The sequence below is a fragment of the Bifidobacterium pullorum subsp. saeculare genome, assembly GCF_016899725.1.
Classification (GTDB): Bacteria; Actinomycetota; Actinomycetes; order Actinomycetales; family Bifidobacteriaceae; genus Bifidobacterium; species Bifidobacterium pullorum_C.
The window spans coordinates 1-54,586 of the sequence record NZ_JACLYU010000008.1 but is presented as its reverse complement, the minus strand read 5'-3'; the positions used below and the strand labels follow the sequence as shown (position 1 = coordinate 54,586).

Here is a 54,586-nt window from a genome sequence, read left to right as displayed (position 1 = left end):
GACCCCGTTCGTCCAGTCGCACAGCGCCGCCGTGTACCCCGCGGCCAGCGGCAGGCCGGGCGTGAACAAGCCGGCGCCGGCGCGCATCTGATGGTTGGCCTTGAAATAGCGCACGGTGACGTTGCGGTTGCCGGCGGCCGCGGCCTCGTCCATCAGCGTGCGCGCGCCCTGTTCGACCGGCATGGCCGGGTCGAGCGTGCCGTAGTTGACCAGCAGCGGCATCGTGAGCGCCGTGCGGTGGCGGCCGGCGTCGAAATCCGCGTATCCCAGGCCGTAGGGCGCGAAATCCAGCGACGCGAGCTTGGCCGTGTCGTCGATCACGGGCCGGGGCGCGCCGGCGGCGGCCGCGTAGGCGCTCATCGCCATCGCCATCAGCTCGCGCCCTTTGACCACCGGCGCGGAGGAGAGGATGGCGAACGCGACGGCAGGGCGCAGGTCGTCGAGGACCGTCGCGATCCAGGTGCCTTCGGATTCGGCGTAGAGGCCGACCCGGCCGGGATCCACGCCCTTCTGGGCGCGCAGCAGGTCGAAGGCGGCGGCATAGTCGTGGGCGAAGCGCGCGTAGTCGCGGTGGAGCGGACCGTAGCCGTCGAGCCGTTTGGCCGGCACCAGCGTCACGATGCCGGCGGAGGCCATCGCGTTGGCGATGTCGCCGAAGTCCTGCTCACCGCTGGTGCCGGAGCCGTGGATGAACAGGCAGGCGGGGCGCCGAGAGCCGAAACGGTCGGGGAAGGCGCCCGGCGCCGCGCCGCCCGCGCCCGGGGCGCCCGGGGCGGCGGGGGCGCGCAGGATGGCGGGCAGCACCGTGCCGTCCTCCGTGGTGACGGTGAGCCGCCGTTGCGTGGTGCGGTAGGCGCCCTGATGCGGGATGGCGACGCCGCGCGCCTCGACGGACGGATCGGCGGAGGCGACGGCGATGTGGTCCGTGAACGGGACGACCTGCCAGCGGGGCATCATCGCCATGCCGAGCAGCGCCAGCACCACCAGCAGAACGGCGGCCACGGCCGCCACCGGCGCCATGCGGCGGCATTGTGCGCGCATTCCCCTCATCACGGCCTCCCACTGTAGTCTGCGAATGTGGCCGGTGATCGCCGACGGCCGTGGCGTGACCGCCGGCGGCCCGATGCCAAGCCGGCCCGCCGGCTGGGGTGGTTCAGCGCCGGCTGGGTCGGCTCAGCGGCTGCCGTTCCGGCCGGGATCCCGTCCGTCCATACGGCCTGTGCCGTCCGCAAGGTCAATGGCATCGGCTGCGGAGCCGCCGCCGTTGGCACCGGCCGTGACGCCGTCACCGGAATCCGCGGCATCGTCCCGCCCCTTGTGGTGGCGCACCACGCGCGCCACGCCCCAGACGGCGGCGATGACCAGCAGCAGCACGCCCAGCGCGCCGACGCCGAGGGCCATGAACGTGGCTGGATTCTCGAAGACGATGATCCTGTCGGCCAGGCTGTAGGACAGTCCGGGGAAGCCGAGGCCGAAGGCCAGCGTGACCGCTCCCAGCAGAATGCCGAGCACACCGAGCACGATGGTGGGCACGCTCGGCCCGGTTTTGCGCAGCGGCTCCGGCTTGGGGCGCACCGGCACCTGCACGAAGGGCTGGGGCGGCTGCGGGCCGAAGGGCATGGCGCCGGCCGGCGGCTGGGCACCGGCGGGCGGCTGCGGGCCAGTGGGCGCCTGCCAACTGGCGGCCGCCTGCGGACCGGCCGCCGGCCGCGGATCCGAGGCCGGCATGGCCGCGCCATACGCGGGACCGTCCGCGCCGGCCATGGCGCCCGCTCCAGTCGGCGGGCGGGTGGCGTACAGCGGCACCGACGCCATCGCGGCGGTCCGCTCCTCCTCGCTGACCGCCTCGCCCACCGGCAGGGCGGCGGTCGCCTCCGCCGGGGCGGGTTGCGCGGGCAGCGCCTGCGTGCCTTCGCCGTCGGCCAGCGTCATGCCGGCCGCGGGCATGGTGACGGTCGCCTCCATATTGGCGGCGGCCGCCGGCATCGCCATGGTCGCCTCCGCATCGGTGCTGACTGTCGGCATCGCCACCGTGTCGTCCGTCGCGGCGCCGTCCGTCGGCTTGTGGTTCGCGGTCATATCGGTCGTCCTATCGGGGTTTGCGGTGTTCGTCGTGGTCGTGGCCATCGTCCGGTCACTGGTCGTGTCGGTCATCGGAATGCCTTTCCGTCGTGATGCCGGCGACGCGCGCCGGACGTTCCTTGCCCACCGAGTCGTATCCGGGCCACGTGCTGTCGGAGGCGTAGCGCACCTGCACGGAACCGTGGTCGGCACCGACCAGATTGATGAAGAGGTAATGCTTCGTATCCATCGGCACGTCGTCGGCATCGTCGGAGTAGCCGTGGTCGCGCCACCGGTAGTTCGGGTCGTCGTAGTCGTGGTCGTAGCCGTAGGGGTCGCCGAAGAACAGCAGACCGTCGGTCCCGTTGTCCAGCAGCACCGAGCGGCCGTCGCCCAGGCGGTCCGGGCCTATGGAGCCGTTGTAGAACGGGCCGAAGGCGAAACGGCAGCCGTCGGGCAGCGTGACCTGCGCACGGGTGTCGCGCACGGCCAGGTTGATCTGGCCGACGGGGCAGGAACCGGCGGCTCCGCCCTGCCAGGCGCTCCAGTCGCTCAGGTCGAGGTTGGCGCGCGTGGAGCCGTAGCCGTCGCCGATCAGGAACACGCCTTTGGACAGCGACGCCATGGTCTGGGGGCTGGCGGCGGCGACCCAGTAGTCGTCGCCGTGTTCCGACAGCTCGGAGTCGATATGCGTCCGGGCCGCCGTCATGCCCTGGTCGTCCGCCGCGGTGGCGTCGCCGCTGATACGTACCTGCGCATAATTGGCGGCGTCGCGGTCGATGGTGGTCACCATCGCCCCGTACAGCACGGTGACTGCCAGCATGACGCAGGCGACGAACGCCGCCGTCCACACCAGCGGATGCAGGCCGCCGGTGCGCCGTCCCCTCAGGCCGAGCGCCACGAGCACCACGCCGAGCACCAGGCACAGCGCCGCCGACCACACCGCGGCCAGGCTGATCGCGCCGGTGTCCGTGGTGACGAAGCCGCCGGCGATGGCGGCGGCGACGATGGCACCGGACAGCAGCGCCGCCCCCATGGCGAACAGCACGATCAGCGGTCCGGCCGGCTTGCGGCGGGCGTACCGCCGCCGTTCGGGAGCCGGATCCGCGTACTGCGCCGGCGCGGGGGCCGGCATGGCGGCCGCCGGCATGGCGGCTGATGCCGCATACGGTGCCTGCGTGGGCACGGGGGCCGCGTACGGCGGCTGTGTGGGGGCCGGCCCCGAGGCGGGAGCGGTGGCGGCCCCGGCAGCCGGCCCGAAGGCGGAACCGGCGGTCGGCGCCACGTACGGCGTCTGGGATGCCGACTGGGGTGCCGATGCGGGCGATGCGTCCACCGTTCCGGCCGCGGTTCCATCCGCAACTGCGGTCCTATCCGCAGCCGCAGGCCCGCCCGCGGTCTGGCCGGCGCCCGCCCACTGTCCGTCCGGGGGGATCGGCCCGTTCGCAGCGGTTCCGGCCGGTCCGGCCCAGGGCGCGCCCTGCCCGTTCGGCCCCTGCCAGGCCGTGCCCGGTCCGTTCATGCCCGGTCCGTTCATGCCTGGCCCATTCGTGCCCGGCCCATGCGGCCCGCTCGTCCCCGGGCCGCCGCGGTAGGCATAGCCATAGCCTTCCTGCTGGCGGTGGCTGCTTTGTATCAGGAACCACAGCACGAAGGCGGCGAGCGCCAGCGCCAGCAGCCCGGCGCCGGGAATCGCCACGGCGACGGCCAGGCACAGGAACCCGCCGAGGCAGTCCCATTCCCAATGGCCGGCGAACAGGTCCTCGATGAGGATGCGTCCGGTGCGCACATCGGGCAACAGCAGCCAGCCGATGGCGTACAGCGCGGCGCCGAAGCCGAACAGCAGCACGGAGGCGACCATCAGCGCGCGCACCAGCGTGGGACTCCAGCCGAGGCGCTGGGCCAGTCCGCTGCAGACGCCGCCGATCCAGCGGTCGTCGCCACGCACGATCTGCGCGGTGCGGATCCAGGTGAAGAAACGATTGCTCTTGCTCATGTCTCCATTACAGCAACCCAATCGCGGCGCAGGTGTCCGGGGACACCCTGAATCCGCCCCTGAACCTGTGCCCCTGACCCCGGAACCACGGCATGGGGTCCAGTCCCGCGTGGCACGATACCACGCATGAGCTTCTTCGCACGCCGCCGGCCGTCGGCCCCGCCCCGCGGTCCGCAACCGTCCGCCGATCCCCGCCCGGAGGACGGCACGGCGCCCGCCCCGCTGGCGCCGGCGCGACTGCCGCTGATACGCCCACGCCAGGGCCGCTGGCTGACCGGCGTGTGCAAGGGCGTGGCCCTGCACCTGGGCGTGAAGGTGGGGTGGGTGCGGCTCGCGTTCCTGCTCGCCGCCTGCCTGTGGGGCACGGGCATCGTCGCCTACGTGTTCCTGTGGCTGTTCATGCCGGTGGGCGATCCGCTGGCCGCGGCCGGAGCGCGCAGGCGCGCCGCCGACGCCAGCCGGGCGCCCCTGTCGCATGGCAATGCGCCCGATGCGGCGGAACGCGAGATGGACCAGGCCGCCGGATCGAGCGAAGGCTTGGTCGGGGCGTTGCGGCATGCGCCGAAGCCGGCGCTGGTGGCGCTGGCCGGCCTGCTGCTCGTCGCGGTGGCGCTGCTGCTGATGCGTTCGAGTCACGGGGAGCTGGTGCTGCCGCTGGCGCTGGCGTGCGCCGGCCTGGTGGTGGCGTGGGCGCGGTTCGATGCGGACGAGGGGCAGCTGCCCACGATGGTCGGGGGCATCGCGCTGCTGTTCCTGGCATACGCGATCTACGTGGTCGGCGCGCTGCACCAGGACATATACCCTCGTGGCAGCCGCTTCGTGGTGGCCGGACTGCTGTTGCTGACCGGCACGGGGCTGGCCATCGTGCCGTGGACGAACGCCACGATGCGCACGCTGGGCCGCGAGCGCGCGCTGAAGGAACGCGAGGAGGAACGCGCCGACATGACCGCGCATCTGCACGACGGCGTGCTGCAGACGCTGGCGCTGATCCAGGTGCACAACGCGGAGCCGGAGACCGTGTTCACGCTGGCGCGCAGCCAGGAGCGCGAGCTGCGCGCATGGCTGTACCAGACGCGCGTCGGCTCGGACCGGTCGGTGGGCGCGGGGCTCAAGGCCATCGCCGCCGAGGTGGAGGACGCCCACGGCAAGCCCATCGAAGTGGTGACGGTGGGCGACGCGCGCCCCTGCGCCGCCACCGACGCGCTGCTCGACGCGACCCGGCAGGCGCTGGTCAACGCGGTCACGCACGGCGGCGAGCCGGTGTCCGTGTATTGCGAGGCCGGGGCGGACCAGGTGGAGGTGTTCGTGCGCGACCACGGCGCCGGGTTCGACGTCGACGCGGTGCCCCCCGACCGGCTGGGCATCCGGGAGTCGATCATCGGCCGCATCCGGCGGCGCGGCGGTACAGTGGAAATCGTGTCACGCCCGGGCTGGGGCACGGAGGTGCGGATGCACATGCCGGTCCAGGCGGAGGCCGGGGCGCGGTCGGCGCCGCGCGCGGGGTCGGACGACGGACGGCATGCGACGGCATGATGGAGGCGAGCGATGGAAGGCTTGGACGGCATGGACAGGATGAGCGGCAATGACAGGATGACCGGCGCTGAGCCGCAGCCGGCAGGCGCCACGACGGCCCCGGGGGCATCTTCGGGGGCATCGCCGGGGGCCGCTCGTCCCGTGCGCGTGGCGGTGGTGGACGACCATGAGATGTTCCGCGCTGGCGTGATCGCCACGCTGCAGCCGCATTTCCGCATCGTCGGGCAGGCGGCGGATGTGGAGGGAGCCGTGGCGATGATCGCCCGGCTCAAGCCGGACGTGGTGCTGCTCGACGTGCATGTGCCCGGCGGCAAGGGCGGCGGCGGGGCGGAGATCCTGACCGATTCGCGCGCCTACTCGCCGGGCACGAAGTTCCTGGCGCTGTCCGTCTCCGATTCGGCGGCGGATGTGGGCGCGGTCATCCGCGCCGGCGCACAGGGCTATGTGACCAAAACGATCACCGGCACCGACCTGGTCGCCTCGATCACGCAGGTGAACGAGGGCTACGCGGTGTTCTCGCCGAAGCTGGCCGGATTCGTGCTCTCCGCCTTCCAGGGCGCGCCGCTGGCCGGCGAGGGGCCGGTGCGCGACGAGGAGCTCGACCGGCTCTCGGCGCGCGAGCAGGAGGTGATGCGGCTCATCGCCCGCGGCTACACGTACAAGGAGGTCGCCTCCGAGCTGTTCATCTCCGTCAAAACCGTGGAGACACATGTCAGCTCCGTGCTGCGCAAGCTCCAGCTGTCCAACCGCACCGAGCTCACCCGGTGGGCCGTCGACCGCAGGATCGTGTAGCGGGCGGAGACGGAGCCGGCCCGGACCGGGTCCGGGCCGTGTCAGCGCAGCAGGGTGGCGCGGGCCTGGGCCGCGTCCTCGAAGCGGATGCCGGTCAGCCCCGGCACCGCCTCGCCGGCGGCGGAGGCGTTCCACGGCTTGTCGTCCACGAAGGCCGTCGTGGACGGGTCGACGCCGAAGCGGGCGACGGCGCGGCGGAAGATCTCGGGGTCGGGTTTGGCGATCCGCTCCTCGGAGGAGACCACCACGTCACGCAGCAGGCGCAGCTCAGGGAATGTGGCGCGGGCGGCGTCCACGTAGGCGGTCGTGAAGTTCGTCAGGCCCCACAGGCGCACGCCGGCGGCGTCGAGGTCCTCCAGCAGCCGGCCCATGCCGGGGATGAGGCCGGCGAGCGCCAGCTCCTGGCGCTCGAAGTAGATATGGAATATCCAGGCGACGGCCGGGCCGTGATGGGTCTCGTAGTCGGCGACGATGCGCTCCTCCGGCCAGCCGAGGTCGGACAGCTCGTCGTAGTGCTTGAAGCCGTGCTCGTCGGACGGGTCGAAGAACATGTCGATGACGCCAGGCGGGTACATGCCCTCCAGCGGCAGCCGGGGCCGCCAGTCCACAAGCACGTCGCAGAAGTCGAGAATGACGTCGGAAAACCGGGGTTCGCTCACGTCCATCACCCTACCAGCACGCCGGATGGCTGCCGGACGCGGCGTCGCTGCCCCATCGCACCGTATAGCAAAGGAACCCGCTGGATTCCAGCGGGTTCCTCGATGCGGGCAGAGCGGGATTCGAACCCGCGGAGGCGCGAACCTCAACGGTTTTCAAGACCGTCTCCTTAGACCGCTCGGACATCTGCCCCTCGTGCGCGCGCCGTGGCGCACGGTCGGCAATTCTACCAGCCCGCCCCCGACGACGCGGCTACGGACAGTCCGGTGGACTGTCCGTAGCCGGGATGCAGCGACAGCGTCGCATCCCGCGCACAGGCACAGCAGGCCTGATGGAATCAGGCCTCCCACTTCGTGGGCTCGATGACCTCCTTGCCGCCCATGTACGGACGCATGGCCTGCGGGATCACGATCGAGCCGTCCTGCTGCTGATGGTTCTCGAGGATCGCCACCAGCCAGCGGGTCGTGGCCAGCGTGCCGTTGAGCGTGGCGACCGGATGGGTGCCGCCGTCGGCCAGGCGCTCGCGGATGTTGAGGCGGCGGGCCTGGTACTCGGTGCAGTTCGAGGTGGAGGTCAGCTCGCGGTAGCGGCCCTGGGTCGGCACCCAGGCCTCGCAGTCGAACTTGCGCGCGGCGGAGGAGCCGAGGTCGCCGGCGGCCGTGTCGATGACGCGGTAGGGCACCTCGACCTTGTGCAGCATCTCCTCCTCCATGGCCAGCAGGCGGCCGTGCTCCTCGCGGGAGTCCTCCGGACGGCAGTAGACGAACATCTCCACCTTGTCAAACTGGTGGACGCGGATGATGCCGGTGGTGTCCTTGCCGGCGGCGCCCGCCTCGCGGCGGTAGCAGGAGGACCATCCGCAGTAGCGCAGCGGGCCGGAGCCGAGGTCGAGGATCTCGTTCTCGTGCATGCCGGCGAGCGCCACCTCGGAGGTGCCGACCAGATACTGGTCGTCGGGCTCGCGCAGACGGTAGATCTCGTCGGCGTGGGCGTTGAGGAAGCCGGTGCCGGCCATGACCTCGGGGCGCACCAGCGTGGGGGTGATGGCCAGCGTGAAGCCGTGCTCCTCGGCCTGGTCCACGGCCATGGTGAGCATCGCGATCTGCAGGCGGGCCACGGCGCCGCGCAGGAAGTAGAAGCGGGAGCCGGAGACCTTGGCGCCGCGGCGGGTGTCGATGCCGGCCACCAGCGCGCCGAGCTCCATGTGGTCGCGCGGCTCGAAGCCCTCGGCCGCGAAGTCGCGGATCTGGCCGACCTTCTTGACCACCACGTAGTCGTCCTCGCCACCCTCGGGCGCCTCGGGCTCGACGATGTTGGAGAGCTTCCACATCGCGGTGGTGTACTCCTCGGAGGCGGCGTCGGCGGCGGACTTGTACTCGGCCACCTTGGCGGCGAGGTCCTTGGTCTCGGCGATGAGCTTCGCCTTCTCGTCGCCGGAGGCGGCGGCGACCTTCTTGCCGATTTCCTTCTGCTGGGCGCGGGCGGCCTCGAACTCGCGGAGGGACTCGCGGCGACGCTCGTCGGAGACCAGCACCTCGTCCACCAGCTCCACGGATTCGCCGCGCTTGCGCTGCGATTCCTTGACCACGTCGGCATGTTCGCGAATGAATTGAATATCAAGCATGGGCCAAGAGTATCGCCGTAAGCCGACACGTCGGCCCTTACAATGGGGACCATGCCCACGCCTGCAGTCATCGCCATCTGTGTCCTCGCCGTCGTCGCGCTTGCCGTGGCCCTCGCGTTCGCCGTCCGCGCCTTCCGCCACCGCAAGCTGGCGCACAGCTTGGAGGACCGCAGCGACGACCAGGTGCGCTACGCCTTCATCGTCAACCCCTCGAAGCCGCAGGCCGACCAGCGCCGCGCGCATATCGAGGAATTCTGCCGGGCCAAAGGGCTGGACGACGTGATCTTCATCGACACCCAGCTCGACAAGGACGGCCGCGCCTGCACGCTGGAAGCACTGGACCGCGGCGCGCAGGTGGTGGTCGCGGTGGGCGGCGACGGCACCGTGCGCACGGTGGCGAGCGCCCTGTCCGGAACCGGGCACGCGCTGGGCATCGTGCCCATCGGCACCGGCAATCTCTTCGCCCGCAACATGGGCATCCCGGTGGACGACATCGACGCGGCGCTGATGGTGGCCACCTCGCATGGCTCCAAGCATGTGGACGTGGGCCGTCTGACGATCCTCGACCGCGAGGGCGAGGACCACGGCCACGCCTTCCTCATCATCGCGGGCGTCGGATTCGACGCGAAGATGATCGACGACACGGATCCGCAGCTCAAGAAGAACATCAGCTGGCTCGCGTACTTCGTGGGCGGGGTGAAGAACCTGTTCGCGCCGAAGTACCGCGGCGACGTGACGATCCGCAGCGCCGACGGCAGCTCGCACACGATCCGCGGATTCTCCTTCCGCACGTTGATGGCCGGCAACTGCGGCCAGATCCCGGGCTTCTCTCTGATGCCGGCCGCGTCCTACGACGACGGCATGCTCGATTTCGAGATCATCGACACCACCGGTGGCCTGATCGGCTGGGCGAACCTGTTCGGCGACGTGCTCCACCAGACCGTCACCGGCCGCCCGGAGCAGAATCCCCTGTCGACCAATTCCACGGTCGACCAGATCCAGGGCGTCAGCGCGGAGGTGCTGCTGGAGAAGCCGGCCCTGGCGCAGGTGGACGGCGACGTGCTCGGCGAGACCCGCCACATCCGCTTCGAGGTGGAGAAGCAGTCGCTGTGCGTGCGCGTGCCGGAGGGCGCGCCGGGCGGCGTGACGCCGACGGCCGCGTTGGAGGCGGCGGCCGCCACGCCGACCATCGGCTGACGGCGGCCGGTTTCACCCATGGAGCTCACAAACGCCCACAATCCCACACATAAACGCACAACAAGTAACAAAACGCGACGCCATATGGCTATAATGGGGAGGCATGGTAGCTAACAATGCGGGCATGCCCGCCACCCCAGCAGATCTGATCAACGTCGACGAGGTCATCGGCAAGTACTATGACGCGGTCCCGGACCCCACGGTCCCCGAACAGCGCGTCATCTTCGGCACCTCCGGCCACCGTGGCTCGTCCCTGAAGACCTCGTTCAACGAGGCCCACATCGTGGCCATCACGCAGGCCATCGCGGAGTACCGCAAGAAGGCCGGCGTCACCGGCCCGCTGTACATCGGCCGCGACACCCACGCCCTGTCCGAGCCGGCGGAAAAGACCGCCATCGAGGTGCTCGTCGCCAACGGCGTGCACGTGCGCGTCGACTCCCGCGGCGACTTCGTGCCCACCCCGGTCGTCTCCCAGGCGATCCTGACGCACAACCGCGCCGCCGACGGCACCCAGCGCTTCACCGGCGAAGGCCTGGCCGACGGCATCGTCGTCACCCCGTCGCACAACCCGCCCACCGACGGCGGCTTCAAGTACGACCCGGTCACCGGCGGCCCGGCCCCGGCCGAGGTCACCGAGGCCATCGCCGCGCGCGCCAACGAGCTGCTCGGCGACTACAAGTCCATCAAGCGCGTGCCCTACGAGCAGGCCGTCAAGTCCGAGTACGTGGAGGGCTTCGACTACCGCGAGCACTACGTGGACGACCTGGCCAACGTCATCGACTTCGACCTCATCCGCTCCTCCGGCGTGCGCCTGGGCATCGACCCGCTCGGCGGCGCATCGGTCAACTACTGGCCGCTGATGAACGAGAAGTACGGCACGAACATCGGCGTGATCCGCCCCGAGGTGGATCCCACCTGGCGCTTCATGACGATCGACCACGACGGCAAGATCCGCATGGACCCCTCCTCCCCCTACGCGATGAAGGGTCTGGTGGACGAGCTCAACGCCGGCGCCTGGGACAAGTACGACCTGGTGGGCGGCACCGATCCGGACGCCGACCGCCACGGCATCGTCTGCCCGAACTGGGGCGTGATGAACCCGAACCATTACATCGCCGTGTGCGTGGAGTACCTGTTCGGCGGCGCCCGCCCCGACTGGCCGAAGGGCGCCGGCATCGGCAAGACGCTGGTCTCCTCCTCGCTCATCGACCGTGTGGCCGCGTCCATCGGCGCCAAGCTCGTGGAGGTGCCGGTCGGCTTCAAGTGGTTCGTCGACCCGCTGTTCAAGGGCGAGGTGGCCTTCGGCGGCGAGGAGAGCTCCGGCATGAGCTTCCTGCGCCGTGACGGCCGCGTGTGGACCACCGACAAGGACGGTCTGATCCCCGATCTGCTGGCCGCGGAGATCACCGCCAAGACCGGCAAGAACCCGGCCCAGCTGCACCAGGAGCAGGTGGAGCGCTTCGGCGAGAGCTGGTACAAGCGCGTGGACACCCCGACCACGCTGGAACAGAAGGCCAAGTTCGCGGCCCTGTCCGGCGACGACGTGACCGCCACCACGCTGGCCGGCGAGCCCATCGAGGCCAAGCTGACGGAGGCGCCGGGCAACGGCGCGAAGATCGGCGGCCTCAAGGTCGCGACCAAGGACAACTGGTTCGCGGCCCGCCCCTCCGGCACCGAGAACATCTACAAGGTGTACGCCGAGTCCTTCGTCTCCCCCGAGGCGCTGGACAAGGTGCTCGACGAGGCCACCCAGGTGGTGGACAAGGCCCTCGGCGAGTGACGCCCCAATTAGGCTGACGAAGCCCATCAGGGCGCAATGACGCAAGGCCCGCTGCGGCCGGACCACCCCTTCCTTAGGGGTCGGTTCCGGTCGCAGCGGGCCTTGTGCCGTCAGGTGCGGCTCCTTGTGTGTGTGGGGGGGGGGAGCCGATCTGCCCGCTGGCGGCCCCTCAGCGTCCAATCCCGCACCCCACGGGTAGCCAAACCACCCGCCGGCAGCCCCTTAACGTCCAATCTTGCACCCCACAGGGAGCCCATTCCCCCGCTAGCAGCCCGCCAGCGTCCAGTCTTGCACCCCACGGGTAGCCAAACCACCCGGAACCGCATATACCGCGACACGCCCGGAGCGTAGGATCCGACCACAATGCCCGGTGCGGCTGGCCAAGCACCACTCTCCGCGGATATGGTCCGGGCATGAGAACACATCACGCATTGGAATCGCTACTCGACGAAGCGGAGCAGAACCAACGGCTGGCGCATGGCGCCCCGATGCCTCTCCAGAAGGCGTTGCAACGGCGTCTCCTGGCAGGGGAGGTGACGCGGCCATACCCGAATCTGTATGCCAGGACCGCATACTGGAAGGCCTTGAACCCACGTGAGCGAGCGATGTGCATCGCCCGGAGCTTGGCGCAACTCCACCCGCGATGGGCGTTCGGCGGTCTCGTCGCCGCCACCGCGCATGGACTCGAGCACCAATGGGGTCTGCACACCGACCAGCCGATCATGGTCATCTCGCGCCGCCACGGCGGAGTCAGAAGCGACGCCCGGATTCTGCGGATCGCTGCTCCTCACGAACCCATCGTCACCGCCGATGGTCTGCGTGTAACGACGATGGCCCGCACCGTCGTCGACTGCGGACTGCTGCTGCCTTTCCGTTCGGCGCTGCCCATCATGAACTCGGCGCTGGCCAACGGCGTCTCGCTGAACGACCTGTTCGCGGTATGCGGCAGGATGCACCGCGACTGTCTGCCGATCCTCCGTTTGACGAGGTATGCCGACCCGCGATGCGAGAACGGCGGCGAATCGTTGGCCCTGGGCACGATCGTCGAACTGGGGTATATGGCGCCGTTGGCGCAGATGGCCTTCGTCGACCCCGAGACCGGGCAACGGTACCGGGTCGATTTCGCATGGAGGCTGCCGGATGGGCGCATCATCGCTGGAGAGCTCGACGGACGGCGCAAATACGTCGACGTCGACATGACGAAGGGCCGGGACGTCGATGCGGTCGTCGCCGCGGAACGGCAGCGGCAGCAGGGGCTGGCTCGCGCCGGAGTCAGCGACATCGTGCGGTTCACCTTCAGGGATGCGTTCGACCGGATCCCTCTTGACGCGAAGCTACGCGAACACGGCGTGCCCCGCGCGCGGTGACCGCCGCGCATCATCACACCGGTCCCGGCAGCGCGCCTCTTGCGCGCTTTTTTCGGCGGCGGGCCGTAGGGTGGAGGGCTATGACTGAGACGATGACGGCGTCCGCCGAGCGACCGGAACAGGCAGGTCAGGCATGGTGAGCGAAATCGTGGTGTCCACCGACGGATCGGCGCTGGGCAATCCCAACGGCCCGATGGGCTGGGCCTGGGCCGACCATGCGAAGGATGCCGGCGGCAGCCCCGGCCATCGCCATGACGGACACGGGTACGGCGCGGGCGGCGCGACGAACGGCACGAACCAGATCGGCGAGCTGTGCGCGGTGCTCGAGGCGCTGCGCGCGCACCCCGGTCCGGAACCGTTGCGCATCGAGACGGATTCGCAATACGCGATCAACTGCGCGACGAAGTGGGTCCACGGCTGGAAGCGCAACGGCTGGCGCAACTCGCAGAAGAAGCCGGTGAAGAACGCCGCGGTCATCAAGGCCATCGACGCCGAGATGAGCCGCCGCCCCGGCCCGGTGCGCTTCACCTGGGTGAAGGGGCACGCCGGCAACGCGGGCAACGAGCTCGTCGACGACCTGGCACGCACCTACGCCGGCGACTGCCGCTCCGGCGCGCAGGATGGCTACCTGCCGTTGGAGGGCTGGCAGTCGTTGGTCGCCTCCGAATACGCGGACGGCCTCGACGTGCCGCCCGACGTCCAGCTCGCGCTCGACTCCCCCACGCAGGCGACGGCGGGCGGCGGCGTGGCCAGCACGCCGGACTCCCGCACCGACGCCCCCGGCCAGCCCGGCCCCTCGCCGGAGTCCGCGGCCGAGGGCGGCGTCCCTGCCGACGATTCCGTGGAACATCCTGTGAAACATCCTGTGAACCACAACGATGACTCCGTGAAACAACCCGTGGAACAGTCGGCCGCCCCTGCGTCGGCGGCCGACCCCACGACCGGCCCCGAGCCCACGACCGGGCCCGCGGCCGAATCCAAGCCCATCACCGCGGCCGAGCCCGTCCCCGCAGCCGCGACCGACGACGGCGCGGCCGGCGCGGCGCCGTCGCGGCCGGCTCCCGCCCCGGAGCTCAAGGACACCGGCCTGAGGGTTTCGGGAACGGCCGTCTTCGCCCCCGCGCCGCGGACGAGCCCGACCTTCACCGGAGAACCGATCCCGGTGCATGGCTACATCGAGGTAAGCGGCCATGTGGACGGCGACGGCAGGCTGACGCTCGACGGAGCCCGGTTCCTGCGCCGCTGAGCCGGCGGCGGGAACGTCGAACACAATCGGACACGACCTCACACAATCCGACATCGGCGGTAGGATGGAGCCGTTCGCACAACCGATGGCAACACACGCCCGACGGCGTCGGGCCGCGGCCACGCAGACAAGGAGCATTATGGACAAGGCACAGCAGGATGCGCTGAAGAAGGCGGCCGGCATCGAGGCCGCGAAGCTGATCCAGAACGGCATGATCGCCGGCCTGGGCACCGGTTCCACCGTCAAGTTCCTGGTGGATGAGCTGGGCCGCCGCGTCAAGGAGGAGGGCCTCGAGTTCACCGGCGTCACCACCTCCCGCCGCACGCAGGAGCAGGCCGAGGGCTACGGCATCAAGATCGTGGACATCGACGACGTGGACCATATCGACATCACGATCGACGGCGCCGACGAGGTGGACAAGAACTTCAACGGCATCAAGGGCGGCGGCGCGGCCCTGCTGTGGGAGAAGATCGTGGCCATCAACTCCAACCAGATCGTGTGGATCGTGGACGAGTCCAAGGTGGTGGACACCATCGGCCAGTTCCCGCTGCCGGTCGAGGTGATTCCGTTCGGCGCCGGCCATGTGATCAAGAAGCTCGAGGCCAAGGGCTACCAGCCCACGCTGCGCCTCGACGCCGAAGGCAAGCCGGTGCGCACCGACGAGAACAACTATGTGGTGGACCTGCACCTCGGGCGCATCGAGCACCCGCAGGACCTGGCCGAGGACCTCATCACCATGGTGGGCGTGGTCGAGCACGGCCTGTTCCTCAACATGGTGGACAAGGTGATTGTGGGCGATCCGAACGGCCCGCGCGTGATGACCAACGCCAACAAGTGAGCGCACGCCGGTGGCCGGCCGCGGCATGTCCGCCGGCCACCGGCCACCGACCAAACAGCGAGGCCTCCCGTCCGACGGCGGGAGGCCTCGCTGTATTCCCGGTTCCGCGTAAGCGCCGCCGGGCATGGGGAGGGTATCGCGGCGCAGGGCCAGGTTCCCCGTCGGCCTGTCGCGGCGGGCCCGTCAGCCCCAGTGCGCCCGGCAGCCCCGGCGCCCCGGATACGACAAAGCCCCGGACCTCATGCGGTCCGGGGCCTTGCTGGCGCCATGCGCCGAAAAGACTACTTGCGCTGGTGGCGGGTCTTACGCAGCAGCTTGCGGTGCTTCTTCTTGCTCATCCGCTTGCGGCGCTTCTTGATGACAGAACCCATCTGAAGCCTCCATTCCTAAACTCAAGGGAAAGTTTGCAACTCGCCCAATGATACACAGCTGTTCAGACTTTCGTCACCGCGCGTCCAACCGGATGCGCCGCGGCGCAGGGCCGGCGCACCGGGTCGCCGGACGGCTTCAGAGCGGGAACTTGGGGTAGAAGCGTTCGACGTCGGCGGCCTTGCCGGTGGCCTGGAACACGACGGTGTCGTTCTGCCAGATGGCGGTGGCGTCGCCGACGGGCGTCGCGGAGCCATCCTTGCCGTCGGCGTCGGAGCCGCCGGTGGTTTTGACGACGTAGCTGCCGGTGATGTCGCCGTTCACCCGGACGTCGCCGGTGGCACCGGTCTCGCCCTCGGCGGCCTTGTCCAGCGCCTGGAACTGTTTCTTGGCGGAGTCGGCGCTCGACCACTGCGCGACGATCAGGGTCACGTCGGCCGCGTCCTTGGCCTTGCCGTAGATCAGCGTGTATTCCTCCAGCGGCGCGGCGTCCGCCCACGTGGTGCTGGCGTCCGCCTTGATGCGCGCGTAGTCGAGCACGCTGTCCGGCATCGCCTTGAGCAGCTCGGTGGCGTCTTCGGGCAGCGCCGTGGCTTTGATGGCGGGTTTCGTCGGCTCGGTGGCGGCCGGCTCCTTGGTGTCGGCCCCGTCGTGGCGCAGCGCCCAGCCGGGCCATGCGAAGGCCGAGACGACGGCCAGCACGATGACCACCGCCGCCGCGGCCACGACCGCGATGAGCTTGCCATGCGAGGATTTGCTGCGCGTATTCGTCATGGCTCCGATTCTCCCACAGCCGCGTGACGCGGGGTTCGCCGAACCGACCGCGATCACCACGGTAATTTTTTACCGACTTGCCGATCCGGCGGTATCGTGGGGTCATGGCAAAGGCAAGCGTGCAGTATCTGTGCTCCGAATGCGGCTGGAGCGGACCGAAGTGGTTCGGCCGCTGCCCCGAATGCGGCCAGTGGGGCACGATCGACGAGTTCCGCGAACCGCGGGGCGGCGCCGGTGCGGCGGGCTCGCGCACCGCCGCGCCCGGGCGCACCGCCCGCACGACGGCTGCGGGCGCCGTCGCGGACAGCGCGGCGACGCCGATCACCGAGGTCGGCACCGACGATGTGGCCCGGCTGCCGACGGGATTCGCCGAGTTCGACCGGGTGCTGGGCGGCGGCGTGGTGCCGGGGTCGGTGACGCTGGTGGCCGGCGAGCCGGGCATCGGCAAGTCGACGCTGCTGTTGGAGACCGCCGCGCATGTGGCGCGTCTGGTGCGCGGAGGCGGCGCCGCCGGGGCCGGCGTCCGTCTGGTGGCGGGGGCGCGGCCCACGGTGCTGTATGTCTCGGGCGAGGAATCACAGGCGCAGGTACGGCTGCGGGCGTCGCGCATCAACGCGGTGGAGCCGAATCTGCTGCTGGCCTCCACGACGGACCTGGCCACGGTGCTGGCGCTGATCGAACAGGAGCGGCCGGCGCTGGCGGTGGTCGATTCGGCGCAGACCATCGTCTCGCAGGAGGTCGATGGCATCTCCGGCGGATCCACACAGGTACGCGAGGTGGCGAGCGCGCTTATCGACACCGCCAAAAGCCTGGACGTGCCGGTGTTCCTGGTGGGCCACGTGACGAAGGACGGTTCGATCGCCGGCCCGCGCACGCTGGAGCATCTGGTGGACGTGGTCTGCCAGTTCGAAGGCGACGCCGAGACCGCGCTGCGGATGCTGCGGGCGGTGAAGAACCGCTTCGGGCCGACGGACGAGGTGGGCTGCTTCGACATGAGCGGCGAGGGCATCGAGGATGTGGCCGACCCCTCGGGGCTGTTCCTCTCCGGCGGCGCGGGTTCCGGCGGGGACGAGGCACCGGTGGAGGGCACTTGCGTCACGTTCACGGTGGACGGCCACCGGAGCCTGCCCATCGAGGTGCAGGCGCTGGTCACGGCCTCGGTGCTGCCGACGCCGCGCCGCGCGGTCAACGGCGTGGACGCGAGCCGCATCGCGATGCTCACGGCGGTGCTCTACCGGCATGGCAAGGTGAACCTGCTGGCGAACGACCTCTATGTCTCCACGATCGCCGGCGGGCTGGCCAAGGAGCCGGGCTGCGACCTGGCGGTGGTGGCCGCGTTGGCGAGCGCGGCGAAGCACCGCCCGATCCCCCGCACCACCTGCGCGATCGGCGAGATCAGCCTGACGGGCCAGGTGCGGCCGGTGCCGCGCCTGGAGCACCGGTTGCGCGAGGCGGCGCGCCTGGGCTTCGCGCGTGCGGTGGTGCCGCCGCTGCGCAGGCGCGTGGCCGTGCCGGGCATGGAGCTGGTCGAGGTGGCCGACGTGCGCGACGCCTTGGCCGCATTGGGGGTGAGCGCCCGCTCCTGATGCTTGGATTCCCCCTGATCCGTGCCGAAACCCCGGTATGGGCTGGTATTTCCGGTACGCGCCGATAGCCCGGCGTGTGCTGACACCCCGGCGTGGCCCGACGGCCCCGCCTCCCCTAGACTGGCAGCGTCAGTCCCAAGGCCGGCCTGACCGGCCTGCCCAGTTCCTCCCCGACCCCCAGGAGAGACCGATGGAACGTTCCTTCGCCGCGTGGGCGGCGTGCCTGTCCCAACGCACGAACCGCTCGTTGGCCGGCGCCATGGTGATACCGCCGGCCGGCGCCGGCGCCGACTTCGCCGCGCAAGCCGCGCAATGGGGCATGGCCGAGGCCTCCGGTGCCGGCGGATCGGACTTCGTGTTCGACGCGGCCCGGCCGCCGCAGCGGGATATGCGCACGGCCTCGGGTCTGGAGGCGATGGACCATGCGGCGCGGCATATGCGCGTGCTGGCCGAGCTCATGGACCGTCTGGCCGGGGAAGGCATGGACCTCGCCGGCGTGCGCATCGCGGTATGCCTGGTGCTGGAGCCGAAGACCGCGGTGCTGCTGCGCGCGCTGCGGGAAGCCGGCGCGCAGGTGGGCGTGTTCTGCGAACCCTCCGACACCGACCAGCGCGTCGCCGACCAGCTGCGGCGCGAGGGCGTGGTGGTCGAGGCCGACGTCCGCTGGGACGCGGAGGAGACGCACCGGGGCGCGCTGCGGCTGCTCGACCGGATCCGCCCCCAAATCATCATCGACGACGGCGCCAGCTTCGCCCGTCTGGCCGCGCTCGAACGGCCGGAGCTCATCGAAGGGCTCGTCGGCGTTGCCGAGGAGACGACAAGCGGTGTGCGCGCCTTCGAGGCGATGGCGCAGGCCAGCGCGCTCACGTTCCCGGTGGTCGCGGTGAACGACAGCGTGCTCAAAACCGGCTTCGACAACGCGCATGGCACCGGCGAGACCTGCGTGACGACGATGCAGGCCATCCTGGGCGACGACGCGTTCCATGGCGCGCGCGTGACGGTCGTCGGCTACGGTCCGGTGGGCCGCGGCTTCGCCACGCGGGTGCGCGCGCTCGGGGCGCGGGTCACGGTGTGCGACACGGACCCGGTGGCGGCGCTCAAGGCCGTGTTCGACGGCTTCCCGGCGCAGGACATCGACCAGGCGGTGCGGGAGGCGGACATCGTGGTCTCGGCCACCGGCGTGCGCCACACCATCGCGGTGGAGCATATGCGCCTGATGCGCCCCGGCACGGCGCTTGCTGTCATCGGCGGTATCGCCAATGAGATCGCGTTGGACGAGGTGCCCGGCTTCACCCGCCGCGTGGGCCGCGACCTCACGACCATCCAAGTGCCGGGCGGCCCCCGGCTCAGGCTGCTGGCCGAGGGCGACGGCGTCAACTACACGGCCGGTGGCGGCAATCCCATCGAGATCATGGACCTGAGCTTCGCGGTGCAGGTCTCCGCCGTCGCGCATCTGCTCGCCACGCGCGGCGCGCTCACACCGGGCGTGCACCGGCTGCCGCCGGAAAGCGACCGGCGCATCGCCACGGCCGCGCTGCGCGTACGCGGCCAGTCCGCCAGCCACGCGGTGGCCGACAACGGCTACGACTGGACACTCACCCGCTTCGCCGATTCCCATTCGGAGGCACGATGACCACGACCTACGACCCGTTGCATGCGGCCGCCCATCCCGAGCCGCTGGAGGATGTGACGCTGTACAGCGCGCCGCTCATCATCCCGGTGACCGGCCCGGTCATCGTGGACGGCGCGGTGGCGGTGGCCGACGGCCGCGTCATGCATGTCGGTTCGCGCCGCTGGCTGCGCCGGGCGCTCGACCAGGACCTGGCCGCCGGCGCCACCGTGCGCGAACGGCATTGGCGGGGGCTGATCATGCCTGGCCTGATCAACGCGCACACGCATCTGCAGTACACGGCGATGGCCGCCGTGGGGCGGGGCTCCTACGCGGACTTCCACGGCTGGGAGCGCGGCTTCGACGAGGTGTACGAACGGCTCCAGCAGTCGGACGTCAGCCCGTGGCGCCATGCGGCCGAGGAGGGCGCGGCCATGCTGGTCGAATCCGGCACCACGGCCGCGGCGGATATCGTCACCGACCCGGAGGCGGCCGGGGCGCTCGCCTCGCAAGGCTTGCACGGCATCGCCTACTGGGAGGTGATGAACTGGGGCAACGCGCAATGGCGCGCCGAAGGCATCGGCTATCTGGTCAGCCAGCTGGGCCGCATGAGCCGCCAGGGCCTTCCGCGCATCGGCATCAGCCCGCACGCGCCGTACACCTTGGAAACCGAGCCCTTCGTGGATCTGCCGGACATCGCCCGCCAGCTCGATATGCGCCTGCACATCCATCTGGCGGAGACGCCAATGGAGGCGGGCGGCGGCGAGTCCACGCTCACCACGTATTCGGCGGCCGGCTGGCGCGACCACGAATGGGACAGCTACAGCCAGCTCAAGCAGGCCGGCAAGCAGGCCTCCGCCATCCAGTTCCTCGACCAGCTCGGCTCGCTCGGCCCAGACGTGCACATCGCGCACGGCGTGTGGGCGGACGCCGAGGACCGCCGCATCCTGCGCCAACGCGGTGTGGGCGTGGCGCTGTGCCCGCGGTCGAACCGCATCACGGTGACCGGCCGGGACGCGCCCATCCGCGAGTATCTGGAGGAGGGCAACCTGCTGGCCGTGGGCACCGACTCGCTGTCCAGCTCGCCGAGCCTGGACGTGCTGGACGACCTGGCGATGCTCCACGACCTGGCGCGCGGGCAGGGCTACGACCGCGAGGATCTGACGCATCGGCTCATCCGCATGGTCACGCTGGGCGGCGCCGAAGCGCTGGGCATGCATGTGGGCGCCGGGCGCATCGGCCAGATCAACGCGGGCGCCACCGCCGACCTCGCGTTCCTCGACGTGCCGGTGGACGTCGCCACGCCGCACGGCATCGAAGAGACGCTGGAGCGGCTGGTATGCCACGGCGCCGGCACGAACCGGGCGACGGTGCTCTCGGGCCGCGTCGTCCACGACGCCGGCGCGCTCGGCGAAGGCGAGGTGCTGCGCGGCCACGGCCAGGCTCGGGACATCGACCACGACGCCATCGCCGCCCACCGCCGCCACGCCGCGGCCATGGCCATACAGCAGCCGGAGCCGCCACAGTCACCCACCGTCACGGAAAGGAGCAACGCATGAGCGTCGCATTGGAGGAGATGAGCGGGTACGCGCGCGGCATCGTGGCCCGCCTCGGCATGGAGGCGCATCCGGAGGGCGGCTGGTATGTGCGCGACTGGCAGTCGCCGCTGGCATACCGCACCGACAATCCCGACGGCGGGTTGGATGGGCGGCCGCTGGCCTCGCTCATCTATTTCCTGCTGCCGCAGGGCGACGCGAGCGCCTGGCACAAGGTGGACGCCGACGAGATCTGGCTGTGGCACGGCCCCGCGCCGGTCACACTCCAGCTCGGCGGCGACGGCGAACGGCCGGACGAGGCCGGCGCCACGACGATCCGCCTCGGTGCCGGCCTGGCCGTCCCCGACGGACCGGAGCCGGCGGCATCCGACGCGGCCGGCGACGGCGCCCCCGTCGCCGGCCATGCGGTCGTGCCGGCCGGCCTCTGGCAACGCACGGTGCCGGGCACGGGGGACGCGCTCGTCTCCTGCGTCGTCAGCCCCGGCTTCACCTTCGACGGCTTCGTGCTCGACCGCTGAGGCTCGTCCCCGGCCCGTCACTACAATCCTGTACAGCATCTATCGTCATCATCGTCCATAGCAAAGCCCGCCGGTCCCGTCCGGCGGGCACCCAGGAAGAAGGGACCTCCATCATGGCAATCAATAGCAGGCATCTGCTCCGTTCCCTCGCCGCCGGCGTCTGCGCCGCGGCCCTCGCGCTGACCGCGGCATGCGGCAGCGGCGGCGACCAGTCGAACGACGCCACCGCAGGCAGCGGCGACATCACCCAGCAGACCGTCACCCCGGGCACGCTGACCATCGCCACCGGTGATCCGGCCTACGAGCCGTGGGTCCTCGACGACAACCCGGAGTCCGGCAAGGGCTACGAGGCGGCGCTGGCCTACGCGGTGGCCGAGAAGATGGGCTTCGACAAGGACCACGTCAAGTGGACGAGCACCTCCTTCGACGCGGCCATCGCGCCGGGCGCCAAGGACTGGGATATGAACATCCAGCAGTTCGGCATCACCCCGGAGCGCAAGAAGGCCGTGGACTTCTCCTCCAGCTACTACAAGGACACGCGCGCCGTCATCGTGAAGAAGGACGGCAAGTATGCCAACGCCACCAGCCTCGCGGATCTCAAGGGCGCGGTGATCGGCGCCACCGTGGGCACCCAGGGCTACACGTACGCCAAGCAGGACATCACCGACGACGTGCAGACCTTCAACGACGACGCCTCCACCGCGCAGGCGCTTGACGCCGGCCAGGTGGACGCCATCGTGGCCGACACCACCGTGTGCGTGTATATGGTCGACTCCGGCCAGGTCAAGGACGCGAAGGTGCTCGGCCGCATCGCCGGCTCCGAGGACAAGGACGGCATGGGCATCGTGCTGCCGAAGGGCTCCCCGCTCACCAAGGCCACGACCAAGGCCGTGGACGAGCTGACCGCGGACGGCACCATCGAGCAGCTGCAGAAGCAGTGGCTGGCCGACTACACCACCAACCTGCCCGAGCTCAAGTAGGCCGTCGCCATGGCATCCGCAACCCCCGCCCACGGCGCCGACGGCGTGGCAGCGGCGCCCGCGCCGGTCAGCGACGTCGAGCTCGAGCGCCGCGCGTACCGCAGGCGGCAGCAGTACAAGTCGGTGGCGGTCAGCATGGTCAGCACCGTGGTGCTGGCGCTGGTCATCGTCGTCGGGCTGCAGCTCTCCCCCGGCTGGCCGCATGTGCGCGAGACCTTCTTCTCCGGCGAGTACTTCGCCAAGGCCTTCCCCGAGGTGTTGGACGGCCTGTGGCTCAACATCCGCGTGCTCGCGGTGGCGGTGGTCGGCGTGGCCGTGTTTGGCACGCTGATCGCGATGGTGCGCACCAGCCGCAGCCCGATCATGTTCCCGCTGCGCGCGCTGGCCGCGCTGTACACGACGGTGATGCGCGGCATCCCGATGATCGTGATCCTCTACCTCATCGGCTTCGGCATCCCCGGTCTGCAGATCGTCAAGGGCCGCATCGACCCGGCCATCCTCGGCACCATCGCCGTCATCATGGGCTATTCCGCCTATGTGGCGGAGGTGCTGCGCGCCGGCTTCGACGACGTGCACCCCTCGCAGCGTGCCTCGGCGCGTTCGCTGGGCCTGACGGCCGGGCAGACGACGCGCATGATCGTGATCCCGCAGGCGCTGCGCAAGGTGGCGCCCGCCCTGATGAACGACTTCATCTCGATGCAGAAGGACGTGGGCCTCATCTCCGTGCTGGGCGCAGTGGACGCGGTGCGCGCCGCCCAAATCGAGGTGGCCAGCAGCTACAACTTCACCCCGTATGTGGTGGCCAGCCTGCTGTTCATCCTGATGAGCGTGCCGTTCATCCTGCTCAACGACTGGTATTCGGCGCGGTTGCGCAAGCGCGAGCTGAGCGGAGGCACGGTATGAGTGGCGTGACGACGGATACGAAGGCGGCCGCAAAGGCCGCGCTGGCGGGCGGGGCCACGGACGGCGGCCGCCCGGTGCTGCGCCTGAATGGCGTGCGCAAATCCTTCAACGGCGTCGAGGTGCTCAAAGGCATCTCCTTCGACGTGAACCGGCACGAGGTGGTGGCGCTGCTGGGCCCCTCCGGCTCGGGCAAGTCCACGCTGATGAAATGTGTGAACCTGTTGGAGCAGGTGGACGACGGCCAGATCTGGCTGGGCGACACCGACATCACCGACCCGCGCGCCGACCAGGACCGGATCCGTGCGCGCATCGGCGTCGTGTTCCAGCAGTTCAACCTGTTCCCGCATATGACGGTGCTCAAGAACGTCACGCTGGCCGCGCGTAAGGTGCACCATTGGCCGAAGGACAAGGCCGACGCCCGCGCGCTGGAGCTGCTCGACCGCATCGGCATGCGGGCGAAGGCCGGCGCCTACCCCGACCAGCTCTCCGGAGGCCAGCAGCAGCGCGTGGCCATCGCCCGTGCGCTGATGACCGACCCGGAGCTACTGCTGCTCGACGAGATCACCTCCGCGCTCGACCCGATGCTGGTGGGCGAGGTGCTCACCATGGTGGCCGAGCTCAAGGAGCAGGGCACCACAATCCTCATGGCCACGCACGAGATGGGCTTCGCGCATGATGCCGCCGACCGCGTGGTGCTGCTGCGCGGCGGCGTCATCGCCGAGAACGGCACGCCGCGCGAGGTGATGGACGAGTCCCAGGACCCGGCCACGCGCGAGTTCTTCAGCCACTTCCGCGGCTGAGCCGCCTCAGGCGCCGACGAGACGCTTGGTCTCCTCGACGTTGCGGCTCAGCTCGGCGGTGAGCTCCTCCACGCCGGCGAATTTGACCTGCGGGCGCAGGAACCCGACGAATTCGACGCGCACCCGGTGGCCGTACAGGTCGAGCCACTCCCCGTCGCCGGTGATAGCGTAGGCCTCGACCACGCGGTCCTTGAGGCCGGTCTGCTCGTTGAACGTGGGCTTGGTGCCAATCGAGATGGCGGCGGGCCAGCGCCGTTCGCCGTCGACGAGCCAGCCGGCGTACACGCCGTCGACCGGCAGATAGCCGGTGATGCCGTCGCCGAGGTTGGCGGTGGGGAAGCCGATGGTGCGCCCGCGCTCCTCGCCGTGCACGACCAGTCCTTCGATGACGTGCGGGTGGCCCAGGATCCGATCGGCGTCCTGAATGCGGCCCTGGCCGAGCAGCCAGCGCACGTTCGTGGAGCTCCAAGCGCGTACGGCGCGCGCCTGGTGCCGCTTGCTCCAGGCGCGCCGCTCGGCCTTGTTGGCGCCGGCCAGCGGGTCGGCGGGCTCGCCCCACCCGGTGGGCATGACGGGGGTCATGTCGCGCGGCACGCGCACCTCGCCGGGGCCGCGGTCGTCCACGACCTCGAGTTCGAACACGCCGGTGGCGGCGGCGAGGTCGCGGATGGCGGGCACGTCGCCTTCGCGGTTGTGGCCCATCGCGGCGTCGGCGCCGAGCACCAGCGTGCGCATGCCGAGCTTGCCGACGAGCTGACCGAGGAAGAAGCGGTACGACTTGGCGGCGAAGGGCAACGTGTACCGCACGACGAAGGCCTCGTCCACGCCGAGGCCGGCGATGCGGCGCAGACGCTCGTCCACGCCGCTCAGGGCCTGGGTGTCCGGCAGCCCGGCGGGCGGTTCGGCGCCGTCATGGGCGGCGGCGTAGCCGTGCACGAAGGCGGGGCGCGGGTCGAACACGATGACGATGGAGAAGACGTCGTGCCGGCGCGCCAGTTCGACGACGCGCTCCACGACGGCCTGGTGCCCGCGGTGGAAGCCGTCGAACACGCCGACGCCGATCACCGACCGGCGGTCGTTGTCCAGCGTGGGCCAGGCGACCACGCCGTTCTCGTCGGGGGTCAGATGGGTGATGTTCATCGGCATTGCCTTCCTCATCGGATGGTGGTTGGGTGGGTCATCGCGCGTTGAAGACGGTGACGGGCTTGAGCTGGCGCCCGCCGCGCGCAGGGGCGACGAGGGCCACCACGTCGTCGTCGGCCGGCGTGGCGCCTGGGATGACGGCCGCGGCCACAGCGCCGTCCGCGCCGGACGGCCAGCCGCGTTCGAGGCGGCGGCCGAAGCGCAGCTCGGCGGCTTCACCGGCGTCGATGGCGACGACCGGCATCGCGCCGCGCACAGCCTCGCCCATCGTCAGGGCGCGGGCGCGCAGCCAGTCGGCGCGTTCGGCGCCGGCCAGGCCCTCCGGAGTGTCGAGCACGCAGCTGGCGCGGGTCACGGTCTGGCCCTCGCGGTTCGTGAAGGTCGTCGTCGCGCGGTGCGCGCCGATGGCATGGGCGGCGGTCCCGACGAGGCCGGAGCGGTCGTCGGCCAGCGCGAAGCGGCCGACGCGTGTGCGGCGCAGACGGACCAGATGCCCGCCGACGCCCAGCGCGGCGCCCAGGTCGCGGGCCAGCGCGCGGATGTAGGTGCCGGAGGAGCAGCTCACGCGCACGTCCACGTCGAGCACTGGGACCATGGCGGCCGTCTCGTCGCCGTCTCCGCCCCGCTCCCCCAGCGGCAGGCCGGGGATGGCGGCGGAGGACAGGCCCCGGCGCACGTCGAGCACGTCGAAGGCGGCGATGGTGACCGGGCGGGCCTTGAGCTCCACGTCCTTGCCGTCGCGGGCGAGGTCGTAGGCGCGTCGCCCGCCGATCTTGATGGCGGAGAACGTGTTCGGCACCTGCTCGATGCGGCCGAGGAACCGGTCGGCGATCATCGCCTCGACGGCGGCCCGGTCGAGCGCGCCGACGCGGTCCGCCACGTCGGCGGGCAGGATGGCGCCCTCGGCGTCGTCGGTGGTGGTGGCCAGGCCCAGGCGGACCGTGGCCTCGTAGATTTTGTCATGCTCGACGATGGCGGTGAGCAGGCGCGTCGCGTGGCCGAAGCCGATGACGAGCAGCCCGGTGGCCATCGGGTCGAGGGTGCCGGCGTGGCCGACTTTCTTCGTGCGCAGGGCGCCGCGCACGGCGGCCACCGCGTCGAAGCTCGTCACCCCGCGCGGTTTGTCTACCAGCAGCAGGCCGGAGTCCATGGACGTCACCTCGCCGCCGGCCGTCAGGCCGCGTCCCGGTCGCCGTCGAAGCCGTCGGACTCGTCGGACTCGTCGAAATCGTCGAAATCGTCGGTCTCGTCGTCCTCGGGCTCGTCATCATGCTTGTACGGGTCGGCGTCGCCGGCGTACTGGGCGGTGGCACGGGAGCGGGCGAGCTCCTCGTCGCGCTTGCGCGCCACGGCGAGGATGTCCTCGATCTCATGCGCCTCGCCGGGCACCTCGTCGAAGATGAACTGCAGCTGCGGGGTCAGGCGCAGGCCGGCCTTCTGGCCGACCAGCGTGCGCAGGCGGCCGCTGGCCTGCTTGAGGGCCTGTGCGGCGCGCTTGCGCTCGCCCTGCTCGTGGCCGTCGTGGCCGAGCTGGGTCCAGTAGATCTTGGCGAGCTGGAGGTCGTTGGTGACGCGCACCTCGGTGATCGTCACGTTGAACAGGCGCTTGTCATGCAGCTGGGACTCCATCGAGGAGGCGATGACGCGCTGGATGAGCGCGGCGATGCGCGCCGCGCGGGGGTTGGTTCCTGCCATGGGTGTCCTTTGAGGTCTGGGGAAAACTGGTCATGGGAGGGGCGGGGCGTGGCCCGGCCCCAAACGGCGAGGGGAGAACGCCGGCCGGGAACCGGTCCGTGGCCGGCGCCACGGACCGGCCAGCGGCAGGTCGCTCTCCCCTCGTCGGTGTCCGGGCGCTACTTGCGCTCCACCTCGCGCATCTCGAAGGTCTCGATGATGTCGCCCACCTCGATGTCGTTGAAGGTGCCGAGGTTGATGCCGGCCTCGTAGCCTTCCTTGACGGAGGTGACGTCGTCCTTGAAGCGGCGCAGCGAGGAGATCTCGAGGTCGTTGACCGTCGCGACGCCGTCGCGCAGGATGCGGCACTTGGTGCCGCGCTTGACCTCGCCGTCCTGTACCATGACGCCGGCGATGTTGCCGAACTTGGAGGAGCGGAAGATCTCGCGGATCTCGGAATGCGAGGTGACGACCTCCTCGTACTCCGGCTTGAGCATGCCCTTGAGGGAGGCTTCGATGTCCTCGATGGCCTGGTAGATGACCGAGTAGTACTTGATCTCCACGCCCTCGCGCTCGGCGAGGTCCGCGACCTGGCGGTTCGGACGCACGTTGAAGCCGATGATGACGGCCTTGTCGACCGTCGCGAGGTTGACGTCGTTCTGCGTGATCGCGCCGACGCCGCGGTGGATGACCTGGATGCCGACCTCGTCGGAGACCTCGATCTTCATGAGGCTGTCCTCGAGCGCCTCGACGGAGCCGGAGGAATCGCCCTTGATGACGATGTTGAGCATGTCGACCTCGGCCTTCGCGAACTGCTCCTTGAGGGACTCGAGGGAGACGACCTTGCGGCGCTTGGCCAGCTGGGCGGCGCGCTCGGAGGCCTGGCGCTTCTCGGCGATCTGACGGGCGGCGCGGTCGTCCGGGGCGACCAGGAACAGGTCGCCGGCGGTCGGCACGGAGGTCAGGCCCAGCACCTGGACCGGCGTGGACGGGGTGGCCTCCTTCATCTGGTTGCCGTTCTCGTCGAGCATCGCGCGGACGCGGCCGTACGAGGTGCCGGCCACGATGGCGTCGCCCACATGCAGGGTGCCCTGCTGGACGAGCACGGTGGCCACGGCGCCACGGCCCTTGTCGAGGCGGGCCTCGACGGTGGCGCCACGGGCGTCCATGTTCGGGTTCGCCCTGAGGTCGAGCTCGGCGTCGGCGGTCAGAAGCACCGCCTCGAGCAACTTGTCCACGTTGGTGCCTTGCTTGGCGGAGATGTCGACGAACATCGTGTCGCCGCCGTACTCCTCCGGCACGAGGCCGAACTCGGTGAGCTGGCCGCGCACCTTCTCCGGGTTGGCGCCGGGCACGTCGATCTTGTTGACGGCCACGACGATCGGCACGTGGGCGGCCTGCGCGTGGTTGATGGCCTCAACGGTCTGCGGCATCACGCCGTCGTCCGCGGCGACCACCAGGATCGCCACGTCCGTCAGCTCGGCGCCGCGGGCACGCATGGCGGTGAAGGCCTCGTGGCCCGGGGTATCGAGGAAGGTGATCTTGCGGTGCTCGCCGTCCAGGTCCACGGACACCTGGTAGGCGCCGATGCGCTGGGTGATGCCGCCGGCCTCGCGCGCCTGCACGTTGGTCTTGCGGATCGTGTCGAGCAGGCGGGTCTTGCCATGGTCGACGTGGCCCATGACGGTGACGACCGGCGGGCGCGGCTTGAGGTCCGCGTCGTCCTGCAGCTCTTCCTCGTCGAGGTCGATGTCGAACTGCTGGAGCAGCTCCTTGTCCTCCTCCTCGGCGGAGACGAGCTTGATGTTCCAGCCGATCTCCTCGCCCAGGATCTGGAAGGTGGCCTCGTCCAGGGACTGCGTGGCCGTGGCCATCTCGCCCAGGTGGAACAGCACGGTTACCAGGGCCGCGGGGTTGACGTTGATCTTCTCGGCGAGGTCCGCCAGCGAGGCGCCCTGGCGCAGACGGATGGTCTGGCCGTTGCCGCGCGGGATGCGCACGCCGCCGATGGTCGGAGCCTTGATCTCCTCGTACTCCCTGCGCTTGGCCAGACGGTTCTTGCGCGCCTTCGAGGACTTGCCGCCCTGGCGGCCGAACGCGCCGGCGGTGCTGCCGCGGCCGCCGCGGAAGCCACCGCGGGACGGACCGTTGCTCGGAGCGCCGGAGCCGGAGCCGGCGCGGAAGCCGCCGCGCGCGCCGGTGCCGGAGCCAGCGCCGGCACCCTGGCCCGGACGCCCGTGGCCCCACTGGCCCGGACGCGCGCCGGTGCCCGGCCCCGGACGGCCGCCGCGGAAGCCGCCGCCCTGGCCGGGACGGCCGCCGCGTCCACGGCGCTCGTTGTTGTTCACGGTCGGACGCGCCATCGGATGCGGGCGCGGAATGTCACCCGGCGTGGGCGTGTGCATGCCCTGCTTGCGGGAGAACGGATTGTTGCCCGGGCGCGGCCCGCCGGCGCGGGAGCCCGGAGTGGGGGCCGGGCCGGAGCCATGCTGGCCCGGGGTGTGCTGGCCCTGGGGATGGCCGCCGCCCTGGCCGGGCTTGCGCGAGCCGGGCTTGGCCTGCGCGGCGCGGTCGTTGCGGCCCGGACGCGCGCCCGGCTTGGGCGCGTTGGAGCGGGCGCCGGGCTTGGCGGCCGGGGACGGATGGTGCGGGGCCGGCGTCGCGGCGGACGGGCCGGGCTTGGCGGCCGGCGCGGCCGGGGCGTGCGGCGTGGGGGCCGCGGGCTTGGCGGCGGCCGGGGACGGATGGACCTTCGCCGGCGAAGGATGATGCGCCGGGGACGCCTGCTTGGCGGCCGGCTTCTTGGCGCCGCCGTCCTTGGTCTGGAAGGCGGCCTTGAGCTTGCGCGCCACCGGCGGCTCGACGGTGGAGGACGCGGACTTGACGAACTCGCCCATCTCCTTGAGCTTCTCCAGGGCGGTCTTGCTGTCGATGCCAAGGGACTTGGCGATTTCGTATACGCGTGGTTTCGCCACTACTTAACTCCTATCTGCGACCACGCGCACCGTACGCGCGGTCAGTTCCCGATGACGGTGTCCATAACCAGTCTCATCGTGCGACCATGATCGTGTTACCTCGTCTTCTTGTTCCCCGCCCGGCAGGCATGACGGCACGCCCGGCCGTGCGGATTCCGCAGACAAGCATACCCGGGGCACCGGATACCACGCGCGGGCGCGTGGCTTGCCGGAATGCCCCGGGTGAGGAAGGGGGTGCCAGGCGGCTCAGTCCTGGTCGGTGGCGTCGGCGGCGGCCTTCGCACGGGCCAGCTCGGCCTCCTTGGCGGCCTGCGCCTCGGCGGACTCGATGCCGATCTTCCAACCGGTGAGCTTGGCGGCGAGGCGGGCGTTCTGGCCCTCCTTGCCGATGGCCAGGGACAGCTGGTCGTCATGGATGAACGCGACGGCGGTCTTGTTCTTCTCGCTGATCACATGCACGCCGGTGCACACGGCCGGGCTCAGCGCGGAGGCGACGAATTCGGCCGGGTCGGCGGACCAGTCGACGATGTCGATTTTCTCCTTGCCCAAGTTCTCCATCACCGCGCGCACGCGGGAGCCGCCGGCGCCGATGAGCGCGCCCTTGGGGTTGACGCCCTCCACATTGGCGCGCACCGCGATCTTGGTACGGGCCCCAGCCTCGCGCGCGATGGCCATGATCGACACGGCCCCGGAGACCAGCTCCGGCACCTCGCGCTCGAACAGGCGGCGCACCAGCTCCGGGTGGGAGCGGGACACGATGATCTCCGGGCCCCTGAGCCCGCGTCCGACGTTCACCACATACACGCGCAGACGCTCACCGTGGCGGTAGCGCTCGCCCGGCACCTGCTCACGGCGCGGCAGGATGGCCTCGACGTCGCCGACGGCGATGTGCACGTTCGAGGGATCCTTGGCGTCCTGCTGGACGACGCCGGTGATGAGCTTGCCCTTCTGGCCGGAGAAGGCACCGAACACCTTCTCGTCCTCGGCATGGCGGAACAGCTGGCGGATGACCTGCGCGGCCGTGGCGGCGGCCAGACGGCCGAAGTCCTTGGGGGTGTCGTCGTACTCCTCGCCCAGCGTCGGGGCCGGGTGGGGGTCGTCCTCGGTGGGCTCGGAGGGGATCTCGTCGGCGGCCCACACGGTGAAGGTGCCGGCGCGCTCGTCGAGCTCGACGCGGGCGTGCTTGGCCGCATGCGGGGTCTTGAGGTAGGCGAGGCGAAGCGCCTCGGTGAGGGCCGCGTCCAGCGTCTCGGCGTCGATGCCCTGCTCCTTCGCAAGCTGGTGCATGGCTTTCAGGTCCAGTTCCATGGTGCAAGACCTCCTATGAAGTTATTCCGAGCGCTTGGCCCATACGGTCACAGTCGGCTATTAGTCTAATGACTCATGCAGACACCCCGCCGCCCCTTCCCCGCGATCCCAGCCGTCCCCGGCCGCGCCGCGCGCACCGTGGCGGCGGGCGCGCTGGCGGCGGCGATGGCGGCCGGGACGGCCGGCTGCGCGGCGCCCGCGCTCGACGCCCGCGTCGCCGCGGACGAGACTCCGAGCGCCTGCGAAACCGCCTATGGCCGCGCCGCCTCGCTGACCGAGACCTCCGTCTCCGCGTCGCCGGTGTTCCAACGCTATCTGTCCGCCCGCGAAGCACGGAACGCCTGGTCGACGGTGGCGACCGCATGCGGCGAACGCTTCGACGAGGGCGTCGTCCGCGCCGCCCAGGCCGGGGCGCGGGCCGCCGCGCTGGCCGGCTCGGTCGGCCTCGCGCCCGGGACGGCCGCCGGACCGGGCGCCCCCGCCACCGTCGACTTCGACGACGTCGTGGAGCTGGCGCTGCCGGATGACGCGGTGGAACGCCTCGCGCTGGCCGAGGACCGCGCCGGATTCGCGACCGAGGTGCTGGCCGCCCGTCAGGCGCCGGGGGCGACGCTGGCAATCAGCGACAACCACAAGGCGATGGCCGAGCGGCTGGTCTCGCTCGCCCCCGCCGGCGGCGACCCCCGCCGGAAGGTGTACGAAACCGAGGAGCTGGTCGCCCATCCCGACCGGATCGAGGATCCGGCCACCGGATTCGATGCGCCGACGACCGCCGTCGTGGAGATGGACTGCGCCCGCGCCTGGCTCGATGCGACGCGCGACGCCGGCGGCACCTCCCCCGCGACGCTCGGCGTGCTCGCCGACGCCGCCACCGCCCGCCTGTGGCGCGCGCTCACGCTCGGCTATCCTGCCGCCGACTGGGCGCTGTTCGACGCCACCGGCGACGGCACGCAGTGACCTTTCCGGGAACACGCCGCTTGCGCCGTCCCGATTCCGTGGCATAATGAACAAGTTGCTTGGTGCACTCAAGCAGCGAAGGATAAGTGTCCGAGCGGTCTAAGGAGCACGCCTCGAAAGCGTGTGAGGTGAAAGCCTCCGCGAGTTCGAATCTCGCCTTATCCGCAATCAAGGGCTACGGGGACATCCCCGGAGCCCTTTTTTCATGCCCCGGGGCCACGCCTTCCGACTGTGCCGGGACCGGCGCCGGACGTCAGACGTCCGGCTGGCCGCCCAGCCAGGCGGCGACACGGGGACGGAGGGATTCGGGGTCGCGCTGGGCGTCCTCGCCGAGGACGGCCAGGCCGGGGCGGATGTCGGCGGCGGGCAGCGCGTCGCGCAGCTCCGTCAGCGTGCGGGCGAAGCCGCTGCCGCCATGCGTGCAGAACGGCAGGATGATCCTGCCGTCCAGGTCCACGGCGTCGAGGAAGCTTCTGACCGGCGCGGGCAGCGAACCGCACCAGATCGGATAGCCGAGGGCCACGGCGCGCGCATCGGCGAGCGCCCCATCCATCCCCTCGTCCCATCGCACGGCGGGACGGGCGCCAGTTTCCAGCTCGCGCTGGATGACGGCCTTGGCCTCCTCGTATCCGAGGGGGTACGGCTCGACCGTTCCGATGTCCACCAGCGCGCAGCCGGCTTCCTCGGCGATGACGCGCGCCAGCCGATGCGTGCTGCCCTCCGCGACGACGCCGACCGCATAGTTCTCCCCGGCCCTCGAATAATCCACCACCAGCATCGGCGCACCTCCCGCACTCGTTCTGCTCCCCATGCTACCCGGGCGCGTACGGATCCGCTCAGGGCCTGGGGCCGGTTCCGTCGTCCCCGTCATCCGCCTCATAGACCAGCACGTCGCCCGGTTGGCAGTCCAGGGCCTCGCAGATGGCGGCGAGCGTGGAGAAGCGGATGGCGGAGACATGGTTGTTCTTGATCTTCGAGAGGTTCGCGTCGGTGATGCCCACCTGCCGGGCCAACCATCCCAGGCTTCTGCCGCGCTCGACCATCATCCGGTCGAGCCGCAGCACGATGCGTCCGCTCACAGCAGGCCGTCCACGTCGCGTTGCAGGCCCATGCCGTATTCGAACACATGCGCGATGGCCAGGCCGATGAGCCCGACCATCGCGACGAAGGCCACGCCGTCCAGGCCGAAGTCCACCGAAGCGCGCATCGCCATGCACACGAGGCCGACCGCCCAGGCCACAACCGGCATGGCGATGAGCAGCGCGCCAATGCGCCGCAGGCCGCGCACCGCCGACGCCACGAACGGGCCGGCGCTCCCCTCGTCCACGAGCGCTCGGCCACCGGCCGCGGCGCGACGTTCCCATGCCTGCAGCCGGCCGCACAATCCGGCCACCTCATGGAAGACCATCGCCCAGCCCGCGGCGATCGCCAGCTGTGCCACCGTCACCAACGCGATCACCGGCGGGCTGACCGCGCCGCGTAGGGCGCCATGACCGAGCCATACGGTCACGCCCAGGAACGAGCCAGACAGCGAGGCCGGCCCGACGCGCAGCAGGTTGGCATCGGCGTCGACCACCGGTTCCACCTGGGCGGCGAGCGCCCAGAGCATCGTTCCCACGACCGCCGCCGCGCCCAGCCACATCACCACTTCGGCGATGCGCGCGATGGCCGCCGCCGCGCTGTCGACGCGCACCCAAATGGTCGATGCCGCCTTCTGTGTCACGGATGTTTCACGCTTTCCCCGAGGGCCGCGTCCGCCGGATCCGCCGCGTCCACGATCGCCGATGGATATCCCCTGCCTGCTCATGGCCGACTCCTTGCCCTCGTGATTGCCACGGGCGCCTTTGCCCGGTGTCACTGCCTAGTATATCGCCAAATATATCGTTATTCAATAATTTTTTATCGTTTGTCGATATTGCTGACAATACTGAGGCCGAATCAATGCAGCCAGCCCGCGGGCGCGCACGGATCCGCTCAGGCCACCTGCTCGTGGACGGAGGCGTTGACCCACTGGGTCTGGGTGACGGCGCCCTCGCCGCCGGCCGACGCCGAGAAGATGCCGATGTCGAGCATGCAGTCGCGGTAGTCGCGCCCGTGGGCGATCGTGATGTAGTTGTCGTCCACCAACCGGTCGTGGGTGGGGTCGAGGCCGATCCACCGGTGGTCCTGGTACACCTCCACCCAGGCGTGGGTGGCGCCCTCGCCGCCGAGCAACCCCGCGATGTACCGGGCCGTCAGTCCCAGCGAGCGGCAGACGGACAGCATCGCATGCGCGTAGTCCTGGCATACGCCCCGGCGCTGGGCGAGCGCCTGCTCGGCGGTGGTGCGCACCGTGGTCGAACCGGGGGTATAGGCGAACGCGGCGTACACCTCGTGCATCACCAGCTCGGACTTCTCCACGTCCGTCAGGTCGGCAGGCGTGCGGGCGAGCTCGCCCCGGCACCGTTCGGTGAGCGCCGCCACGGCCGGGCCGGGCGCGGTGAGCGCGGATTGGAAGCGGTACAGCGGCTTGTAGGGCTCGGATTTGATATGCGCGTTGTCCACGAACGCGATGCCGGTGACCCGGTAGCCGAAGTGGTCGTGCGCCGTGGGCAGGAATCCGGTCATCACCACGGAGTCGAAGGAGTCGATGGTGCGGAACAGCTCGACCTCGGGCTCCACCCGCACGGTCACGTCCACCACCTGCTGCCTGGGGCCGGTGGCGGGCACGCACCGCAGCTGGAAACGATGGTCGGTGACGGGCGCGCCGAAGCTCAGCCGCATCCGGTAGTCGAACATCAGTTTCTTCATCGCTCGGCACCCCCTCGCATTCCCCCCGGACGTCCCGGAGCGTTGCGCTCCACTGTAGCGCGGGAATCAGGCAGCGTGGGATTCCATGTTCATCGAGCTCAGCGAGGCGGCGTCGTCGCGGCCGCCGGTGGCGCGGCCGCCGAAGTCGTCGAGGAAATCCTTGAGACGGTCGGCGAGCGCGTCGTAGCCGCGCGTTGGCAGCTGGCCTAGCAGCCAGCCGACGCCGTCGGCGAAGCACTGCGGCAGCGGCAGCCCGTCCATGAGCCCCGCGTAGGTGGCGAGCTTGTTCAGCGGCGCGTCCATGCGTTCGGCCGGCATGGCCAGGCGCGTGTAGAGGTCGAGCCGTTCGATGTATTTGCCGATGAACACGAAGGCCTTGAGCGTGCTGTCGACGTCGGAGTTCTCGATGCCGCCCCAGAAGGCGAGCATGTCGTCGGCGATGTCGCGCTGGCGGTAGATGTCGCGGGCCTCGGCCGCCTCCTGCGCGGCCGAGGTGATGTTGGAGACGGCCAGCTCGATGTACTGCAGCAGCCGGGAGCTGAGCTCGGGGCGCAGAATGACGGCGTTGTTGAACGCGGCCTGGATGGCGGAGCGCACCGAATCGGGGGTGTCGCCGTCATAGAGGAAGGTGTGGATGAAGGTGTCGAAGTCGGCGAAGTCCTCCGGCAGGTCGAGGGCCCTGGCGAAGGGACGAAAGGCGTCCACGTCGGTGTCCATCACGCGGTCGTAGAACGGGAAGAACTCGGTGAGCGTGGTGAAGGCGCGTTCGGTGTAGCGGCCGAGCCAGTAGAGGTTGTCCGCCTTCGAGGCGGTGACGAGGGCGAGCGCATGGCCGCGCGCATGCGGCAGCAGCGAGACGAGGTCGATGCTCTCGCCGCGGCCGGCGCTCCCCGCCACGGCGGCACCGGCTGAGCCCGCGGCGTCGGGCGCGAGCACCCACGTGTCCTTGAAGCCGCCGCCCTGCGAGGAGTTAACGATCATCTGCCCGGGCACCGAGGAATAGCGGGTGAGGCCGGAGTACCACACATGCGTGCTCTGCGCGGTGATGACGAAGGCGCGCAGATCGGCCTTGCGGGGCGTCGGCTCGCCGGTGGCCGGGTCCACCACGTCGAGGTCGCGGAATGGGATGACCTCCTGGGCGATGAAGCGGCGCGGCTCGGCCTTGATCCGGTCGGCCAGGTCCCGGCGGGCGGACGCGTCGAGGTCGCGGCCGAACACCACGCCGTAGCCGCCGGCCTCGGCCACGTCCTTGATCACGAGCTCGCCCAGACGGTCGAGCACCTCGCGGCGGTCGTCGGGGAACATCGGCATATAGGTGGGCGCGTTGTCGAGCAGCGGCTTCTGGTGCAGGTAGTACTCGATCATGCGCGGCACGAAGTAGTAGATGCCCTTGTCGTCGGCGGCGCCGTTGCCGGGCGCGTTGACGATGGCCACGTTGCCGGCCCGGTACGCGTTGAGCAGGCCGGGCACGCCGATCACCGAATCCGGGTTGAAGGAGAACGGGTCGAGGTATTCGTCCGTCAGTCTGCGGTACACCACGCCCACGCGGTGCCGGTTGCCGGCGTAGTCGGTGAGGAACAGCTTGTTGTCCACCACCTCGAGGTCCTCGGGGAAGGCGAGCGCGGCGCCGGTTTTCTCCGCCAGGTAGGCGTGCTCGAAGAACGCGGAGTTGTAGCGGCCGGGCGTCATCACCACGGCGATGCCCTCGCAGGAGACGAAGTCCATCGCCTTGCGCAGCAGGCGCGGATAGTCGCGGTTGTCGCGCACATGGACCTGGCGGAACAGGCGCGGGTTCGCCCGCCGCTCGATGTCGCGGGCGAACAGCGGGTAGCTGGCGCCGGAGGGGATGCGCAGGTTGTCCTCAAGCACCCACCAGTGCCCGTCCTGCCCCTGCACCAGGTCCTCGCCGGCGATATGCGCGAAGATGCCGCCCGGAGGGGTGACGCCGTTGACCTGCGGATAGTAGCCGGCCGAAGTGTAGACGAAGTCCTCCGGCACCACGCCGTCGTGCACGATGCGCTTGTCCGAGTAGATGTCGCGCAGGTAGGCGTTGAGCGCGTCCACGCGCTGCTTGAGCCCCGCCTCCAGCCGGTCGAACTCGTCGGAGCCGATGATGCGCGGAATCGGGTCGTAGGGGAACAGCCGGTCGTCGTAGGTGCCGTTCTTGTAGACGCCGAAGCGCACGCCGTTGCGCGCCAGCTCGCGGTTGATGTCCGCCCGCCGGCCGACCAGCTCGGCCGCCAGCCGCGCCGCGGCCATGTCCGGCGCGTCCGCCCTGCCCGGCATGCCCTGTGCGTTCTGGACGTCCGCCGCGTGGTTGCGCTGCGCCATATGCCTCATCCCCTTGAGCTGTGCTGATGGATACTGCCCGATGGTAGCCGCGCGATGTTTCCTCGGGATGTGTCCGGATCAGGCAGTCCGGATCAGGCGGGCAGGGTGCGTTTGGCGCGGATCGCCTCGGCGCGCGAGGCGAGCTGTGCGTCGGCCGGGTAGGCGACATGTTCCAGGGTCAGGCCGTGGGGTGCGATGGGCCCGGTGGAGCCTTCGCGCCGGGGGACGGCCATTTTGCCGGCGAACCAGTCCAGGTCGCGTTTGCCGAGCCCCACCTGCACGCAGGCGTTGACCAGCGAGCGGACCATGTTGCGGGCGAAAGCGTCGGCGACGATGGTGAAGCACAGCAGGCCGGACTCCATCGTCGACACCACGGCGCCGGGCGCCGCGCTGGCGCCCGGCACGAGCGGGGAGACGGGGATGCGGGCCCACACCGCGCGCTTGACCTCACGGATCGTGGTGCCGCCGGGGTTCGGGGTGGCGAAGGAGCCGAAGTCGTGCAGGCCGACCGTCATCGCGGCGGCGGCGTTCATGCGCTCCAGGTCGAGGTCGTCGTCGATGTGGAGCACGCAGCCGCGCAGGCGGGGGTCGACCTCGGCGCCCCGGTCGGCGATGCGGTAGACGTACGTGCGCTCCAATGCGGAGAAGCGGGCGTCGAAGCCTTCCGGCGCGCGGCGCACGCGGCGCACGGCGATGTCGGCGGGCAGGATGCGCTGGAGTCGATGGCACAGCGCGGTCTCGGCGTCGGTGCGCATATGGCCCACGGCGCGGGCCAGCGTCTCCTCGGCAAGCTCGAGATGGCAGACCTGGTGGGCGGCGTGCACGCCGGTGTCGGTGCGGCCGGCGACGACCAGGCGCAGCGGCTCGTCCGGGTCGTCCTCGGGCACGCGCAGCAGCCGGTGCAGCGCGGCCTCGACGCTGCCTTGCACGGTGCGGATGCCGGGCTGGGTGGCCCAGCCGTAGAAACCGCCGCCGTCATAGGCCAGGTCGATGCGCAGTCTGGTCATATGCCTCTCCTCCCACGATTGCGGCGGGCCTGCCGGCGGCCCGCCCGTCCATACGGGCGGAGGCCGGGAATCCGTGGGGATTCCCGGCCTCCGCTAACGCAACAGCCTAGGGCTGTAAGCCTTGGCTCACTCGGCCTTCTCGGCCTCGGTGGTCTCGGCAGCCTCGGTGGCCTCGGTCACGGGAGCCTCGGCCGGAGCCTCGGCGGCGGCGACCTTGGTCGCGGCCTCGGCTTCCTTCACGACGGCCTGCTTCGGGCTCACCGGCTCGGTGACGAGCTCGATGATGGCGGACGGAGCGGAGTCGCCCTTGCGCGGGGCGATCTTCACGATGCGGGTGTAGCCGCCCTCGCGCTGCTCCATCTGCTCGGCGATCTCGGTGAACAGCGTGTGCACGACCGACTTGTTGCGGATGACGCGCATCACGCGACGGCGGGAGTGCAGGTCACCGCGCTTGGCGAAGGTGATCAGGCGCTCGGCCAGCGGACGGAGGCGCTTGGCCTTCGGCAGCGTGGTGGTGATGCGGCCGTTCGCGAACAGGCTGGTGGCCATGTTGGCGAGCATGAGGCGCTCGTGCGCGGGGCTGGACGCCAGACGCGGGCCCTTCTTGGGAGTAGGCATTGGTTATCTCCTTTTGCCGGCCGGTCCAGGTGGGCAGGCGCCCGAGCATCCGGACCGACGGCGGTTGGTCAAAGTCGGCTTCTCACTCGTCCTCAGGGGAGAAGAAGGTGCCGCCTTCGAGGTTGGTGGCATCGAAGCCGAGCGGCGAGGCCTTGAGGGACAGCCCGAGGGACTCGAGCTTCTCCTTGACCTCATCGATGGACTTCATGCCGAAATTGCGGATGTCGAGCAGATCCTGCTCGGTGTGGGAGACCAGCTCGCCGATGGTGTGGATGCCCTCGCGCTTGAGGCAGTTGTAGCTGCGCTGCGTGAGGTTGAGGTCCTCGATCGGGACCGCCATCTCGGGGTTGGACTCCTCGGCCACGGGGGCGGGACCCACCTCGACGCCCTCGGCCTGGGTGTTGAGCTCGCGGCACAGGCCGAAGAGCTCGACCAGGGTCGAGCCGGCGGAAGCCACCGCGTCGCGCGGGGAGATGGAGGGCTTGGTCTCCACGTCCAGGACGAGCTTGTCGAAGTCCGTGCGCTGTTCCACACGGGTGGCCTCGACCTTGTAGCTCACCTTGAGGACCGGGGAGTAGATGGAGTCGACCGGAATGCGGCCGATCTCGTCGTTCTCGCCCTTGTTCATCTGCGCGGGCACGTAACCGCGGCCACGCTCGACGGTGAACTCGATCTCGAGCTCGCCGTCCTCGGCCAGGGTGGCGATGTGCATCTCCGGGTTGGCGATGGTGACGCCGGCCGGCGGAGTGATGTCACCAGCGGTGGCCTCGCCCTTGCCGCTCTTGCGCAGATACATGACGACCGGTTCGTCGTACTCGCTGGTCAGCACGATGCCCTTGATGTTCAGCAGGATCTCGGTGACGTCCTCCTGGACGCCCGGCAGGGTGGTGAACTCATGCAGGGCACCGGAGATACGCACGGAGGTCACGGCCGCACCCGGGATCGAGCTCAGCAGCGTACGGCGCAGCGAGTTGCCGAGCGTGTAGCCGAAGCCAGGCTCGAGCGGCTCGATGGTGAAGCGGGAGCGCTGGGGATTCAGCGATTCCTCGGTAAGGGTCGGACGCTGTGCAATAAGCACTGTTGTATCCTTTCAGCTTTTGTCCGGTGGTGCACTCACCGGGGCAACAGCGGGTTGGAATTCGGGTCTGCGAGTGCTCAGACGCGGCGACGCTTGGGAGGACGGACGCCGTTGTGCGCTTGCGGGGTCACGTCGGTGATGGAGCCGACCTCGAGGCCGGCGGACTGCAGGGAACGGATCGCGGTCTCGCGGCCGGAGCCCGGGCCCTTGACGAACACGTCGACCTTCTTCAGGCCATGCTCCATGGCCTTGCGGGCGGCGGACTCGGCGGCCATGCCAGCGGCGTACGGCGTGGACTTGCGGGAGCCCTTGAAGCCAACATCGCCACCGGACGCCCAGGACAGGACGGCGCCGGACGGATCGGTGATCGAGATGATCGTGTTGTTGAAGGTGGACTTGATGTGCGCCTGCCCGACCGGGACCGACTTGCGGTCGCGGCGACGCGGCTTGCGCGCGGCTTGCTTCTGAGCAGCCATGAATCCTCGTTTCCTCGGTACGGATATTGCCGATAACTTCTACTGCAGGGGTGCGGCCCGGACGATGGGGCGGTCAGGCTCCCGTGGCCCGGGGCGGAAGGCCGTTACTTCGTGGCCTTCTTCTTGCCGGCGACCGTGCGCTTCGGACCCTTGCGGGTGCGGGCGTTGGTCTTGGTGCGCTGGCCGCGCACCGGCAGGCCGCGGCGATGACGCTGGCCCTGGTAGCAGTTGATCTGAATCTTGCGACGGATGTCCGCGTCGATCTCACGACGCAGATCGCCCTCGATCTTGTAGTTGGCCTCGAGGTAGTCACGCAGCGTGATGAGCTGCTCGTCGGTCAGATCCTTGACGCGGATGTCCGGGCTGATGCCGGTCGCGGCAAGGGTTTCCTTGGCACGAGTGCGGCCCACACCGAAGATGTAGGTGAGGGCGATCTCGATGCGCTTCTCATTGGGGATGTCGACTCCGGCAAGACGTGCCATATCGATGTCCTTTTCTTGGATGACGTAGGTTTCGCTCCGAGCCGCCCGGTTCCCCGGCACGGGCCTACGCGCCCGTGGTTCAACGGAGGTCCCCGCGAGGGGACATGTTGTGGCTCAGTGCCTGATTTTCAGTTGTGCCGCTGGAATCTGCTCTCAGCCCTGACGCTGCTTGTGGCGGGGGTTGGTGCAGATCACCATGACGCGGCCGTGACGACGGATCACGCGGCAGTTCTCGCAGATCCTCTTCACACTAGGGCTGACCTTCATGGTTTTCCTTTGCTTGTACCTTACTTGTACCGGTACGTAATGCGGCCGCGGTTCAGGTCGTAGGGGCTCATTTCCAGCACGACGCGGTCCTGCGGCAGGATGCGGATGTAGTTCTTGCGCATCTTGCCGGAGATCGTGGCGAGCACGATGTGCTTGTTCTCGAGCTCCACGCGGAACATTGCGTTCGGCAAAGCCTCCACGACACGGCCTTCGACTTCAATCACACCGTCTTTTGCCATAAGTCCTGCTTCCCGTTCCTGGTCGGTTGCATTACATGCGGTGCATCCGAAAACACACCAACTTGCAAGAATACACAGAGGGGTTCCCAGCGACACGCCGGGAACCCCGTTGCAAGTGTGTCGGTGCCGGGACTGGCCGGCGCCGTGTGGTAATGGGAGGCAGACCGCTCAGGCGACCTTGGCGTCCAGGGCCTTGACGATGTTGGCCTGGATCGCGTCGATCTCACCCACGCCGTCGATGGCCACGAGCTGGCCGCGGTCGCGGTAGATGTCGAGCAGCGGCGCGGTCTCGCGGGCGTAGGTCGCCAGACGGGTGGCGATGGCCTCGGGCGTGTCGTCGGCGCGGCCCTGCTCGGCGGCGCGCTTGGCCATGCGCTCCATGAGCACGTCGTGGTCGGCGTCCAGCGCGACCACCGCGTCGAGCGGAGTGCCCAGCTCGGCGAGCATCTGGTCGAGCGCCTCGACCTGGGAGGCGTTGCGCGGGTAGCCGTCGAGAATCCAGCCGTCCTTGGCGTCGTCCATGGCCAGGCGGTCCTTGACGATGGTGTTGGTCAGCGAGTCCGGCACGAGCTCGCCCTTGTCGGTGTAGCTCATGGCCTCGAGGCCCAGCGGGGTCTTGTTCTTGATGTTGTAGCGGAAGATGTCGCCCGTGGAGATGGCGGGGATGCCGTAGTGCTCGGCGAGGAGGGCGGCCTGGGTGCCCTTGCCGACGCCCTGGGGGCCCATGATCAGCAGTCGCATGGTGGTGCTCCTTCGGTCTGTGGTGGTTGGTGTGGCGAAGCGTCAGCGGTGCTTGCTGTTCTTCTCGTTGTTCTTGTTCACGGCCTCGGCGGAATCCTCGAAGAGGAAGCCGGCGTACTGGAACTGCTCGGTCTGGGCCTTGGCCTGGCGCAGGGTGTCGAGGCCGACGCCCGCGATGATCAGGATCGTGGTGCCGCCGAACGGCAGCTGCGTGTTGAGCCCCAGCGCCATGATGAGCACGGTCGGGATGAGCGCCACGAAGAGCAGGTAGACGGCGCCCACCGTGTTGAGGCGGTTCATCACGTAGCTCAGGTAGCGGCTGGTGGCGGAGCCGGCGCGGATGCCGGGGATGAAGCCGCCGTAGTTCTTCATGTTGTCCGCGGTCTCGTCCGGGTTGAACGTGATCGAGGTGTAGAAGAAGCAGAAGAACACGATCATGAGCGCGTACAGCGCGATGTACCAGACGCTGGTCGTGTCGGCCAGGTTCGTGTTGATCCATTTGACCCACGACTGGTCGGAGTTGCCGAACTGGGCGATGAGCGTGGGGATGGCCAGGATGGAGGAGGCGAAGATCGGCGGGATGACGCCGCTCATGTTGATCTTGAGCGGCAGGTAGGTGGAGGAGCCGCCGTACATCTTGCGGCCGATCATGCGGCGGGTGTACTGCACCGGGATGCGGCGCTGGCACAGCTCCACGTAGTCGACGAACACGAGGATGACGAGCAGCACGGCCACGACGATCGCGAACTTGCCCCAGTCGCCATCGGTGCCGTTGGTGCCCCAGCCGATCTCCCACAGCTGCGGCAGGAAGCCGGAGCAGATGGACATGAAGATGAGCACGGACATGCCCTGGCCGATGCCCTTGTCGGTGATGAGCTCGGCCATCCACATGATCAGGCCGGTGCCGCCGGTCATGATGAGCACCATGACGATGAGGTTGCCCACGGAGCCGTCCGGGATGACCTGGGAGCACTGGTAGTTGAACAGCGCGCCGGAGCGGGCGGTCACCAGGATGGTGGTGGACTGCAGCACGGCCAGGCCGATGGTCAGGTAACGGGTGTACTGGGTGAGCTTGGCCTCGCCGGACTGGCCTTCCTTGTGCAGCGCCTCGAAGCGCGGGATGACCACGCGCAGCAGCTGCACGACGATGGAGGCGGTGATGTACGGCATCACGCCCAGCGCGAAGATGGACAGCTGGAGCATGGCGCCGCCGGAGAACAGGTTCACCAGTCCGATGAAGTTCTCCTGGCTGCCGGACAGGGTGTTGACGCACTCCTGCACGACCTTCTCGTCCACACCAGGGGTGGGGATGAAGGAGCCGATGCGGTAGATGATGATGATGAAGAGAACGAAGAGGATCTTCTTCCTCAGTTCCTTGGTCTTCAAGGCCTGAATTAACGTCCTCACTTGGGATCCTCCCTGATTGAACACACAGCTAAATCGGAAGTCTAGCGCACGGCGTCTACCGGACGGCGCGTTCCGCCCGGAAACCGGGCCTCGGCGGGGCTTGGGCCGCGCATACGAAGACGTCCCTTCCAGCCTAACGCTGGAAGGGACGTCTCTGGATCGCGTCATACGCGGGCGATCGCCACGGGAATTCTCACTCCTCCACGGAGCCGCCGGCGGCCTCGATCTTGGCCTTGGCGGACGCGGACACCTTCACGCCCTTGAGGGTGAAGGCCACGGTGGTCTCGCCGTCGCCCAGGACCTTGACCGGCTGGTTGGCGCGCACGACGCCCTTGGCGGCCAGATCCTCGACGGACACCTCGCCGCCGTTCGGGAAGAGCTCCACGAGGCGGGCCAGGTTCACGACCTGGTACTCCACGCGGAACGGGTTCTTGAAGCCACGGAGCTTCGGCAGGCGCATGTACAACGGCAGCTGGCCGCCCTCGAAGCCCGGACGCACGTGGTTGCGCTTGGTCTGGCCCTTGGCGCCACGGCCGGCGGTCTTGCCCTTGGAGCCCTCGCCGCGGCCAACGCGGATGCGATCCTTGTTGGCGCCCGGAGCGGGCTTGAGGTCATGCATCTGCAGGATCTCGTTGTCAGCCATGATCAGTCGACCTCCTCGACGGTGACAAGATGACGCACCACGTTGATCAGGCCGCGCACGGCGGAGTTGTCAGGACGCTCGACGGTCTGGCCGATCTTGCGAAGGCCCAGGGTCTTGGCGCTCTCACGCTGCGCGAAGTTCGCGCCGCACATGCCGTGGTGCAGGGTAATCTTCAGGGACTTAGCCATTCTCACTCACCATCCTTCTGGGCGGCAGCGGCCTTCTCCTCGCGAGCCTTGCGGGCCTCGGCGATGCCGGCGGCGCGGGCGCGCAGCAGCGCGTCCGGGGCCACCTCGTCGAGCGGCAGGCCACGGCGGGCGGCGATCTCCTCCGGCTCCTCAAGCTGCTTGAGGGCGGCGACGGTCGCGCGGACCATGTTGACGGCGGTGGGCGAGCCCATCGACTTGGACAGCACATCGGTGATGCCGGCGCACTCCATGACGGCGCGCACCGGGCCGCCGGCGATCACGCCGGTGCCGGGGGCGGCCGGGCGCAGCAGCACGGTGCCGGCCGCGTCATGGCCGATCACCGGGTGGGTGACGGTGCCACGGATGCGCGGGACGGTGAACATGTGCTTCTTGGCGTCGAGCTGGCCCTTGGCGATGGCGGCCGGGACCTCGCGGGACTTGCCGTAGCCCACGCCCACGGTGCCGTTGCCGTCGCCCACGACCACGAGGGCCGCGAAGCTGAACGTGCGGCCGCCCTTGTGGGTCTTGGACACACGGTTGATGGTCACCACGCGATCGAGCAGCTCGTCGCCCTTGTTCTCCTCGCGGCGGTTGCGACGCTCGCCACGGCGGCCCTCGCCACGCTGGCCGCGGCGGGAGCGACGGCCCTCGTTCGCGTTCTCAGCGGGAGCGGCCTCGGTGTTCTTGGTCTCTTCAGCCACTTGGGTTTCCTTCACTTCGTTCTCGCTCACAGCTCCAGACCTCCCTCGCGGGCGCCCTCAGCGACGGCTGCGACGCGACCGGTGTACTTGTTGCCACCACGGTCGAAGACGACGGCGGTGATGCCGGCGGCCTTGGCCTTCTCAGCGATCAGCTGGCCGACCTTCTTGGCGGCCTCGACCTTGGTGCCCTCGAAGCCGGCGAACTCGGCGGTGATCGTCGAGGCGGAGACCAGGGTGATGCCCTTGGTGTCGTCGACGACCTGGGCCACCATGTGGCGGTTGGAACGGGTGACCACGAGGCGCGGACGCTCCGCGGTGCCGCGGATGCGCTTGCGCAGACGGGCGTGACGGCGCTTGAGCGCGGCCTTCTTGCCCTTGCCGTAGATAGTGACGCTCATATCACTTACCAGCCTTTCCAGCCTTGCGCAGGATACGCTCGTCGGCGTACTTGATGCCCTTGCCCTTGTAGGGTTCGGGAGCGCGGAGCTTGCGGATGTTCGCGGCGACCTGACCCACGACCTGCTTGTCGATGCCCTTGACGACGACCTCGTTCGGGTTCGGCAGCTCGAAGGTGATGCCTTCCGGCGGGTTCATGGTGATGGTGTGGGAGTAACCGAGGAAGAACTCGATGCCCTGGCCCTTGGCGACGGCGCGGTAACCCGTGCCGACGATCTGCAGGCGCTTCTCGTAGCCCTCGGAGACACCCTTGACCATGCCGGCGATGATCGAGCGGGCCAGGCCGTGCTTGGCACGGGTCGGGCGCAGGTCATCGGCCGGGGTGAGGATGATCTCGTTGCCCTCGACGGCACCGGTGATGCCCTCGGGGATTTCGAAGGAGTCGGAGCCCTTGGCGCCCTTCACGCTGAAGGACTGGCCCTCGATCTTGACCTCCACGCCAGCGGGAATGGTGACGGGGAGCTTACCGATATGCGATGCCATTGTTCAGCTCTCCTTTCTCACCACACGTAGGCGACGATCTCGCCGCCGATGCCCCGGTCGAGGCATTCCTTCTGGGTCAGCAGTCCCGACGAGGTCGAGATGATGGCGATACCGAGGCCACCGAGCGGCATCGGCAGCGCGTCGGACTTCGCGTAGCGGCGCAGGCCGGGCTTCGAGATGCGCTTGATGCCCTGGATGGAACGCTCGCCGTTGGGGCCGTACTTGAGGGTGACCTCGAGGGTCTGGCCCACCTTGGCCTCCTTGGCGGAGTAGTCCTTGATGAAGCCCTCGCGCTTGAGGATCTCGGCGATGGCCGCCTTGAACTTGGAGTACGGCATGTCCACGGTCTCGTGCTTGGCCGCGCTCGCGTTACGCAGACGGGTGAGCATGTCTGCGATCGGATCTGTCATTGTCATTTGGGCTTATTGCCCTTTCTCGCCGTGGTTTCCGCCGCCCTGCCCGTGGATGGGCCCGGGCCGCGGACCTTCAGCGTCGATGTTTACCAACTGGACTTAGTGACTCCGGGCAGCTCGCCGCGGTGGGCCTTCTCGCGAAGGCAGATGCGGCACAGGCCGAACTTGCGGTAGACGGAGTGGGGACGGCCGCACACCTGGCAGCGCGTGTACGCGCGCACCTTGAACTTGGGGCTGCGTGCCGCCTTGTTCTTCAGAGCGGTTTTTGCCATATCAGTTCTCCTTGAAGGGGAAACCCAGGTGCTTGAGCAGCGCGCGGGCCTCGTTGTCATCCTTGGTGCTGGTCACCACGGTGATATCCATGCCGCGCTGGTGATCGATCGCGTCCGGATCGATCTCGTGGAACATGGACTGCTCGGTCAGACCGAAGTTGTAGTTGCCCTGGCCATCGAACTGATTGCCGTTGATGCCGCGGAAATCGCGGATGCGCGGCAGGGCCATGGTCAGAAGGCGGTCCAGGAACTCCCACATGCGGTCGCCACGCAGGGTGACGTACGCGCCGATGGCCTGGCCCTCACGCAGGTGGAACTGCGCGACGGACTTCTTGGCCTTGGTGATCTTCGGCTGCTGGCCGGTGATCAGGCGGAGGTCCTTGACGGCGCCCTCGATGAGCTTGGAGTCGCGAGCGGCGGCGCCGACGCCCATGGAGACGACGACCTTCTGGATACGAGCAACCTGCATGGGGTTGGAGTACTTGAACTCCTTCTCCATCTCCGGGATGATCTCGTCGTTGTAACGGGTCTTCAGGCGCGGGGTGGCCGGCGCTTCGACGGTGGTGGTGTCGCTCATGCCAGCTCCTTTCCGGACTTCTTGGCCACGCGCACGCGCACGGTCTTCACCTTGCCGTCGCGAGCCTCTTCCTTGACGACGATGCCGACGCGGGTCGGCTGCTTGGTCTCCGGGTCGATGACCATCACGTTGGAGCGATGGATCGGAGCCTCGACGGAGACGATGCCCGACTGCTGGCCCTGCTGGGTGGCGCGGACGTGCTTCTTGACGATCTGCACGCCCTCGACGATCAGACGGTCGTCCTTGAGCACCTGCTTGACGGTGCCTTCCTTGCCGCGGTCCTTGCCACGGATGACCTTGACGAGGTCGCCCTTCTTGAGCTTCGCAGCCATGATCAGATCACCTCCGGGGCGAGGGACACGATCTTCATGAACTTGTGCTCGCGCAGCTCACGACCGACCGGTCCGAAGATACGAGTGCCCTTCGGTTCGCGGCCGGAGCCGAGAATGACGGCGGCGTTCTCGTCGAACTTGATGTAGGAGCCGTCGGCGCGACGGGACTCCTTGACGGTGCGGACGACGACGGCCTTGACCACATCGCCCTTCTTGACCGACCCGCCAGGGATCGCGTCCTTGACGGAGGCGACGATGACGTCGCCGATGCCGGCGTAGCGTCGCTTCGATCCGCCGAGCACTCGGATGGCAAGGAGCTCCTTGGCACCCGTGTTGTCGGCGACATGAAGCCGCGTTTCCTGCTGAATCATTGATTCTCCTTAGCCGAGCTGGTTCTCCCCGCACACCGGGCGCGGCGGGCCGCACAGGGGCTTCCCGCCGCGTCCGGTGTACGCGGAGCCTTGCCGAACTTGTTTACTTGGCGCGCTCGATGATGGAATCGAGACGCCAACGCTTGGTCTTGCTCAGAGGCCGAGTCTCCATAATACTCACGAGGTCGCCAACGTGGGCCTCGTTGTGTTCGTCATGGACCTTGACCTTCTTGGTGGTGCGGACGACCTTGCCATACAGCGGGTGGGTCGAACGCTTCTCGAGCTCGACGGTGACCGTCTTGTCCATGGTCTCGGACACGACGTAGCCGCGGCGAACCTTGCGGGTGTTGCGCTCCTGAGTGTCAGCCATGCTCACTTCTCCTCAGCTTTCTCCTCGGCCGCGGGCTCGGTGGTGATGCCAAGCTCACGCTCGCGCAGCACGGTGTACATGCGGGCGATGTCATGCTTGACGGCCTTGAGACGCGCGGTGTTCTCGAGCTGACCGGTCGCGTGCTGGAAGCGCAGGTTGAACAGCTCTTCCTTGGACTTCTTGAGGAAGCCCTCGATCTCGGCGTTGGTCTTCTCGTTCAGATTCTTGATGGTGTACTCTTCGGTTCCGACCGACATCAGATGTCACCGCCTTCGCGAGCAATAACACGGCACTTCATGGGGAGCTTGTCAATCGCGCGGCGCAGGGCCTCGCGGGCGACATCCTCGGACACGCCGCCGATCTCGAACATCACGCGACCGGGACGGACGTTGGCGATCCAGAACTCGGGGGCGCCCTTGCCGGAACCCATTCGGGTGCCGAGCGGCTTCTTGGTCAGCGGGCGGTCCGGGAAGACCGTGATCCACACGCGGCCGCCACGCTTGATGTAGCGGGTCATGGCGATACGCGCGGCCTCGATCTGACGGTTGGTCACATAGCAGGGGGCCAGGGCCTGGATGCCGAAATCGCCGAAGCTGATCTCGTTGCCACCCTTGGACATGCCAGAGCGGCCCGGACGATGCTGCTTGCGGTACTTAGTCCTCTTCGGGATAAGCATTCTTGCTCACTCCTTCGTTTCCGTAGGGGCGGCAGCGGCCTCGGCCTTGGGGGCCTCGGCGGTCTGCTGCTGGGACGCGGCCGGGCGGTTGCCACGGCGCGGACGACGGTCGCCGCGGCGGCCGGGGCGGTTGCTGGACTGCGCCTGCTGGGCCTCGAACTCGCTCTCGGTCATATCGCCCTTGTAGATCCACACCTTCACGCCGATGCGGCCGTAGGTGGTCTTGGCCTCGAAGAAGCCGTAGTCGATCAGGGCGCGCAGGGTCTGCAGCGGAACGCGGCCCTCGCGGTAGAACTCGGAGCGGCTCATCTCGGCGCCGCCCAGACGGCCGGAGAGCTTGATGCGGATGCCCTTGGCGCCGGCGCGCATCGCGTCCTGCTGGGCCTTGCGCATCGCGCGGCGGAAGGTCACGCGGTTGGTGAGCTGCTCGGCGATGGACTGGGCCACCAGCTGGGCGTCCAGCGCGGCGTTCTTCACCTCGAAGATGTTGAGCTGGACCTGCTTGCCGGTGAGCTTCTCGAGCTTGGCGCGCACGCGCTCGGCCTCCGCGCCGCGGCGGCCGATCACGATGCCCGGGCGGGCGGTGTGGATGTCCACACGCACGCGGTCGCGGGTGCGCTCGATGACGATCTTGCTCACGCCGGCGCGCTCGAGGTCCTTGCTCATCTCCTTGCGGATCTTGTCATCCTCGAGGACGAAGTCACGGTAACGCTCGCCGACCTTGTTGGAGTCGGAGAACCACTTGGAGCGGTGGTTCTCGGTGATGCCGAGGCGGTAGCCGAACGGATTGATCTTCTGACCCATCTCAGCGGGCTCCTTCCTTGTTGGCGACGACAACCGTGATGTGGGAGGTGCGCTTGTTGATGCGAGCGGCACGGCCCTGGGCACGGGCGCGGAAACGCTTGAGGGTCACGCCCTCGTCCACGTAGGTCTCCTTGATCACGAGGTCGTTCTCACGGAACGGCTCGCCGGCCTTGTCGGCCTTCACTCGGGCGTTGGCGATGGCGCTCTCCAGGGTCTTGCGGACCGGAAGGGCCGCGGCCTGGGGGGCGAACTTCAGGATGGTGACGGCTTCGGTCGCCTGCTTGCCTCGGATGAGGTCGACCATGCGGCGAGCCTTGCGCGGCGTCACACGGACGTGACGAGCGATTGCTTTAGCTTCCATTAGTCATTCTCTCCTTTAGCGGCGGGACTTCTTGTCGTCCTTCACGTGACCCTTGAAGGTCTTCGTGGGGGCGAACTCACCGAGCTTGTGTCCGACCATCGCCTCGGTGACGAACACCGGGACGTGCTTGCGGCCATCATGGACAGCGAAGGTGTGTCCGATGAAGTCCGGGGTGATCATCGAACGACGGGACCAGGTCTTGATGACGTTCTTGGTGCCCTTCTCGTTCTGTTCGTCGACCTTCTTCTGCAAGTGGGCGTCGACGAAGGGGCCCTTCTTGATGCTACGAGTCATCTTCTCGTTACTCCCTTACTTGCGGTTCTTGCCATTCGGACGGCGGCGAACGATCATCTTGTTCGAAGCCTTCTTCGGACGACGGGTGCGGACCTCGCCCTTGCCCCACGGGCTCACCGGCGGCTTGCCGCCGCGGGTGCGGCCACCGTGCGGGTGGTCGACCGGGTTCATGGACTCACCACGGGTGATCGGGCGCTTGCCCATCCAACGGGCGCGGCCGGCCTTGCCGAGCTGGATGTTCGCGTGCTCCTCGTTGCCCACCTCGCCGACGGTCGCGCGGCAGCGCGCGTCGACGTTGCGGATCTCGCCGGAAGGCATACGCAGCTGGGCGTAGGCGCCGTCCTTGGCGACGAGCTGCACGGAGGCACCGGCGGAGCGGGCGATCTTGGCGCCGCCCAGCGGGCGGAGCTCGATCGCGTGCACGATGGTACCGGTCGGGATGTTGCGCAGCGGCAGGTTGTTGCCGGGCTTGATGTCGGCCTGGGCGCCGGTCTCGATGACGTCGCCCTGCTTGATGCCCTTCGGCGCGATGATGTAGCGCTTCTCGCCGTCCGCGTAGTGCAGGAGGGCGATGTTGGCGGTGCGGTTCGGGTCGTACTCGATGTGGGCGACCTTGGCCGGCACGCCGTCCTTGTCCCAGCGGCGGAAGTCGATGAGACGGTACTGGCGCTTGTGGCCGCCGCCGCGATGGCGGGAAGTCATACGGCCGTAGGAGTTGCGGCCGCCAGTCTTGCTGAGCTTGCGAACCAGCGACTTCTCAGGCGTGGAACGCGTGAGCTCGGAGAAGTCCGAGACGGACGCGTTGCGGCGGCCTGCAGTCGTCGGCTTATAAACGCGGATAGCCATAATGTAGTTCTTCCTTTGACTTTCTCGGCTAGCCTTCAGTTACCGAAGATGTCGATCGTCTGGCCCTCGGCCACCGTGACGATGGCACGCTTCTGGCTCGCGCGCTGGCCGAAGCCGGTGCGGGTGCGCTTGCGCTTGCCGGCGCGGTTGAGGGTGTTGACGTTCGTCACCTTGACGTTGAAGATCTCCTGGACGGCCTGCTTGATCTGCACCTTGTTGGCGTTCGGGGCCACCACGAAGGTGTACTGGCCACGGTCGGACAGGGCGTAGCTCTTCTCGGAGACGACAGGCTTCAGGATGACGTCGTATGCGGGCTTGTGGATGGCAACCATGTGAATCAGGCCTCCTTGGCGGTCTTCGCGGCCACGAACTCATCGAGGGCGGCCTTGGTGAAGACGACGTACTGAGCGGTGACCACATCGTACGTGTTGAGCTGATCGGCGAACAGCACATGCACGGTGGGGATGTTGCGGACGGACAGCCACTCGTTCACCTCGTCGCGGGTGAGCACGACGGTGGCGAACTTGTCGCCGCAGATCGGGGACAGCGCGGCGACGGCGGCCTTGGTGGACGGAGCCTCGAGGGCGCCGAAGTCCACGACGGCCACGCGGCCGGCGTTGGCGCGGTCGGACAGCACGTAGCGCAGAGCGGCGGCCTTCATCTTCTTCGGGGTGCGCTGCGAGTAGTCACGCGGCTGCGGGCCGAAGACGGTGCCGCCGTGGTACCACTGCGGGGCGCGGATGGAGCCCTGGCGGGCACGGCCGGTGCCCTTCTGCTTCCACGGCTTCTTGCCGCCGCCGGAGACCATGCCACGGGTCTTGGTGGCGTGGGTGCCCTGGCGGGCGGCGGCCAGCTGGGCCACCACGACCTGGTGGATCAGCGGCACATGGGCCTGGACCTCTTCGGCGGAGAAGCCGAACAGCTCGGCCGGGACCTCGACGGAGCCGGCCTGGGCGCCCTTGGCGTCAGTGACGGTGAAAGTGACGTTTGCCATGACTTATCAGGCTCCCTTCACAGCGGAACGGACGAGGACGATGCCGCCCTTCGGGCCCGGGATGGCGCCCTTGATGGCGAGGATGCCGTTCTCAACGTCCGCGGAGACGACGGTGAGGTTCTGCACGGTGGAGGTGACATGGCCCATGCGGCCGGCCATCTTCTTGCCCTTGAGGATGCGGCCCGGGGTGGCGCATGCGCCGACGGAGCCGGGACGACGCTCGTTCTTGTGCGAGCCGTGCGAACGACGGTAGGACTTGAAGCCCCAGCGCTTGATGGTGCCGGCGAAGCCCTTGCCCTTGGTGGTGCCGGTCACGTCGACCTCGGCACCCTCGGCGAAGGTGTCGGCGGCGAGCTCCTGGCCCACGGTGTACTCGACGGCGTTGTCCTCGCGCACCTCGACGAGGTGACGGCGCGGGGTGACGCCGGCCTTGGCGAAGTGGCCGGCCAGCGGCTTGGTGACCTTGCGCGGATCGATCTGGCCGTAGCCGATCTGGACGGCGGTGTAGCCGTCGGTCTCCGGGGTCTTGATGGCGGTCACCACGTTGGTGGACACGTCGACCAGGGTGACGGGAACGAAGAAGCCGTTCTCATCCCAGACCTGGGACATGCCGAGCTTCTTGCCCAGAAGGGCCTTGCGATCTGCATGCTGCGACATTGCTTCCTCCTCCCTTACAGCTTGATCTCGATGTTGACGTCAGCGGGCAGATCGATGTGCATCAGGGAATCCACGGCCTTGGGGGTCGGGTCCACGATGTCGATGAGGCGCTTGTGGGTGCGCATCTCGAAGTGCTCGCGAGAATCCTTGTACTTGTGAGGAGAACGAATGACACAGAACACGTTCTTCTCGGTCGGCAGCGGAACGGGGCCAACAACAGTTGCGCCCGCGTTCGTCACCGTTTCGACGATCTTCTTCGCCGATTGGTCGATGACCTCATGGTCATAGGACTTAAGCCTGATGCGGATTTTCTGTCCCGCCATTGCCGTCCGCCCTTTCTAGCGATTCGTTGTACTGTTTACCAACCTGTCTTCTGCTTGCTGGGCACCGGCACGCATGGCCTCCGTTGGACATACGTCCGCTGGCGGTCATCCGTCATCAGTGCACGGGACTGTCAGGAATCCGCGTCAGGCGTGACTCCCGGCCCGTGCTCGCTTTTTGTCATTCCAATTTGCGAGCCCGAAACAGGCAACTTGTTTATTAAAGCATCGGGGCTACCCATGAAAACTCCGGGCGTGTCGCTCCCGCTGCTTCCTCGTCCCACTCCTCTCCTTGCTTCTCGTCCCGCTTCGCGCAGACAGACTGATCCCAGACTGTGTATAGGCGGACATCTCCCTCCAATGGCTGTGCACTGACTGACACCTACTATCCCAAGACTGTGCATGGACGGACGAATATGCCCGGGACTGTGCATGGCATGGTCACGAAGAGCTTCCCAACAGACGTTTCATGACCACGTCATGCACAGCTGTGCCTATACGGACTCTCCCCGTGACCATGCCATGCACAGCTGCGCCTGTGCGGACCTTTCCTCATGACCACGCCATGCACAGCTGTACATCCCATGACATCTCTCCAAATCACGCCATGCACAGCTGTGCCCATACGGACCGTCCCTCGGGGGTGCGGATGTTGTTTTGGATGGTCGTGCGGCCAGTCCAAGGCTTCTGCGGTATTGCACGGGGCTCTGCCGGCCCGGGGATTTCTTGGTGCGTGTCTCATTGTGGTGGGTCAGGTAGGCGGCGAGCCGCCCGTGGAGCTCGTCGTAGGTCACGTCCTTCCAGTCGCGGCAGTGGAGGAATTCGTTCCTGGGCCTGCCGAAGGATCCCTCGGCGGCGGCGTTGTCGGGGCCGCGGCCCTTGGCGCTCATGGACCGGACCAGCCCGTGTTCCTCGCGGATGCGGATCCATCCGGGCCACCGGTGGCGACAGCCCCGGTCCGAGCGGACCGTCGGTGTCTCGCCGGGCGCGAGCGTGGCGATGGCGTCGAGCGGCATGCCGTCGGCCATGGCCGCGTCCGGGCTGCGCGACAGCCTCCAGGAGACGACCATGCCGTCGAAGCGGTCGATGACCGGGGACGGCCGGCGCTTGTAGCCGTCCATGGCGGACCGGGCGGCGTCCGTCAGCCAC

The 54,586-nt window shown here is 68.9% G+C and carries 61 protein-coding genes, 2 tRNA genes and 2 pseudogenes (1 of these 65 cut by a window edge); 16 read left to right on the top strand and 49 right to left on the bottom strand.

What is annotated here, in order from left to right:
- The 3 genes from H7U32_RS05525 to H7U32_RS10945 all read right to left on the bottom strand — a co-directional run.
- Positions 1–1,020, bottom strand: the 5' portion of a protein-coding gene (locus H7U32_RS05525; RefSeq protein WP_239457542.1) for a S9 family peptidase. Its footprint begins 705 nt before the window's first position; 1,020 of the gene's 1,725 nt are visible here — the first part of the coding sequence; the start codon lies at positions 1,018–1,020; the stop codon falls past the left edge of the window.
- Positions 1,021–1,173: 153 nt separating this feature from the next.
- Entirely contained in the window at positions 1,174–2,154 is a 981-nt protein-coding gene (locus H7U32_RS05520) for a hypothetical protein (protein WP_204468787.1), read from the bottom strand.
- Positions 2,135–4,057, bottom strand: a complete 1,923-nt coding sequence (locus H7U32_RS10945; protein WP_275051223.1) for a PspC domain-containing protein — start codon at positions 4,055–4,057, stop codon at positions 2,135–2,137. The genes H7U32_RS05520 and H7U32_RS10945 overlap by 20 nt, the downstream gene beginning before the upstream one ends.
- A 126-nt stretch (positions 4,058–4,183) precedes the next feature.
- On the opposite strand from H7U32_RS10945, the gene H7U32_RS05510 reads away from it, so the two are divergent.
- Together H7U32_RS05510 and H7U32_RS05505 are read left to right on the top strand one after the other, a co-directional pair.
- Positions 4,184–5,590, top strand: coding sequence for an ATP-binding protein (locus tag H7U32_RS05510; protein ID WP_204468785.1), 1,407 nt, complete (start codon positions 4,184–4,186; stop codon positions 5,588–5,590).
- A 57-nt stretch (positions 5,591–5,647) separates the two neighbouring features.
- The gene (locus H7U32_RS05505; protein ID WP_204468828.1) at positions 5,648–6,382 is read left to right on the top strand and encodes a response regulator transcription factor; all 735 of its coding nucleotides are present in this window, start codon (positions 5,648–5,650) and stop codon (positions 6,380–6,382) included.
- A 41-nt stretch (positions 6,383–6,423) separates the two neighbouring features.
- Here the strand turns inward: H7U32_RS05505 and H7U32_RS05500 are convergent, their stop codons facing one another.
- The 3 genes from H7U32_RS05500 to serS form a co-directional block, all read right to left on the bottom strand.
- A complete protein-coding gene (locus H7U32_RS05500) occupies positions 6,424–7,041 on the bottom strand; it encodes an HAD-IA family hydrolase (RefSeq protein ID WP_204468784.1) in 618 nt (205 codons plus the stop codon).
- Between the two features lie 105 nt (positions 7,042–7,146).
- Positions 7,147–7,231: transfer RNA gene (locus H7U32_RS05495), tRNA-Ser, on the bottom strand.
- Positions 7,232–7,376: 145 nt separating this feature from the next.
- On the bottom strand, positions 7,377–8,663 hold the full coding sequence (gene serS / locus H7U32_RS05490) for a serine--tRNA ligase (protein ID WP_204468782.1): 1,287 nt from the start codon (positions 8,661–8,663) through the stop codon (positions 7,377–7,379).
- Between the two features lie 51 nt (positions 8,664–8,714).
- Between serS and H7U32_RS05485 the strand changes: the two genes are divergently transcribed.
- The 5 genes from H7U32_RS05485 to rpiA all read left to right on the top strand — a co-directional run bounded on the left by H7U32_RS05485 (position 8,715) and on the right by rpiA (position 15,091).
- Positions 8,715–9,860 (top strand): diacylglycerol/lipid kinase family protein, encoded by a 1,146-nt coding sequence (locus H7U32_RS05485; RefSeq protein WP_204468781.1) that lies wholly within the window; start codon positions 8,715–8,717, stop codon positions 9,858–9,860.
- Positions 9,861–9,963: 103 nt separating this feature from the next.
- A complete protein-coding gene (pgm, locus tag H7U32_RS05480) occupies positions 9,964–11,640 on the top strand; it encodes a phosphoglucomutase (alpha-D-glucose-1,6-bisphosphate-dependent) (protein WP_204468779.1) in 1,677 nt (558 codons plus the stop codon).
- Between the two features lie 623 nt (positions 11,641–12,263).
- Positions 12,264–13,007, top strand: a complete 744-nt coding sequence (locus H7U32_RS05475) for a hypothetical protein (RefSeq protein ID WP_239457541.1) — start codon at positions 12,264–12,266, stop codon at positions 13,005–13,007.
- A 133-nt stretch (positions 13,008–13,140) separates the two neighbouring features.
- Positions 13,141–14,253, top strand: a complete 1,113-nt coding sequence (locus H7U32_RS05470) for a ribonuclease H family protein (RefSeq protein ID WP_204468775.1) — start codon at positions 13,141–13,143, stop codon at positions 14,251–14,253.
- A gap of 139 nt (positions 14,254–14,392) precedes the next feature.
- Entirely contained in the window at positions 14,393–15,091 is a 699-nt protein-coding gene (rpiA, locus tag H7U32_RS05465; protein WP_204468773.1) for a ribose-5-phosphate isomerase RpiA, read from the top strand.
- A gap of 281 nt (positions 15,092–15,372) precedes the next feature.
- Here the strand turns inward: rpiA and H7U32_RS05460 are convergent, their stop codons facing one another.
- A complete protein-coding gene (locus tag H7U32_RS05460) occupies positions 15,373–15,462 on the bottom strand; it encodes a 30S ribosomal protein bS22 (RefSeq protein ID WP_004268639.1) in 90 nt (29 codons plus the stop codon).
- Positions 15,463–15,598: 136 nt separating this feature from the next.
- Positions 15,599–16,234: a hypothetical protein gene (locus H7U32_RS05455; RefSeq protein ID WP_204468771.1), complete on the bottom strand. Its 636-nt coding sequence runs from the start codon at positions 16,232–16,234 to the stop codon at positions 15,599–15,601.
- A gap of 104 nt (positions 16,235–16,338) precedes the next feature.
- Here H7U32_RS05455 and radA point away from each other — a divergent pair, with 104 nt between their 5' ends.
- The 7 genes and pseudogenes from radA (at position 16,339) to H7U32_RS05420 (ending at position 24,186) form a co-directional block, all read left to right on the top strand.
- Positions 16,339–17,820, top strand: coding sequence for a DNA repair protein RadA (gene radA / locus H7U32_RS05450; protein WP_204468769.1), 1,482 nt, complete (start codon positions 16,339–16,341; stop codon positions 17,818–17,820).
- Between the two features lie 190 nt (positions 17,821–18,010).
- Positions 18,011–19,453 (top strand): adenosylhomocysteinase, encoded by a 1,443-nt coding sequence (locus tag H7U32_RS05445; RefSeq protein WP_204468768.1) that lies wholly within the window; start codon positions 18,011–18,013, stop codon positions 19,451–19,453.
- Positions 19,450–20,832: pseudogene (locus H7U32_RS05440) on the top strand (amidohydrolase family protein); the annotation flags it as partial. The gene H7U32_RS05445 and the pseudogene H7U32_RS05440, both read left to right, overlap by 4 nt.
- A 152-nt stretch (positions 20,833–20,984) precedes the next feature.
- Complete coding sequence (locus H7U32_RS05435) at positions 20,985–21,503, top strand: cupin domain-containing protein (protein WP_204468764.1); 519 nt, start codon at positions 20,985–20,987, stop codon at positions 21,501–21,503.
- 113 nt (positions 21,504–21,616) lie between these two features.
- Positions 21,617–22,483, top strand: a complete 867-nt coding sequence (locus H7U32_RS05430) for an ABC transporter substrate-binding protein (RefSeq protein ID WP_204468762.1) — start codon at positions 21,617–21,619, stop codon at positions 22,481–22,483.
- A 9-nt stretch (positions 22,484–22,492) separates the two neighbouring features.
- Complete coding sequence (locus tag H7U32_RS05425; protein WP_204468760.1) at positions 22,493–23,386, top strand: amino acid ABC transporter permease; 894 nt, start codon at positions 22,493–22,495, stop codon at positions 23,384–23,386.
- The gene (locus H7U32_RS05420; RefSeq protein ID WP_204468759.1) at positions 23,383–24,186 is read left to right on the top strand and encodes an amino acid ABC transporter ATP-binding protein; all 804 of its coding nucleotides are present in this window, start codon (positions 23,383–23,385) and stop codon (positions 24,184–24,186) included. The genes H7U32_RS05425 and H7U32_RS05420 overlap by 4 nt, the downstream gene beginning before the upstream one ends.
- 6 nt (positions 24,187–24,192) lie before the next feature.
- On the opposite strand, the gene ribF is transcribed toward H7U32_RS05420, so the two are convergent.
- The 5 genes from ribF to nusA form a co-directional block, all read right to left on the bottom strand.
- On the bottom strand, positions 24,193–25,326 hold the full coding sequence (ribF, locus tag H7U32_RS05415; RefSeq protein ID WP_204468826.1) for a bifunctional riboflavin kinase/FMN adenylyltransferase: 1,134 nt from the start codon (positions 25,324–25,326) through the stop codon (positions 24,193–24,195).
- 37 nt (positions 25,327–25,363) lie between these two features.
- Positions 25,364–26,479 carry a tRNA pseudouridine(55) synthase TruB gene (truB, locus tag H7U32_RS05410; protein ID WP_204468757.1) on the bottom strand — a complete coding sequence of 372 codons (1,116 nt, stop codon included), beginning with the start codon at positions 26,477–26,479 and terminating at the stop codon, positions 25,364–25,366.
- A gap of 23 nt (positions 26,480–26,502) precedes the next feature.
- The gene (gene rbfA / locus H7U32_RS05405; protein ID WP_204468755.1) at positions 26,503–27,024 is read right to left on the bottom strand and encodes a 30S ribosome-binding factor RbfA; all 522 of its coding nucleotides are present in this window, start codon (positions 27,022–27,024) and stop codon (positions 26,503–26,505) included.
- Between the two features lie 158 nt (positions 27,025–27,182).
- Entirely contained in the window at positions 27,183–29,978 is a 2,796-nt protein-coding gene (gene infB, locus H7U32_RS05400; RefSeq protein WP_204468754.1) for a translation initiation factor IF-2, read from the bottom strand.
- A gap of 246 nt (positions 29,979–30,224) precedes the next feature.
- Positions 30,225–31,286, bottom strand: coding sequence for a transcription termination factor NusA (gene nusA / locus H7U32_RS05395; RefSeq protein ID WP_204468752.1), 1,062 nt, complete (start codon positions 31,284–31,286; stop codon positions 30,225–30,227).
- 75 nt (positions 31,287–31,361) lie between these two features.
- On the opposite strand from nusA, the gene H7U32_RS05390 reads away from it, so the two are divergent.
- Both H7U32_RS05390 and H7U32_RS05385 read left to right on the top strand, forming a co-directional pair.
- Positions 31,362–32,243 (top strand): hypothetical protein, encoded by an 882-nt coding sequence (locus H7U32_RS05390; RefSeq protein ID WP_204468750.1) that lies wholly within the window; start codon positions 31,362–31,364, stop codon positions 32,241–32,243.
- A gap of 80 nt (positions 32,244–32,323) precedes the next feature.
- Positions 32,324–32,408 (top strand) — tRNA-Ser (locus tag H7U32_RS05385).
- Between the two features lie 88 nt (positions 32,409–32,496).
- Here the strand turns inward: H7U32_RS05385 and H7U32_RS05380 are convergent.
- From H7U32_RS05380 to H7U32_RS05205, 36 genes and pseudogenes are all read right to left on the bottom strand, one after another.
- Positions 32,497–33,021 carry a flavodoxin gene (locus H7U32_RS05380; protein WP_204468749.1) on the bottom strand — a complete coding sequence of 175 codons (525 nt, stop codon included), beginning with the start codon at positions 33,019–33,021 and terminating at the stop codon, positions 32,497–32,499.
- 58 nt (positions 33,022–33,079) lie between these two features.
- Positions 33,080–33,289 (bottom strand): helix-turn-helix domain-containing protein, encoded by a 210-nt coding sequence (locus H7U32_RS05375; protein ID WP_204468824.1) that lies wholly within the window; start codon positions 33,287–33,289, stop codon positions 33,080–33,082.
- Positions 33,290–33,318: 29 nt separating this feature from the next.
- Positions 33,319–34,050, bottom strand: a complete 732-nt coding sequence (locus tag H7U32_RS05370) for a DUF2975 domain-containing protein (protein WP_204468747.1) — start codon at positions 34,048–34,050, stop codon at positions 33,319–33,321.
- 167 nt (positions 34,051–34,217) lie between these two features.
- The gene (locus tag H7U32_RS05365; RefSeq protein WP_204468745.1) at positions 34,218–35,033 is read right to left on the bottom strand and encodes a transglutaminase family protein; all 816 of its coding nucleotides are present in this window, start codon (positions 35,031–35,033) and stop codon (positions 34,218–34,220) included.
- A gap of 66 nt (positions 35,034–35,099) precedes the next feature.
- A complete protein-coding gene (locus H7U32_RS05360; RefSeq protein ID WP_204468822.1) occupies positions 35,100–37,319 on the bottom strand; it encodes a circularly permuted type 2 ATP-grasp protein in 2,220 nt (739 codons plus the stop codon).
- Positions 37,320–37,456: 137 nt separating this feature from the next.
- The gene (gene truA / locus H7U32_RS05355) at positions 37,457–38,371 is read right to left on the bottom strand and encodes a tRNA pseudouridine(38-40) synthase TruA (protein WP_204468743.1); all 915 of its coding nucleotides are present in this window, start codon (positions 38,369–38,371) and stop codon (positions 37,457–37,459) included.
- 126 nt (positions 38,372–38,497) lie between these two features.
- Positions 38,498–38,989 (bottom strand): 50S ribosomal protein L17, encoded by a 492-nt coding sequence (gene rplQ / locus H7U32_RS05350; RefSeq protein WP_204468741.1) that lies wholly within the window; start codon positions 38,987–38,989, stop codon positions 38,498–38,500.
- An 82-nt stretch (positions 38,990–39,071) separates the two neighbouring features.
- The gene (locus H7U32_RS05345; RefSeq protein ID WP_204468739.1) at positions 39,072–40,067 is read right to left on the bottom strand and encodes a DNA-directed RNA polymerase subunit alpha; all 996 of its coding nucleotides are present in this window, start codon (positions 40,065–40,067) and stop codon (positions 39,072–39,074) included.
- A gap of 77 nt (positions 40,068–40,144) precedes the next feature.
- Positions 40,145–40,543, bottom strand: coding sequence for a 30S ribosomal protein S11 (gene rpsK, locus H7U32_RS05340; protein ID WP_204468737.1), 399 nt, complete (start codon positions 40,541–40,543; stop codon positions 40,145–40,147).
- A 104-nt stretch (positions 40,544–40,647) separates the two neighbouring features.
- Positions 40,648–41,025: a 30S ribosomal protein S13 gene (gene rpsM, locus H7U32_RS05335; protein ID WP_204468736.1), complete on the bottom strand. Its 378-nt coding sequence runs from the start codon at positions 41,023–41,025 to the stop codon at positions 40,648–40,650.
- A 153-nt stretch (positions 41,026–41,178) separates the two neighbouring features.
- Positions 41,179–41,292: a 50S ribosomal protein L36 gene (gene rpmJ / locus H7U32_RS05330; protein ID WP_003814578.1), complete on the bottom strand. Its 114-nt coding sequence runs from the start codon at positions 41,290–41,292 to the stop codon at positions 41,179–41,181.
- A gap of 20 nt (positions 41,293–41,312) precedes the next feature.
- Positions 41,313–41,531, bottom strand: a complete 219-nt coding sequence (infA, locus tag H7U32_RS05325) for a translation initiation factor IF-1 (protein ID WP_004268611.1) — start codon at positions 41,529–41,531, stop codon at positions 41,313–41,315.
- A gap of 168 nt (positions 41,532–41,699) precedes the next feature.
- The gene (locus tag H7U32_RS05320) at positions 41,700–42,272 is read right to left on the bottom strand and encodes an adenylate kinase (RefSeq protein WP_204468734.1); all 573 of its coding nucleotides are present in this window, start codon (positions 42,270–42,272) and stop codon (positions 41,700–41,702) included.
- 42 nt (positions 42,273–42,314) lie between these two features.
- Positions 42,315–43,679, bottom strand: a complete 1,365-nt coding sequence (gene secY / locus H7U32_RS05315; protein ID WP_204468733.1) for a preprotein translocase subunit SecY — start codon at positions 43,677–43,679, stop codon at positions 42,315–42,317.
- Positions 43,680–43,872: 193 nt separating this feature from the next.
- Positions 43,873–44,322, bottom strand: coding sequence for a 50S ribosomal protein L15 (rplO, locus tag H7U32_RS05310; protein WP_204468731.1), 450 nt, complete (start codon positions 44,320–44,322; stop codon positions 43,873–43,875).
- A 2-nt stretch (positions 44,323–44,324) separates the two neighbouring features.
- A complete protein-coding gene (gene rpmD / locus H7U32_RS05305; protein ID WP_204468729.1) occupies positions 44,325–44,510 on the bottom strand; it encodes a 50S ribosomal protein L30 in 186 nt (61 codons plus the stop codon).
- Between the two features lie 2 nt (positions 44,511–44,512).
- The gene (rpsE, locus tag H7U32_RS05300) at positions 44,513–45,241 is read right to left on the bottom strand and encodes a 30S ribosomal protein S5 (protein WP_204468727.1); all 729 of its coding nucleotides are present in this window, start codon (positions 45,239–45,241) and stop codon (positions 44,513–44,515) included.
- Positions 45,238–45,609, bottom strand: coding sequence for a 50S ribosomal protein L18 (gene rplR / locus H7U32_RS05295; protein WP_204468726.1), 372 nt, complete (start codon positions 45,607–45,609; stop codon positions 45,238–45,240). Before rplR ends, rpsE begins: the two co-directional genes overlap by 4 nt.
- Before the next feature lies 1 nt (position 45,610).
- On the bottom strand, positions 45,611–46,150 hold the full coding sequence (rplF, locus tag H7U32_RS05290) for a 50S ribosomal protein L6 (RefSeq protein ID WP_204468724.1): 540 nt from the start codon (positions 46,148–46,150) through the stop codon (positions 45,611–45,613).
- Between the two features lie 17 nt (positions 46,151–46,167).
- Positions 46,168–46,566 carry a 30S ribosomal protein S8 gene (gene rpsH, locus H7U32_RS05285; protein WP_204468722.1) on the bottom strand — a complete coding sequence of 133 codons (399 nt, stop codon included), beginning with the start codon at positions 46,564–46,566 and terminating at the stop codon, positions 46,168–46,170.
- Between the two features lie 83 nt (positions 46,567–46,649).
- On the bottom strand, positions 46,650–46,835 hold the full coding sequence (locus tag H7U32_RS05280) for a type Z 30S ribosomal protein S14 (RefSeq protein ID WP_204468720.1): 186 nt from the start codon (positions 46,833–46,835) through the stop codon (positions 46,650–46,652).
- Position 46,836: 1 nt separating this feature from the next.
- Positions 46,837–47,412, bottom strand: a complete 576-nt coding sequence (gene rplE / locus H7U32_RS05275) for a 50S ribosomal protein L5 (protein ID WP_204468718.1) — start codon at positions 47,410–47,412, stop codon at positions 46,837–46,839.
- Positions 47,409–47,744: a 50S ribosomal protein L24 gene (gene rplX / locus H7U32_RS05270; RefSeq protein ID WP_204468716.1), complete on the bottom strand. Its 336-nt coding sequence runs from the start codon at positions 47,742–47,744 to the stop codon at positions 47,409–47,411. The genes rplE and rplX overlap by 4 nt, the downstream gene beginning before the upstream one ends.
- Positions 47,745–47,746: 2 nt before the next feature.
- Positions 47,747–48,115: a 50S ribosomal protein L14 gene (gene rplN / locus H7U32_RS05265; RefSeq protein ID WP_003829893.1), complete on the bottom strand. Its 369-nt coding sequence runs from the start codon at positions 48,113–48,115 to the stop codon at positions 47,747–47,749.
- Between the two features lie 103 nt (positions 48,116–48,218).
- A complete protein-coding gene (gene rpsQ, locus H7U32_RS05260; protein WP_204468715.1) occupies positions 48,219–48,485 on the bottom strand; it encodes a 30S ribosomal protein S17 in 267 nt (88 codons plus the stop codon).
- A 2-nt stretch (positions 48,486–48,487) separates the two neighbouring features.
- Entirely contained in the window at positions 48,488–48,742 is a 255-nt protein-coding gene (gene rpmC, locus H7U32_RS05255) for a 50S ribosomal protein L29 (RefSeq protein ID WP_204468713.1), read from the bottom strand.
- On the bottom strand, positions 48,742–49,161 hold the full coding sequence (gene rplP, locus H7U32_RS05250; RefSeq protein WP_204468711.1) for a 50S ribosomal protein L16: 420 nt from the start codon (positions 49,159–49,161) through the stop codon (positions 48,742–48,744). The genes rpmC and rplP overlap by 1 nt, the downstream gene beginning before the upstream one ends.
- Before the next feature lie 6 nt (positions 49,162–49,167).
- Complete coding sequence (rpsC, locus tag H7U32_RS05245) at positions 49,168–49,965, bottom strand: 30S ribosomal protein S3 (RefSeq protein WP_204468709.1); 798 nt, start codon at positions 49,963–49,965, stop codon at positions 49,168–49,170.
- A 1-nt stretch (position 49,966) separates the two neighbouring features.
- Positions 49,967–50,326 carry a 50S ribosomal protein L22 gene (rplV, locus tag H7U32_RS05240; RefSeq protein WP_204468707.1) on the bottom strand — a complete coding sequence of 120 codons (360 nt, stop codon included), beginning with the start codon at positions 50,324–50,326 and terminating at the stop codon, positions 49,967–49,969.
- A 15-nt stretch (positions 50,327–50,341) separates the two neighbouring features.
- Complete coding sequence (gene rpsS, locus H7U32_RS05235) at positions 50,342–50,620, bottom strand: 30S ribosomal protein S19 (RefSeq protein ID WP_204468706.1); 279 nt, start codon at positions 50,618–50,620, stop codon at positions 50,342–50,344.
- A 15-nt stretch (positions 50,621–50,635) separates the two neighbouring features.
- The gene (gene rplB, locus H7U32_RS05230) at positions 50,636–51,466 is read right to left on the bottom strand and encodes a 50S ribosomal protein L2 (RefSeq protein WP_204468704.1); all 831 of its coding nucleotides are present in this window, start codon (positions 51,464–51,466) and stop codon (positions 50,636–50,638) included.
- 35 nt (positions 51,467–51,501) lie between these two features.
- Positions 51,502–51,798, bottom strand: coding sequence for a 50S ribosomal protein L23 (gene rplW / locus H7U32_RS05225; RefSeq protein ID WP_204468702.1), 297 nt, complete (start codon positions 51,796–51,798; stop codon positions 51,502–51,504).
- 5 nt (positions 51,799–51,803) lie between these two features.
- Complete coding sequence (gene rplD / locus H7U32_RS05220; RefSeq protein ID WP_204468700.1) at positions 51,804–52,460, bottom strand: 50S ribosomal protein L4; 657 nt, start codon at positions 52,458–52,460, stop codon at positions 51,804–51,806.
- Positions 52,461–52,466: 6 nt separating this feature from the next.
- On the bottom strand, positions 52,467–53,117 hold the full coding sequence (gene rplC, locus H7U32_RS05215; RefSeq protein ID WP_204468699.1) for a 50S ribosomal protein L3: 651 nt from the start codon (positions 53,115–53,117) through the stop codon (positions 52,467–52,469).
- Positions 53,118–53,131: 14 nt separating this feature from the next.
- Complete coding sequence (gene rpsJ / locus H7U32_RS05210; protein WP_003827292.1) at positions 53,132–53,440, bottom strand: 30S ribosomal protein S10; 309 nt, start codon at positions 53,438–53,440, stop codon at positions 53,132–53,134.
- 665 nt (positions 53,441–54,105) lie between these two features.
- Positions 54,106–54,586: pseudogene (locus H7U32_RS05205) on the bottom strand (IS3 family transposase); the annotation flags it as partial.

Coding starts and splice junctions, on each gene's coding strand:
- H7U32_RS05520 (WP_204468787.1), bottom strand. CDS start 2,154: ATGACCGACACGACCAGTGACCGGACGATGGCCACGACCACGACGAAC.
- H7U32_RS10945 (WP_275051223.1), bottom strand. CDS start 4,057: ATGAGCAAGAGCAATCGTTTCTTCACCTGGATCCGCACCGCGCAGATC.
- H7U32_RS05510 (WP_204468785.1), top strand. CDS start 4,184: ATGAGCTTCTTCGCACGCCGCCGGCCGTCGGCCCCGCCCCGCGGTCCG.
- H7U32_RS05505 (WP_204468828.1), top strand. CDS start 5,648: ATGACCGGCGCTGAGCCGCAGCCGGCAGGCGCCACGACGGCCCCGGGG.
- serS (WP_204468782.1), bottom strand. CDS start 8,663: ATGCTTGATATTCAATTCATTCGCGAACATGCCGACGTGGTCAAGGAA.
- H7U32_RS05485 (WP_204468781.1), top strand. CDS start 8,715: ATGCCCACGCCTGCAGTCATCGCCATCTGTGTCCTCGCCGTCGTCGCG.
- pgm (WP_204468779.1), top strand. CDS start 9,964: ATGGTAGCTAACAATGCGGGCATGCCCGCCACCCCAGCAGATCTGATC.
- H7U32_RS05470 (WP_204468775.1), top strand. CDS start 13,141: ATGGTGAGCGAAATCGTGGTGTCCACCGACGGATCGGCGCTGGGCAAT.
- rpiA (WP_204468773.1), top strand. CDS start 14,393: ATGGACAAGGCACAGCAGGATGCGCTGAAGAAGGCGGCCGGCATCGAG.
- H7U32_RS05460 (WP_004268639.1), bottom strand. CDS start 15,462: ATGGGTTCTGTCATCAAGAAGCGCCGCAAGCGGATGAGCAAGAAGAAG.
- H7U32_RS05455 (WP_204468771.1), bottom strand. CDS start 16,234: ATGACGAATACGCGCAGCAAATCCTCGCATGGCAAGCTCATCGCGGTC.
- radA (WP_204468769.1), top strand. CDS start 16,339: ATGGCAAAGGCAAGCGTGCAGTATCTGTGCTCCGAATGCGGCTGGAGC.
- H7U32_RS05445 (WP_204468768.1), top strand. CDS start 18,011: ATGGAACGTTCCTTCGCCGCGTGGGCGGCGTGCCTGTCCCAACGCACG.
- H7U32_RS05435 (WP_204468764.1), top strand. CDS start 20,985: ATGAGCGTCGCATTGGAGGAGATGAGCGGGTACGCGCGCGGCATCGTG.
- H7U32_RS05430 (WP_204468762.1), top strand. CDS start 21,617: ATGGCAATCAATAGCAGGCATCTGCTCCGTTCCCTCGCCGCCGGCGTC.
- H7U32_RS05425 (WP_204468760.1), top strand. CDS start 22,493: ATGGCATCCGCAACCCCCGCCCACGGCGCCGACGGCGTGGCAGCGGCG.
- H7U32_RS05420 (WP_204468759.1), top strand. CDS start 23,383: ATGAGTGGCGTGACGACGGATACGAAGGCGGCCGCAAAGGCCGCGCTG.
- ribF (WP_204468826.1), bottom strand. CDS start 25,326: ATGAACATCACCCATCTGACCCCCGACGAGAACGGCGTGGTCGCCTGG.
- truB (WP_204468757.1), bottom strand. CDS start 26,479: ATGGACTCCGGCCTGCTGCTGGTAGACAAACCGCGCGGGGTGACGAGC.
- rbfA (WP_204468755.1), bottom strand. CDS start 27,024: ATGGCAGGAACCAACCCCCGCGCGGCGCGCATCGCCGCGCTCATCCAG.
- nusA (WP_204468752.1), bottom strand. CDS start 31,286: ATGGAACTGGACCTGAAAGCCATGCACCAGCTTGCGAAGGAGCAGGGC.
- H7U32_RS05390 (WP_204468750.1), top strand. CDS start 31,362: ATGCAGACACCCCGCCGCCCCTTCCCCGCGATCCCAGCCGTCCCCGGC.
- H7U32_RS05380 (WP_204468749.1), bottom strand. CDS start 33,021: ATGCTGGTGGTGGATTATTCGAGGGCCGGGGAGAACTATGCGGTCGGC.
- H7U32_RS05375 (WP_204468824.1), bottom strand. CDS start 33,289: ATGATGGTCGAGCGCGGCAGAAGCCTGGGATGGTTGGCCCGGCAGGTG.
- H7U32_RS05370 (WP_204468747.1), bottom strand. CDS start 34,050: ATGAGCAGGCAGGGGATATCCATCGGCGATCGTGGACGCGGCGGATCC.
- H7U32_RS05365 (WP_204468745.1), bottom strand. CDS start 35,033: ATGAAGAAACTGATGTTCGACTACCGGATGCGGCTGAGCTTCGGCGCG.
- H7U32_RS05360 (WP_204468822.1), bottom strand. CDS start 37,319: ATGCCGGGCAGGGCGGACGCGCCGGACATGGCCGCGGCGCGGCTGGCG.
- truA (WP_204468743.1), bottom strand. CDS start 38,371: ATGACCAGACTGCGCATCGACCTGGCCTATGACGGCGGCGGTTTCTAC.
- rplQ (WP_204468741.1), bottom strand. CDS start 38,989: ATGCCTACTCCCAAGAAGGGCCCGCGTCTGGCGTCCAGCCCCGCGCAC.
- rpsK (WP_204468737.1), bottom strand. CDS start 40,543: ATGGCTGCTCAGAAGCAAGCCGCGCGCAAGCCGCGTCGCCGCGACCGC.
- rpsM (WP_204468736.1), bottom strand. CDS start 41,025: ATGGCACGTCTTGCCGGAGTCGACATCCCCAATGAGAAGCGCATCGAG.
- rpmJ (WP_003814578.1), bottom strand. CDS start 41,292: ATGAAGGTCAGCCCTAGTGTGAAGAGGATCTGCGAGAACTGCCGCGTG.
- infA (WP_004268611.1), bottom strand. CDS start 41,531: ATGGCAAAAGACGGTGTGATTGAAGTCGAAGGCCGTGTCGTGGAGGCT.
- H7U32_RS05320 (WP_204468734.1), bottom strand. CDS start 42,272: ATGCGACTGCTGATCATGGGCCCCCAGGGCGTCGGCAAGGGCACCCAG.
- rplO (WP_204468731.1), bottom strand. CDS start 44,322: ATGGCTGACAACGAGATCCTGCAGATGCATGACCTCAAGCCCGCTCCG.
- rpmD (WP_204468729.1), bottom strand. CDS start 44,510: ATGGCTAAGTCCCTGAAGATTACCCTGCACCACGGCATGTGCGGCGCG.
- rplR (WP_204468726.1), bottom strand. CDS start 45,609: ATGAGCGTCACTATCTACGGCAAGGGCAAGAAGGCCGCGCTCAAGCGC.
- rplF (WP_204468724.1), bottom strand. CDS start 46,150: ATGGCATCGCATATCGGTAAGCTCCCCGTCACCATTCCCGCTGGCGTG.
- rpsH (WP_204468722.1), bottom strand. CDS start 46,566: ATGACAATGACAGATCCGATCGCAGACATGCTCACCCGTCTGCGTAAC.
- H7U32_RS05280 (WP_204468720.1), bottom strand. CDS start 46,835: ATGGCAAAAACCGCTCTGAAGAACAAGGCGGCACGCAGCCCCAAGTTC.
- rplE (WP_204468718.1), bottom strand. CDS start 47,412: ATGAGCGACACCACCACCGTCGAAGCGCCGGCCACCCCGCGCCTGAAG.
- rplX (WP_204468716.1), bottom strand. CDS start 47,744: ATGGCTGCGAAGCTCAAGAAGGGCGACCTCGTCAAGGTCATCCGTGGC.
- rplN (WP_003829893.1), bottom strand. CDS start 48,115: ATGATTCAGCAGGAAACGCGGCTTCATGTCGCCGACAACACGGGTGCC.
- rpsQ (WP_204468715.1), bottom strand. CDS start 48,485: ATGGCTGACACTCAGGAGCGCAACACCCGCAAGGTTCGCCGCGGCTAC.
- rpmC (WP_204468713.1), bottom strand. CDS start 48,742: ATGTCGGTCGGAACCGAAGAGTACACCATCAAGAATCTGAACGAGAAG.
- rplP (WP_204468711.1), bottom strand. CDS start 49,161: ATGCTTATCCCGAAGAGGACTAAGTACCGCAAGCAGCATCGTCCGGGC.
- rpsC (WP_204468709.1), bottom strand. CDS start 49,965: ATGGGTCAGAAGATCAATCCGTTCGGCTACCGCCTCGGCATCACCGAG.
- rplV (WP_204468707.1), bottom strand. CDS start 50,326: ATGGAAGCTAAAGCAATCGCTCGTCACGTCCGTGTGACGCCGCGCAAG.
- rpsS (WP_204468706.1), bottom strand. CDS start 50,620: ATGACTCGTAGCATCAAGAAGGGCCCCTTCGTCGACGCCCACTTGCAG.
- rplB (WP_204468704.1), bottom strand. CDS start 51,466: ATGGCTATCCGCGTTTATAAGCCGACGACTGCAGGCCGCCGCAACGCG.
- rplW (WP_204468702.1), bottom strand. CDS start 51,798: ATGGTTGCCATCCACAAGCCCGCATACGACGTCATCCTGAAGCCTGTC.
- rplD (WP_204468700.1), bottom strand. CDS start 52,460: ATGGCAAACGTCACTTTCACCGTCACTGACGCCAAGGGCGCCCAGGCC.
- rplC (WP_204468699.1), bottom strand. CDS start 53,117: ATGTCGCAGCATGCAGATCGCAAGGCCCTTCTGGGCAAGAAGCTCGGC.
- rpsJ (WP_003827292.1), bottom strand. CDS start 53,440: ATGGCGGGACAGAAAATCCGCATCAGGCTTAAGTCCTATGACCATGAG.